This is a genomic window from Streptomyces flavotricini (genome assembly GCF_020639365.1).
Lineage (GTDB): Bacteria > Actinomycetota > Actinomycetes > Streptomycetales > Streptomycetaceae > Streptomyces > Streptomyces flavotricini.
Genome location: NZ_JAINUL010000001.1, coordinates 6,003,041 through 6,057,923 on the forward strand (window position 1 = coordinate 6,003,041; position 54,883 = coordinate 6,057,923).

Consider the following 54,883-nt stretch of genomic DNA (forward strand, 5'->3'; position numbering starts at 1 on the left):
CCGCCGAGATCGGCGCGCGCGTCGACCTGATCGCGCTCGCCTCCGGGACGGTGCACCTCCCCGAAGGGGTCCTGGCCAAGGGCCAGGCACTGGTCGAGGAGTACGAGGACCGTGGCGCGGGCGGTCCCGCCCCGGCTCCGGCCGCCGCGGCCGCCCCCGCCCGGCGGATCGTGCTGGACTGGCCCGCCGGGGTCCCCGACGGCGGCCGGCACGGGTTCACCCCCGAGCACCGCGCCCGGCTCGAAGCGGCCCTGCCCGCGCTGGCCCGCCAGCTCGCCGACGCGCTCGGAGCCGGACCCGGGCGGGTCCTCGTACTCGGCAACGAGGAGCTGATGTACGCGCCGCTGCGCCTCGCGCGGGCCCTGGAGGAGTCCGGGGCGGCGGCCGAGGTCCGGTTCTCGACCACCACCCGCTCGCCCGTGCTCGCCGTCGACGACCCCGGGTACGCCATCCGCTCCCGGCTCGTCTTCCCCGCCCACGACGCCCCCGCCGACGGGCCCGGCGACCGGTACGCCTACAACGTCGCGGGCGCCGGCTTCGACACCGTCGTCGCCGTCGTCGACAGCCACGGGGACACCGCCGCGCTGCACGGCCCCGACGGGCTCCTCGCGCGCCTGGCCCCGCACACCGGCCGGGTCCTGCTCGCGCTGGTCCCCGCGTACGTCCCCTCGTACGCCCCCGAGCCTTCCCGTGACGATCACTGCGACCGGCGGGAGCCGATCATGACCGAGCCCATCATGACCGAGCCGATCCTGCCCGAGCCGCTGCGCGGACCCGCCTTCTCCTCGTACGCCCCGCAGGACTGCGGCTGGCTGCTCCAGGACCTCTCCGACGTGGCGCTGGAGGCCCCCACCGAGGAGCGCGAGGAGGCCATCCAGGCCGGCGGCGCGCACTACGCCGAGTCGCTGCCCGTCGAGTACCAGCCCTCCCCCCGGTACCAGGAGCTCTACCGCAGCGCGCTGACCGCCTCCGCCGCCCGCATGGCCCGGGCCGTCGGCACGGTCACCGAGACCGTGCTCGCCGAGAGGTCCCCCTCCCCGGTGCTCGTCTCGCTGGCCCGCGCCGGCACCCCCGTCGGCGTCCTCATGCGCCGCTGGGCCCAGTACCGGCACGGCCTGGACCTGCCGCACTACGCCGTCTCCATCGTGCGCGGCCGCGGCATCGACCCCAACGCCCTGCGCTGGCTGGCCGCCCACCACGACCCCTCCGACGTCGTCTTCGTCGACGGCTGGACCGGCAAGGGGGCCATCACGCGGGAGCTCGCGCAGGCCCTCCGAGAGTTCCCGGGCTTCGACCCGGAGATCGTGGTCCTCGCCGACCCCGGATCCTGCGTGTCCACGTACGGCACCCGCGAGGACTTCCTGATCCCCTCCGCCTGCCTCAATTCCACCGTTTCCGGACTGATCTCGCGTACGGTCCTCAGGTCCGACCTGGTCGGACCCGCCGACTTCCACGGCGCGAAGTTCTACCGCGAGCTCGCCGGAGCCGACGTCTCCACCGGCTTCATCGACACCGTCGCCGCCCGCTTCGACGAGGTGGCCGAGGCCGTCGACGCCGAGGTCAAGGAGCTCCTCGCCACCGACCGCACACCCACCTGGGAGGGCTGGGCGGCCGTCGAGCGGATCAGCGAGGAGTACGGCATCCACGACGTGAACCTGGTCAAGCCCGGCGTCGGCGAGACGACGCGGGTGCTGCTGCGCCGCGTGCCGTGGAAGATCCTGGCGCAGCGCGGCGCCGGGGCCGACCTGGACCACGTACGGCTGCTCGCCGAGCAGCGGGGCGTGCCGGTCGAAGAGGTCGACGGGCTGCCCTACACCTGCGTAGGACTCATCCACCCCCGCTTCACGCGTGGCGCGACCGGCGCCGACGGAAAGGCCGTGACATCCAAGTGACTGTCCTGGTAGCCAGTGATCTCGACCGCACGCTCATCTACTCGACGGCCGCGCTCGGCCTGACCATGCCCGACCCGGTGGCCCCGCGGCTGCTGTGCGTCGAGGTGCACGAGAGCAAGCCGCTGTCGTACATGACGGAGACCGCGGCGGCGCTGCTGACCGAGCTGGCGGCCGATCCCGCGGTGGTCTTCGTCCCGACGACGACCCGTACGCGCAAGCAGTACCAGCGCATCCGCTTCCCCGGGCGGCCGGCGCCGTACGCGATCTGCGCCAACGGCGGGCAGCTGCTGGTCGACGGCCTCCCGGACCGGGACTGGCGGCGCCAGGTGGCGGCGCGGCTGGCCCAGGAATGCGCCCCGCTGGAGGAAGTGCACGCGCACCTCCTGGCGACGGCGGACCCGGCGTGGCTGCGCAAGGCCCGGATCGCGGAGGACCTGTTCACGTACCTGGTCGTCGAGCGGGCCCTGGTGCCGGACGAGTGGGTCAAGGCGCTGACGCAGTGGGCCGACGCGCGCGGCTGGACGGTCTCCCTCCAGGGCCGCAAGATCTACGCCGTGCCGCGGCCGCTGACGAAGAGCGCGGCGATGTACGAGGTGGCCCGCCGCACCGGTGCGACCACGACCCTCGCCGCCGGCGACTCGCTGCTCGACGCGGACCTGCTGCTGGCCGCGGACGCGGCCTGGCGGCCGGGGCACGGGGAGCTGGCCGACACGGGCTGGACGGCGCCCACGGTCACGGCCCTGGCCGCGGCGGGCGTGCTGGCGGGCGAGGAGATCGTACGGGCGTTCGCGGCGGCGGTGGCCCGGGACGCCGGGCGCTGAGGCCGCTCCGGCCGAACGGGCGGGCCGGCCGGTAGGTCGACCGGCGGGCCGGCCGGTAGGTCAACCGGTGGGCGGACTCGGCACACTGGGTACATGACCAAGGGCAACAGCACGAAGATCACTGACGAGTTGTACCGCTACATGCTCGACCACAACCCCCCGCTGGACCCGGTCCAGCGGGGGCTGGTGGCCACGACGTACGAGAAGTTCCCCGACGTCGCCGGCATGCAGTCGGCGGAGGAGCAGGGGCCGCTGCTGGCCTTCCTGGTCCGGCTGACCGGCGCCCGCCACATCGTCGAGGTCGGCACCTTCACCGGCTTCTCCACGCTGTCCATGGCACAGGCCCTGCCGCCGGACGGCGTGATCATCGCGTGCGACGTCTCGGAGGAGTGGACGGCGTACGGGCGCGAGGCCTGGAAGGCGGCGGGCGTCGCCGACCGGATCGACCTGCGCATCGCCCCGGCGCTGGACACGCTGCGCGCCATGCCGCAGGAGCCGCACATCGACATGGCCTACGTGGACGCGGACAAGGAAAGCCAGATCGCCTACTGGGAGGAGCTCGTTCCGCGGCTGCGCCCGGGCGGCCTGATCGTCACGGACAACACCCTGTTCCACGGCAGCGTCCTGGACGAGTCCGCGACGGGCTCGGCGGCGGGAGTGCGCGCCTACAACGAGCACGTCGCGGCGGACACCCGCATGGAGTCGGTCCTGCTCGCGATCTCGGACGGCCTCACCCTGTCGCGCAAGCGCTAGGGGTGTCCCGCCGATCATGCCGGGCTGAGCGGCAAGACACGCCCCGCTAGGCCGACACGGCCTAGCAGCAGCCGCCACCACCGCAGCAGCCCCCGCCGGACGGGGCGGGGGCGCTGCTCGTGCCGCCCACGGCGACGGCGGAGAGCAGCTTCACGGTGTCGGCGTGCCCGGCCGGGCAGTCGGCGGGAGCGGAGGACTCGGCCATGGGCCGGCTGACCTCGAAGGTGTCTTCGCAGGTCCGGCAGCGGAATTCGTAACGAGGCATGGCCACAGGCTACAGAGCCGGGCCCTGCCGGCGGCCCCAGCCCGTGTCTTTCGGATCGGGCTGGATCAGCCGTGACCCAGCCCGGCGGCGCGGTCCTCGCGTGCCGCCTGCTCGGGGTTGCGGGCCCGCCAGTACGGATTGTCGTGCGGCAGGGCGCTGCCCACCCGCCCGTACATCCCGAACCACATCAGCATCACGCCGACGATGAAGCTGAACAGCACGTTCTGGATCTTGAAGGCCAGGAAGTTCATCCCGGTGTCGAGCAGGGCCAGATTCACGAACCCGCTGACGATGAAGGCGATCCCCAGCACGATGTTGAGGGTGGAGGCGAAGTTCCCGCCGATCACCATCCCCACCAGCAGCAGCAGCCCGATGCAGATCGACAGGACGCTCAGCGCGCCGTTGGTGTTCAGGGCGAGCACCGTGGCGCCGCCGGTGTCGAAGAACCCGATCCGGTCGATCAGCCCCAGGATCCCGAAGACGATGAGCAGCGCACCCATCAGGCCCGCGCCCACCCGGTACACCTGGCTGAGCTTGTGGTCGGTGGGCAGGTGCTCGTCGAGCCGGGTGTTGACGGGGCGCGCGATGCGCCGCACCAGGTAGGGGACGTGCGGGGCGGGCAGCTCGATCGGGCCGTGGGACACGTACGGCGCGTAGTGCTCGTGGGGCTCGTGGCATCCGTAGGCCGCGTGCGGCGCGTTAGCGGGGGATGCGGTCGTGCGCGGTGCGCCGGAGGCACCAGAGGTGTACGAAACGTGGGCAGCCATCACGCCCTCCTATTCCAACCACCTTCCAGCATCCGCCCGCGCCCCCGCCACGACAAGCGCGGACGGGGCGGGCCGGTGCCGGCGGCGGGGCCAGGGCCGGGCCGAGGACCGGGGGAGGGCCGGGCCGAGCCGGGTGGGGGCCTCAGCCGCTCGCGCGCCCGCCGCGGATGTCGGAGACGACCCGCCCCACGTCCGCCCGCACCTGCTCCATCTCCTGAAGGAAGTGCCAGTAGTCCGGGTGCCGCTCCTCCAGCGCGGCGAGTGCCCGCTCCATCCGCGCCACCGACCCGTCCAGCGGCCGCGCGTGCCGCGGATCGGGCACACTGCGGCCCTCCATCGCCAGCCGCTGCGCATCCCGGATCGCGAACCGGGTCCGCTGCACCTCCGCCTGCGGGTCCCGCGCCACCGCCTCCAGCCGCGACAGCCGGTCCTGCGCTGCCGACACCGCCTCGTCGGTGGCGTCCAGCGCACCCCGGACCGACTCGATCAGCGCCGCCACGTCCGCCCAGCGCTGCTCCTCGCGCGCCCGCGCAGCCTCCCGCAGCTGCTCCTCGGCCCGCGCCACGTCGCGTACGGCCTGCTCCGGTACCTGCTGCAGGTCCTGCCAGCACGCGGCACTGAACCGCCGGCGCAGCTCACTGAGGACCGGATCCACCCGGTCCGCCCGATTGCGCAGCGCCTGCGCCCGGGTCCGCAGGCTCACCAGCCGCCGGTCGATCTCCGCGGCCCGCTCCGGGAGCCGCGCCACCTCGGCCCGTATGGCCTCCGCGTCCCGCAGGATCCGGTCCGCGCGCTGGATGGTCTCCTGCACCCCGTGCTGCGCGGCGCCCTGGTTCAGCAGCGTCAGCTCGGGCCCGAGCGCGGCCAGCCGCGCCGCGAACTCGTCGGCCCGCACCCCTTTGCCCCGTACGTCGTCCAGGGCGGTGCTCGCCGCGAGCAGCGCGGCCCGGGCCCGCTCCCGCGCGGGCGCCACCCGGGCCAGCTGCGTCTCGGCCTTGTCCAGCAGCGGCTGCAGCCCCTGCGCGAACCGGTCCAGCTCGCCCTTGACCCGTACGAGCTCGTCGCGGGCCCGGGTCAGCTGCTCCCGCGCCCGCGCGGCGACGGACCCCTCAAGGTCGACGCGATCCAGGTCGTGCGCGTCCACGGCCTCGATGTACACGTGACTGACCTGGTCGATCCGCTGCCCGAGCGCGGCGAACCCCTCCCCGGCCTGCCGGGCCGCGGGCGACCCGTCGGCGGCCGCGATGGTCTCCATGGAGATCCGCAGATCCCGCTGCGCGGTGTCCAGCTCGTAGAACGCGGCCGCGGCGGCGTCCTTCGCCGCCTGCGCATCCGCCCGCCGACTCTCGTCCCGCCCGCCGAACCACCTGCGGGATGCCGTCGTCACAATCCCTCTCCCGTACCGCCTCCGCCATGCCCCGGTCCATTCTCCCCCACGGATACGGGTTTGCGTGGGGGGTGCGCCTGGCATGTAGGCTGTCCACTCATCCACGGGTGTGTAGCTCAGGGGTAGAGCGCTGCTCTTACAAAGCAGATGTCGGCGGTTCGAAACCGTCCACGCCCACCAGCACGAAGGCCCCCAACCGATCTTGGTTGGGGGCCTTTGACGGTTTCAAGTGACGGCAGTTGCCTACTCGGTCGGCCGCCGACGGCGCAGCAGCCGGTCCATGTGCCCCATCGCCTCCCGCCTGCTGCCGTCGGTCACGTGGGTGTAGATGTTCATCGTGACGGCGATCTGTGAGTGCCCCAGGATTTCCATCACCACCCGCGGCGGAACCCCGGCCGCGAAGAGCAGCGTGGCGCACCCGTGCCGCGCGTCGTGCAGCCGGATCCGCGGCAGGCCTGCGTCCAGCCCGATCCGCTCGAAGGACCGGCTGAGGTTGCGCGGCTCAACCGGCCTGCCCGTGCGTGTCGTGAAGACGTAGTCGCTCTCCTCCCATTCCTTGGCGGCAGCCCGCAGCGCGGCCTGCCGCATCCGCTGCCAGCGCAGCGGCGCCACGCACATCTGCGGAATCGGGATGGCTCGAGTCCGCCGGTTCTTGGTCGAGTCCGCGTACAGCTCCTTCTGCACGCGCTGGATCTGATTCCGCACGGTGAGCGTCCGGCGCTCCAGATCGATGTCCGACCAGCGCAGCCCGAGGATCTCGCCGCGGCGGAGCCCCAGGGCCACCGCCAGCACGAACGCCGCGTAGAGCGGGTCGCGCCGGGCCACTTCCAGGAACGTCAGCGTCTCGTCGAGGTCCCACGGCTTCAGCTCCCGCTGGACCACGCGAGGCGCGGGCACGAGCTGGGCCACGTTGCGGCTGATCAGCTCCTCCCGGTTCGCGGCGGTGAGTGCACTGCGCAGCACGCGGTGCGACTCCTTGGCCGTGGCGGCGGATGCCTGCTTGGTCACGGCGGTGAGCATCCGCCGTACGTCGGGCACACCCAGGGTCTCCAGACGCTTGGAGCCCAGATTCGGGACGAGGTAAAGGCGGATGTGCGTCTCGTACTTCGCGTACGTGGTCTTCTTGCGGTCGTCCTTGACGAACGTCTCCAACCAGAACGGCAGCCACTCGGAGAGCTTCGCCGAGCGGGTCGGCGTCGGGATGCCCTGGCGATCACGCAGCACCAGCTCCTGACGCTTGGTGTCGCACTCTTCCCAGGTCTTGCCGTAGACGGTCTTCCGGCGGCGGGTGCCGTCGGGTTGGGGGACGTAGACGCGCGCCTCGTACCGACCGTCGCTTCGCTGCCAGATACTGCCGGCGCCGTTCGGGTTCCTCTTACGTGCCATCAGGCTGCTTCCTCCAACTTGGCTTCCAGATAGGCGCGAACGCTGTCTGCAGGGATCCGGCGTGAGCGGCCCTCGGTGAAGCTCGGGAGGGCACGGGAGCGGATCAGGTTGTAGACGGTGAAGCGGCTGAGCCGCAGGGCGGCCATGACCTCGGGAACGGTCAAGGCCTGGTGCGTGGTGGGCAGGGCAGAACTCACTGCGGCCTCCATGGGCGTGGTAAGTGCGCGTGCTTGTCCGAGGCTGGGATTTCTGCGTCATCGCGTCACTTGTGTCATCCGTGCGCCTGACCTGCGGTTTTGGGTGACGCAAGGGGTAGGCGTGCGTCATCGGTCTGCGTCACCTGTGTCATCGGGTGACGCAGGCCGGTGACGCAGGTGACGTGAGGTGACGCAGCCGCGGGCCGTCTGCGTCACCCCTATACCGGCAGGTCAGCGGTGGTTTTCAGGGCGTCAGTGACGCGGGTGACGCAACATCTCCTCTCTTAGGAAAAGAGAGGGGTTTCTGTTGTGGTGCGGTGCGTCTTCAAGCGCGAAGTGAGGGGCCGCTGCGCGGCACGTCCTTTGCAGCGGCGGCAAGCCGCCGGACAAGCAAGAGGAGCACGCCCCACCCAGGGCCGGGGTGCTCTTCTTGCTTGTGCAGGGGTTGGGTGTTCGCGCGGGTTAGAACGCTGCTTGCTGCTCGTGGGGCGCCGGGGCGGTGGGCCGGGTCAAATCGATGTAGCGGGCGGCTTTGGTGCGGCCCCAGTCGACGAGAACGCCGCGGGCGGCGAGGGTGGGCTGTAGGCGCTTGAGGCGGTCGGAGAGGACTTTCCCGGTGGTGGGCCACCCCTTGGGCAGGGGCCGGAAGTCCTCGCCGGCGTAGAGCTGGGTGAGGGCGTGGAGCCACTCCGCCGAGGTCATCCGCGCTTCCTCGCCCGGGTCGAGGGTGGCGGCGTGCTTGAGGACGGTCTGGGCGAGGAGGTCGCCTTCGATGACGTCGTCGTTGAGGTCGTCGAGGCTGGCCCGGTAGGCGGTCAGCGCGCTGAGGCCGGTGGCGGTGTCGAGTTGGGCGCAGAGGTGGGCGAAGTCGGCCATGCGCAAGTCGGTGGGGGTGTCGGCTTCGGTGGCTCGGACCTTGACGGTGAGGTCGAGTAGGGAGCCGAGGATGACGGGCAGGGCCGGCTTGTACTCCGCCCACAGCTCAGCCTCGGTCCGGCGTACCTGGGGTCGCACGAGCCGTAGGGGTAGGAGTCGTTCGGCGAGGTCGGGGCGGATGACTCCCACGTCGATGCCGGTCAGCAGGAGGGGGCGGCGGTAGCGGGAGCGGACGACATCGCCGTCGGTGAACAGGGCGCGTTTGATGCTTTCGGCGCCGGTGACGATGCAGCACATCAGGTCGGACAGGTCCGGCGGCAGGTGGGAGAGGTTGTCGAGGGCGGTGACCCATCCGGCGGCCACTGCGGTGATCAGGTTTTCCTCGTCTTTCGGTGCGCGGCGCAGGTCGCCGGTCATGCCCTCGATGATCCGTACCAGCATGCGCCCGGCGGTCGACTTGCCGGCGCCTTGGGGGCCGGTGAGGAACGGTGCGGGGACGGGCACGGACGGCTCCAGGCAGCCGATCAGCCAGGCGATGGCGAGGCACTCGCTTTCGGCGTTGGCGAAGTTGCACAGCCTCAGCAGAGCGTCGATGCCTTTGCCGTTGGTGTCCTTGTCGGGGAGGGGGAGCTCGCCGGTGAGCTGGGTGCGCCGCCAGCACACCTCTTGCGGGTCGGGGACGCGGATGTCCCAGCCGGTGGGGTGGATGCGGACGGACTGGCCGTCGTCGCGGCCGAGGTCCAGCCAGGTCGCGCCGTCGAATCCCGGGGCTACGCGGATGTGGGTGGGCTGTACGTCCTGGCTGAGGGCGAGTGCTTCGATCAAGTCGAGTGCCTCCTTGAGTGCGCTGCCGTTGAATGAGCCGCGGCCGTCGTTGTAGAGGCCGACCATGAGTTCCTGGCGGTGGCTGCCGGTCGTGCCCTGGGAGCGGATGGGCCGGGCGACGGGGTGGCCGTTCTTCTGCGCGTAGACGGTGCCTTCGGTGGTGCGGAAGTACCGGAAGTGGTCCTGCGCGTAGTCGGTGATGATCTGCCGCGCCGGGTTCTTCTCCTCATCGGACACGGTCACATCCCCAACTGAGTGCGGGCGTTGGTCCAGGCGTCCTCGCAGTGCCGCAACGACTCGCCCTTCTCCTGCGCGGCCTTGAACAGGCGGCCGATGTGGCCGTCGGTGAGGCAGCCGCACTGGCCGTGGGCGGACAGCACGGCGAGGAACATCCGGTACACGGCGTTGTGGATGGCCTCGGGCGCCTCCTTGATGCGCTGCTCCGCCATGGCGATGCCGCGTTCCAGGTAGGCGGGTGATCGGTGGGGGCACTCCCCGCCGCCGACCGGTACCGACGCAGTCACGGGGCGAGACGCCGGCCGGACCGCCGCGGGCTCCTTCACGGCGAGCGCGCGCACGACGTCCGGGAGCGGCGCCATGGCGCCGGTGCCGGTGCCGAGCCACCGGGCGTAGGACATCAGGGACTTGATGTCCACGCCAGGGCGTACGGCGTTGGGGGAGGTCATAGTGCCGCGGTAGATCCAGTGCTCCCCGCGCGTGGTCGCCACGGTGCTGGTCACGGGAAGGGTCCGGCGGGCCCAGGCGATCGCGTCGGCGTTGTCGAGGTCGACGACGGTGACCTCGGCGCCGCCGGGGTGGTAGGCCACGGCTGCGGCCTCCTGCCAGGCCGGGGCCCATGCGGGTGAGGTGAGGATGTCCGGGTCGGTGGTGGCGGCGGCCCAGGCATGGCACGGCGCCGGGCACGCGCAGGGGCCGGGGGTCTTCATGTTCGCCCGGCCGCCGCAGGCGTTCTTGCGGCAGGCGCGGCAGTTGCTCATGGGGCCCTTGCCCTCCCGCAGCGGCAGGACGGGGATGCCCCACTCGGCCAGCCGGAGAGCGATGGTCAGGTGCTTGGGCAGCGTGGTCATGCGGCCACCGCCACAGCGTTGAGGTGGGTGAGGGCCTGGCGGCCGATCCAGTGGGTGTAGGCCGGGGGGATGCACTCGCGGATGCCGTCGCGGTTCATCCACGGGACGCCCATGTCGGCGCGGACGTAGGGGACGTTGGAGAAGTTGCCCACGGCGTGGTACCAGTCGCCGTCGCGGAGGGGGCGGCCCATCTTCCTGAGGGGGGCGGTGTGGGGCTGGTGGGCGGGCGGGGTGAGGGTGAAGCCCCCGCCGGTCTCGAACAGTCGGTGTCGGTAAGTCCGCATCCCGAATACGGCCGCGCACATCAAGACCGGGTCCCGCAGTTCCGGGGCGGCTTCGGTGACGTTCTCGATGACCCACGGCCTGCCGGTCGCCTCCAGCGCCTCGCGGACGGGTGCGATGAGGTCGGGGTGATCGCGCCCCTGGATCTTCTGCGTACGGGAGTAGCGCTGGCAGGGCGGCGAGGCGTGGATGAAGTCGAATCCCGCGCCGAAGGCGCGGATGAAGGCGACGGCGTCGCCCTGGTGGAAGCCGAGCGGGTAGCGGGTCTGCGCGGTCAGGTCGACGCCGGTCACCTCGAATCCGGCCCGGTGGTAGCCCATGCCGGCGCCGCCCTGGCAGCAGAACGCGTCCAGGAGTAACGGCTGGCGGCTGGTGTGGTCTCGCCTGATGTAGGCGGTGTGGGTCATGCTGGATTCCTCCACAGGTCTCTTGATGGGTTGTGGATGAGGGCGGCCCGGCTTTGGCGAGACGGGGCCGCCCTCGTTGTTGTGCTCAGTGGCGGGTGTGATCGGTGGCCAGGTCGGTCAGCCTCTTGGCCTCGTCGGGGGCGACGTGGCGGTAGCGGACCGAGACCCGGCAGTCGGGGTGCGGGCAGCGGACAGTGCGCGTGCCGGTGAGGAGTGCGAGCGCGTCGGCGATGCGCTCGGGCAGAGGCTGGTTCACGCGGGCCTTTCAGCGGTTGTTGAGGGTGTCGGTGGCGCGTCCGGACATGGATGAGGGCGGCCCGGACTCTGGTGAGACGGGGCCGCCCTCGTTGTGTCTGCTGGGCGGGCGTTCAGTCGTTGATCTGCCTGCGGACCTCGGCGACGAGGCGGAGGATTTCGTGTGCCATGTCGGCGATCGCCTGCAGCTGCTCCTCCACGTCCGCCGTGTTCGGTCCGGTGAAGGAGAAGGACGGTTCCTTGTTCGGCTTGGGGTCGGCGAACGAGAACGACACGGGAAGCTCCAGCCGGGTCAGATGTTCTGATGGTGTGCGCGCCGGATGGCGGCCTCCCACACGCCGCGCACCTGCGGTCCGGTGTGGGAGTCGTTCCAGGCAGGGATCGCTGCCCACTGGTTGCCGTGCTGGCGGCGGGCCTCGTCCAGGAGGAGCTTCCCGGCGTCCCGGTAGGCGGCGTTGCGGGCGCCGGCCGCTGCGCGCAGTGCGCCGATGGAGCAGCGGGCGCCCTCGGGGTGGATCAGGCGGTGCTTGGCCCAGCCGTGGGTGTTGAGGAAGGCGAGGGCGTCGGTGAGGGTCTTCTCGACCGGGCCGGGCCGGTGCGCTGGCGGGGCGGCGGCGAGGATGACGGACACGGCCGGGGCCGCGGGGGCGGCGGGTTCCGGGGTGGGGTCGAGGAGCTGGAACGCCTTCGCGTACAGGTCCTCGTCGACGGGGGCGAAGTGGGTGTCGGTGCGGGTGGTCATGCTGCCCTCCATAGGCCGTTCTCGTTGGTGATCTCGTCTCGCTTCTTCAGTTCGGAGAGGCGGGGCTTGATGTTCTTGGCGGAGGTGCCGAGCTTGCGGGCGATGGTCTCGGCGGTCATGGGGATGGATTCCTGTCGCAGGAGTTCGAGGATTCGCGGCTTGATCAGCTCCTGTCCGTCCGAAGGGGCCGCGGGGCCGGCGGGGTCGGTCTGGGGCCGCCGGTGCGGTACAGGCGGGCCTTGCTGGGCCTTGGTGAGGAGGTCGGTGAGGCTGCCGATCAGGTTCTTGCCGCGCTGGTCGACCATCGGGGTGTGCGTGACGGCCTCCCGGTGGCGCCAGGCCTGGCAGTCCTCGATGACGACGGGGGTCGTGTCTGCGGCGAGGGAGATGGGCGGGACGTCCAGGTGCAGGGAGCGGAACTGGACGGCCTGGGAGCCGGGGGTGAGTAGGTAGCCGAGGCCGAAGGTGCCGTCCTCGGGATTGGCGGCGGCTTCGGTGTCCAGGCCGCTCATGTCCCGGTCGGCGACCTTGGCGTACTGGCCCGGCCACTGCGGCGGGATCCTCGACAGGTCGATGCCCTCCGCGCCCTCGACCGCGTTCGCCCCGACCAGGGAGCCCTGTCCCTTGGCGCAGCGCAGGAACACCGCGCCGCCCCCGATCAGGAGCTGGGAGCGGATGATCGAGGAGTTGCCGAGGTCTTCAGCCAGCGGGGTCTGGGTGGCCAGTACGACGCCGATCCCCCGCTTGAGGGCCCGGCGGGTGAGCTGCTCGACGATCGCCTTGGCCTCTGCGTGGTACTGGGAGGAGACCGACAGCAGCATGTGTGCTTCGTCGATGACGATCAGGATCAGCGGGTCGGTGAAGGGGAAGGCGGGGGAGCGGTAGCGGGCTTCGCGGTCGAGCATCAGCGCGTAGGCCAGCCGCAGGGCGCCCATCGCTTCGTCCAGGCCGTCGCCGCAGTAGGCGGCCAGGCCTGCTCCGGCGATGGTGCCGGCCTGCGGGGAGGAGAGGATCACCGCGATCCGCGACTTGTGCGCGGACAGAAGAACCTGCTCCAGCACCCCGGACTTCCCGGAGCGGGAGCCGCCCACGAGGTACAGGTGGCGAGCGCCAGAACCCGGCTGGGCCAGGGGAACCAGAGCGGCGCGGGCGTCGATGTAGGTGCCCAGGCGGACGTATCCGCGCGAGTCCATGGACAGTTCGTCGACGACCGAGGAGAGCATCGTGCCGTGCATCAGCGCGTGCTCCTTCATCACGCGCACCCCCATCTGCGAGGGCATATCGGTGGGACTCAGAGCGATCTGGATCGTCGATAGGTGGAGGTTGCCTGCCAGGTCCTGGATGTTGACGGTCCCGATCGCCTTCCGGTCGCGGGTAGCGATCCCCTCCCAGTCCAGGGGCCCGTCGTAGCGGGTCAGGGCCAGGGTCGTGCCGGGCATCGCACCCTCGGGTACGCCCACGTAGGCGGCCCAGAGCTGCTCGGGAGTCGTGGGGACGCCGCCGGCCGCGATCTGCGGCTGCTGTGGCGCCTTTTTGAGGTGGACGGTGACGGGGAGCGCGTTCGGCGCGTAGTGCTTCGGGTCGCCCATCTCGACCTGGGAGACGGGGATCTGGTAGACGGAGGCGATATCGGCGGCCTTCACCCGGACCTGCTGGCCCTGAGGCAGCGTGATGATCCCGGTGAACGACACGCGGTCGTCCCCGGCCTCGATGGCGAGGTGCGCGAGCTGGGCCCCGGGCTGGATCAGCTTGCGGCCCTCGGTCTGGGTGGGGCCGGAGATGAACTCCGTCCACCACGCGGTGATGAGCTGCGCCTGAGAACTCTGGCCCCCCGCCGCCGCCGTCGTGGCAGGCAGGGCGGGGAGGTCGCCGGCGGTGTTGCGGTGATGGGCGAGAACGGCCGCCCCGGTCGGCACCGCCAGCCCGAGAGCGAACAGCGGACTCATCCCGCTCGCCAGGACTTCGTGGGCGGCGATACCGCAGCCGGTGGCCGTGATCCCGCAGGCGATCAGGGAGCGCAGGACGGCGGCGGAGGCGCTGACAGCCCACGCCCCCGCCCCCGCCGCTCCTGCAGCGAGGGCGGACCAGGGGCCGACGGTCGTGGATGCCACTGCGAGAGCCGCGGGCGCGTACTGGATGAACTGTGCTCGGGTCGGCCCCATGGCCCGCTCCTTACGGCTGGGTGTAGAAGGCGGCTTCGGCCATCTCGACCGGCGACGTGTCCACGGCATCGGCGATGCCGCCGTGTTCGCTCTCGACGGTCGTCTTCGCCTCGTCGGCGGCTGCGGCCGCGCTGTCGGCGGCGGCGGTGTAGGCGCTGGCCGCGTCCTTGGCGCCGGTCATGGTCAGGGCCGCGTCCGCGAACTCCGCGGTGGTGGCGTCGTCCACGGCCAGCGCCTTCATGGTCTCGGCGGCGTCCTGCATCTGCTCGGCGATCTCGTTGACGTCGGAGGCGAGCGTGGTGACTGCGTCGGCGTGCTCGTGGACCTGGTGGGTGAGCCAGGCGAGCTTGGTGCGCAGGGCCGCGTAGGTCGCGGCGTCCTTGAGGGATTCGGTGACAGACATGCTGGCCTCTCCTCGGCTATCGGGCGTTGTAGAAGTCGCGTTCGGCGGGCTTGGTCAGCGGGGAGTCCGCGACGGCCCGGAAGATGCCGCCGTGTCGGACCTCGGCGTTCGCGGACGCGGTGCGGCACGCTTCCTCGCCGCCCTGGATCTGGTCGTGGAGCTTCTTAGCCGCGGCGGCCTGGAGCTCGAGCTGCTCCTTGAGGTGCTCGCACTTGCCGATCAAGTTGTCGCCGACGCCCTTCTCCGTGATCTCGGCGATCAGCACGTCGCAGTCCGCGGCGACCTGCTCGGACTCGTCGACGAGTGCCAAACAGGCCTCGGAAGTGGTCTGGCACAGGGTGGCGGCGCCTTCGGCGAGGTCGATGACCTGGGTGAGGGTGATGACCTCACCACCGCTGTAGGTGCGGCTCTTCCCGCTCGCGGTGGTGACGTGGATGCCCTTGTCGTCCACGGTTGCGGTGTGCGGGACGGGCGGGTTGGGCTGCATCGCGGGGTCCTTCCTGATGCGGTCGGGGAGGGTGACGGTGCGGGGCGGCGGGATCGTGCCGGGCGGCGGGATCGTCGGGTCCGGCGCAGGCGCGGCGGTGGGCGGCGTGGTCGGCTTCGGCGGCGGGACCGTCGGGGGTGTGGTCGGCTTGGGCGGCACCGTGGGCTTCGGCGGCACGGTGGTCCCCGCGGTGGGTGCGGAGGGCCCCGGCGGAGGCTGGGCGGAAGGCGAACCGGAAGGCTTGGTGCCCGGCTTCTTCAGGTAGGCGGAACGCCACCCATCCCGGAGGCCCCCGGCCCAATGCGCACCCGCCAGGAGTCCGTAATGCGTTTTCGCTGCGGCGTTGTAGGCGGCGTTTCGGAATGTATCCGGCGCCCTGGTCGGCGACCATTTGTCCTTCGGTTTCGGCGGGGGCTTCTTGATTCCCGCCTGCTCGTACTTGCCGTGCGTGTTGTCGACGCCGACGAGGTAGGCGATGGCGAGGAGAACGAGGAGTTCCACGACCCTCCTTCAGTGACACTGTGTAGTTGGAAGCGGTTACCGGTTACCGGTTACAGGCCCTGCGGACGGCGGTTCGGGCCCCCAGGGCGGTCAGAACCGGGCGTCTGAGGCCTGTAACCGGTAACCGGTAACCAGCGGGTGATCGCCTAGCGTGACGTTCCGATGTTGCTGACCGTGGTGTTCGCCGTGTTGAAGACCGATTCGAGGGTGCTGCGGATCTCGTCACTGAACGGCGTGTACGGCAGGAAGATCCCGGAGACGATCAGCATCAGGCAGATCGCCATCTGCTTTCCCTTGGTCTTCTTGAAGGTGAAGAACAGTGCCCAGCAGAACAGGGCCAGGGCGAAGAACTGGAGCGTCATTTCATGCACCCTTCTCGAAGGTGAATCCCTTGTTGTTCGCGGGGGTGACCGCACCGGAACCGGAGGGCGCGGAGAGCTTCTTGTAGGCGATGAGGCCACCGCCGCCGACAACAGCCACCCACAGCCAGGGGCTGGACGTAATTCCGCCGTCGGCACCGCCGGAGGGCTCCTGCTTCCCGGGGGCCACACCGCCGAGGGTCGGTGCGGCGCAGGAGGGGATCTTCGAGACCTCGTAGGAGGCGGCCTTGGCCACCGCCGCCGCGCGGATCTTCATGCACTCCTGGTAGACGGTCATCTCCCGCTCATAGAGGGTTTTGGCCGCGGCTTCCTCGGTCTGTGCCCGCTGCTTGTCGGCCTCTGCCTCGACCAGGGCGTTCGCGGCTTTCTCCTTGGCGCGCGCACGGTCCTGGGCGGCCTGTTCGCCCTGCATGCTGGTGACGGCCACGACCGTTCCGCACACCGCGAGGACGGCGATCGTGCCGCACACGGCGAGGGCGGCGGTGTTGCGGCGGACCCCGCCGAGCTTGCCGATCGTGGCGGAGAACTTGGATGACGTGCTGGGCTTCTCGGGGGCTTCGGTGTTCATGCGGGTGAACTCCTCGTCCCAGTCGATTCCGGACATGGCGGCTCCCTCCTTCCAGGGCTTGGGCGGTGCAGGTCAGACGTGTTGATCGGATGCGGGGTAGGCGCATGGGGTGCACATGCCGAGCGAGGACGGGATCACGTACCCGGCGTCACGGCGGCAGGTAGGGCACCAGCGGCGGGCCGTGTTGGCCTTGGCCAGGGCAGCGGCCCGTCGGGCGGTCATCGGCCGCACCGGCCGGGCCAGGTCGATCCGGTACAGGTAGGCCACCAGCGGCTCACGCCGGCGGCGGGGTCGCTCGACCTGGGCGGCGATGTCTTGTCCGCCGGGCCGCAGGCCGAGGGCTCGGAGCTGTCGGCGGGTGGCGAGCCCGTCGGGGGCGAGCCTCCACCGGTAGACGGTGGTCACCGGGGGCTCTCTTCCTGGGCCATGAGGGTGGCCCAGGCGCCGCGGATCCGGGCTTCGCCTCCGGTGAATCCGGACTCGCGGAACCCGGCGGCGGTCTGCCGGTAGGACAGCGGGGGATCGGCGGAGTAGCGCAGAAACCTGAGGACGACCACGATCTGTTCGTCGGTCAGCGGCTCCCCGATCAGCGGCGTGGAGACCCCGGCGATGGCGGCAACCTGGTCGAGCGTCACGGGTGTGACGGCAGGCGTGACGCCCTCCCCGTTCAGGCCGGTCAGCGGATCGTTGACCTGCGTGTCTTCCCCGTCACGCCCACCCGTGACGGCCCCCTCCCCGGCACCCGGTTCGGGCACTGGCGGGAGGGCGGGAGTCACAGCCGCCGTGACGGCGTCACGGCCACCCGTGACGGGGACGGTGGGGGGTGTGACGGTGATCGCGAACATGTCGCCGAGGGCGACGTCCGCGCCGGTGGTGATTCGCTCTCGCTGGACGTCCAGCAGCCTGGCCCCGAGCGTGGTGTCGGCGGTGCCGACCTTGCGGGCCAGGCGCCACGACGCCCGGTCCGACCGGTTCCGGATCTTCTTGTCGGGGTGGTTGGCGGCGCGGGCGCGGTGGTAGGCGAGGGCCTGGACCACGGCCGCCGCCCGTGCTTCGGCCTCGGCGTCCCGGCCGTCGACATGCACCACGATCCGGCGGGCCAGGAACGCCATGCCCTCGGCGGACACCGACATGCCCAGTGGGGTGATCGCGTAGATGACCATGCGCGGGCCGTCCGGGGCGGCGACGGCGGACATGGCCGATGCGGCGGCCGGCAGGGCCCATAGTCCGGCGCGGACCACGGCCGGGGAGGACTGCCCCAGCATCGTCAGCCCCAGCAACACCAGAGCCAGGACCGCGGTCGCGCCCTCACCGGCCGCGACCGCGCCGAGCGCGGTACCGGAGTTGTAGGCGCCCTTGATGTTGGAGTAGGTGCCGTAGCCGCCGGCCGCGCCGGTGGCGAGCATGGGGGCGAACGCGAGGCCGAGGACAGCCTTCTGGGCTCCTGTCAGCGGGCGGCCGGTCACCAGTCGCCCCCGTCCTTCTCGACCTCGTACAGGGCGTAAGTGACGGGCTCCTCAGCGGTCAGGGTACGCATCGCGTCCGCGGCCAGCCGGGGGTCCCGGCTGACGGCGCGGTTCGATTCGATGACGACCCGCACGGCGAGTGCCCGGCGCTCCAGCAGCCGGTAGTAGAGCCGCTCGTCCGCCTCCGCGATAGACGGCAGCGGCAGGTGCAGTGCCCCCACGATCGCGTCCAGCAGGTCGACGTGAGCCGCTACGGTGCGCTCGTTCATGCCGCGTCCCCCGAGGCCTGCGTACCGGCGCCGCGGTTGGCCGCGTCCCGGCGGGCGGTCAGCACCCGGTGGTGGGCCCGGCGGATCCGGCGCGCGTCGAACTCCGACGCCGGCCGGTCCAGCAGCACGATCAGCGCGTCCCACAGCTCGACTTCAGCGGAGATGACCGGCATCTCCGTCTCGATCGCATCCAGCTCCGCATCCGTCGGCTCCAGGTCGGCCGGAAGCTGGGTAACACCCGTGTGACGTGCAACGATGGACTTCATTGGGTCTTGCTCCTCTCAGACAGGAACGGGCCCGAACAGCAGCCCCGGTGCTCGAACACCGGGGCTGCACTTCGTTGTGAAGCAGGAAGAACTCCAGCTCCCCCACCCCGCCCGTACGCCGCCGAAGACGGCGGACGGGCGGAGGAGGCAACCAGCCGCACCCGTGTGACTGCGGAAGTTGGCGATTCACGTGTCTCGCCTTCGGGAGCGCGCTCCCGTGGCAGGCGTGCGAGACGGTGACCTTTCGGTCTTGCCCTCCGGTTGACCAGGGATCCGGGACCCTCGGCCCGCTCTGTCCCGGGCCCCTTGACCTCGATTAGCCCTGAAGCAAGGCACGGCGAGGTCCTGCACTCCCCGGCCGGTGTGACCGTCCGGCGAGCACGTCCCTAAGGTTCCCTAGGGTTCCCTGTGGTGTCAAGCGGTAAGCTAGGGAACCTCAGGGATGTCACGACGAGGAGCGAACGACATGGCAGGCCAGGCCGACAATCGGGCGCCTTACGCGAGGATTGCTGCCCACTACGCCGAGCTGATCGCGTCCGGTGAGCTGCAGCCGGGGACCCTCATGCCGAGCATCAAGAACCTCTCGGAAGAGTGGCGGGTCAGCACGGCCACAGTCGAGAAGGCGCTGCGCAAGCTCCGCAACGACGGACTCATTCGGGGTATCCACGGCATCGGCACCGAGGTTTTGGACCCGCCCTCCCCCATGTCCTCCGGTTCTCAGCGACAGGATCGCGGACGCCGCACAGGCTCCAGCTGGGGAGACGGAGAGCGCTCCGACTCGCACCAGGCCTCCGTGGTGCCGGCGCCCGCGGATGTGGCGCAGGCTCTGGATGTTCAGCCCGGCTCTGAGGTGGTTCGCCGTAGCCGCGTCTACCGGGACCGGCACGGCATCGTCGCGCACAGCACGTCGTGGATTCCCGCTCGCTACGCCCAGCTGATCCCGCAGCTGGCGATGAGCGAGCGGCTGACCGGGGGGACCTCGCTGCAGCTCATCTCGGAGGCGACCGGACATCCGATCAGCCACCGCATCGACACGGCCTCCGCTTCCCGCCTGACCCCTGAGTACGTGGAACTCCTAGAGCTGGATCCCGACGACACACCTGCAGACCCGGTAGTCGTCATGACCGCGAAGTTCGTCGACAGCGAGGGCAACGTTGTGGAGTACGGCGTAGACCTCGGTGGCCCCGGCCGGACATGGCGGACGGAATCCGAGGTCGTTGCATGAGCGGCGCGGACGAAACACGGGCGAACCTCACCCTGCCCTCTCCGCCGATCTGCGTCCTCATGGTGGGGCTTCCCGGCTCCGGCAAGACCACCCTGTCCCGCGCCCTCACCGACCGCGGCTTTGTGCGCCTGTGCCCGGACGAGGAAATGTTCCGCCGGCACGGCGTCTACGGGGTGGACTTTCCGCGAGGCGTCTTTCCGACTCTTGAGCGCCCCGTCCTCGAAGATGTGGCCGTCGAGCTGAGGGAGCACCTGAAAGCCGGTCACGACGTGGTGGTCGATCACGGCTTCTGGACGCCGGAGGAGCGAGCGAAGTGGCGCTCGATCGCCACCGACGCGGGGGCAGTTCCGCTCCTCGTCTATCTCGCGGTGAGCCATGACGAGTTGTGGGGCCGAATCAGTAGGCGCAACGAGTTCCACGCGAACGACCCGAACGCTATCTACTTCTCGGAGAGCGACCTCCAGCGCTATCGCGCCCGGTTCTTCCCCCCCGAGGCCAACGAGCCGCACGTGCGATACGACGGCGATCCCACAACCGTGATCGGTGCTCTAAAGAGTGTCCGCTGAGGTTGCCAGACAATCGTCAGGCTTGACCTGATTGCGCAGAATCTCAAGTGCGATCAGACCAAGCCCCTTCGCCATCCGAACGGGCACAGCATTGCCGATTTGCCGCTCGATCGATCCGTAATGCCCCTGGAAAACATACCCGACAGGAAACGTTTGAAGAGTGGCCGCTTCCCGTAGCGTGAGACCCCGATGCTCCGTTGGATGAATAAATGAACCGCAAGCAGGGGTTGTGCAACGCGTAGTCATCGTGGGAGCTGGCTCATCCAACTTTACGCGCCCGTAAGAGCTACTGGCGGAGCGTGTTGTTAGTTTACGATGACATTCGAGCTGATGCTCATCAGGAAGATCGAACCTGTTGCCGCCCACAGGAATGGCCTCGATGCGACGCTGCACCGCGGGGCTACTGGAACGGTGCACGTCAAGCGGGTCGTTGTCGCGAGCGTATCGCTCCAAATGGCCAAGGGCATGCCGCACCGTCCTGGGTCGCCCGAACGAAGCTGGCAGGAATTCGAGAATTTCACGCTTTTCGCTGAACCGCAGATCCCCCCGGATGCCAAAAAGAATAAACCGCTTCCTCCGCTGAGGGACGCCGAAGGAGGTGGCGTCTAGGGAATCTCCTTTAAAAAGATAACCCTCGGAGCCCAGTACTTCCAACAGTTTAGGAAGTCGCGCATCGCGGCGAAGTCCCGGAACGTTTTCGAGAAGAAGAACCTTGGGCCGCATCGCCTTGACAAATCGAGCAACATCAAGGACTAGGTCGTTCCGTTCCTCATCTACCTCTCCCTTGGCCAGAGTTGAAAAGCCTTGACAGGGAGGGCACGCCTTCAAGACGTCCAACTGTCCAGGCAGCAGTCCCACTTCAGCAAGGACCGCCACCGGCTCGGTGGTCCGAATGTCCGCCTCGAACAGCCGGACCTTCGGGTGGTTCGTGCGGTAGGTCCGTGCTGCCTCGGGGTCGTTCTCGATAGCCGCTAGAACGCCGAGGCCGGCATCGCGCAACCCTCTCGTCGCGCCGCCGGCCCCAGCGAAGAGGTCGATGGCGCTGGGTCTGAGCATGGGGTGATCTTAGCCCTGAAGGGTCATCAATGCACCAGTATCCATGGCACGTTGACGACTCGTGGATCACACTGAGTGCACCAACAGTGACCAGGCATCAGATCCGGCGCCGGTCCTTGACGGGAGGGGTGGACGTGGCGGGACAGCGCAGCACTCAGGGAGAAGGTTCGACGCACGATGAAGGGATGCTCTTTTCGGTCCCGAGTCAACCTGATGGCAGTCACGACACAGCCGAGCCCGCCGCAACCGCAACAGCCGACAATCCGTACACGATGCGGATCAGTCGCCTCACAGTGGACAAGCTGGGCATCAAGATGTACGACCGGGTGTCGGCCGTCTTGGCCGAGGTGATCGCTAACGCCTACGACGCCGACGCCGAGAACGTCAAGGTCAATCTCCCGTGGGGAGTATTCCTGGCAGAAAAGCCAGGAAGTCCGCCTGTAGGGCCGTACGAGATCTCCATCGTGGACGATGGGCACGGCATGACCGCTGAAGAGGTGAACGCCAATTACCTCACCGTAGGTTCTGACCGCCGAAAGCGATTTGGAAAGGATTCCTCTCGCGACAAAAACAGGCCTGTTATGGGGAGGAAGGGAATCGGGAAGCTCGCGCCCTTCGGCATCTGCGAGACCGTCGAGGTAATCACCGCCGGCGGCGAGGAAACGGAGGACGGCTACGAGGTCGCTCACCTGATCCTCTCGCTGAACGACATCCTCGATGACACGGACACCGTATACCACCCCAAGCCTGGCAATCTGAACGGAACATGGTCCGCCCACCACGGCACAACCATCAAGCTGCGAGACTTCCGCCGCAAGAAAGTTCCCACAGGGAACGAGCTGCATCGCCAGCTTTCAGCCCGATTCGGAATTCAGCGCATCGACTGGGATGTCGAGCTGCACAACACCGAACAAACACTCCTCCAGGAAACCCTCCACCTTGGGGAACTCGCCATCGATATTCTCGATGACACCAAAATGGTACTGGATGACCGCTGCGTCGAAACGGAGTCTGGCGAGAAGCTTCCGATCTCGGGCTGGCTCGCCTACACCCGCAAGCCGTACAAGGATGAGGCCATGGCGGGAATTAGGATTTTCTCGCGAGGGAAGATCGTGGCCCAGACGCGGGATTTCCAAATCGGGTCCGGGTTCACGGGTGAGTACAGCATTCGGTCCTATCTGGTGGGAGAGATCCACGCAGAATGGTTGGACCAGAACGAGGACCTTATTCGCTCGGACCGCCAGGACATCATCTGGAGTTCCGAGGTAGGGGACGCACTCAAGCGGTGGGGTCAAGCCGTAATCAAGGAGTTGGCGAAGCGCGGGAAGAACGCCCTCGCCAAGCAAGTCTGGACAGATTTCGAGCAAACCACGAACCTTGAAGAGCGCCTAAAGCAGGAAGCCCCAGGAGACAAGGCGTACCAGGAGTCGGTCAAGCAGGCTGCGAAACTTCTCGTTTCGGATCGGGACCGCGAGGCTGCATCGGACCCGAAACAGGCCGAGAAGATCGTTGATCTCGCAAAGACGATTGGACCCCACAAAACGCTTCTCGAAGCTCTGCATGAGGTCTCTGAAGTATCCGATAGCCCTCTGGATATCATCCTGGGCCTGTTCCAGAAGGCTCGCATTGCAGAGATGTACTCGCTGGGGCAAGTCGCATCTGAGCGCATCGAGGTAGTGAATAAGCTCTCGTCGATGATCAACGATGGGACCACGCTAGAGCAGCCGCTGCAGGAATTGCTCGAACAGGCCCCTTGGCTACTCGCCCCCGAGTGGACTCCCCTTGGAATGAATGAGTCCCTAGAGCGTGTCAGGAAGTCGTTCGAGGCCTGGTACTTCAAGAAGGAGGGGGTTGCCCTCGTAACATCGGCGATCAATCGTCATCGCAGGGAGCCTGATTTCGTTCTCCTGCATGACTCCGGGACTCTCTGGATCGTCGAAATCAAGCGAATGGATTACCACCTTACGAACGATGAGTATCTGCGGGCTGTAAATTACTTGTCCGATTTGGATGACTTCCTGAACGAGAATCCCACGCTTGGTCGACAATTCCCAATTCGGAAGCTCACATTTATCGCCGACCACACCGACAAGCTGAGCAGCGTCTCCCTTTCCTCGATGAAGAACGACGAGAGGATTGCGATTCGCGGTTGGCATGAACTGCTTGACGACACGCTACGGGCTCACCGGGATTTCCTGGCGCGCGTGGAAAATCTTCGGCATGACTCTGTTCCGGGACAGCGGATCGACGCAGACGGGTCCTAGCCGTTCTGGACGGTAACCCGCCAGGGCCTTGAAGGGTTGAAGCAGGCCGGATCTCACACGCGCCTCTGACCTGCTTGCACGCATGAGCAATGCACAGCCTCCGGAGCCGTGTGCCAGCAGTTGTGTTCTGACGGCAACCGCTGACGGCAACGGCTGCGCACACCCATGGGTCGCGGCTGATCTTGACGCGATGCTTCGAAAGCAGGCAGGCAGGCTATCCGATGTGGCGTTCCTAGCTTGGCGAGCTTACAAAGCAGATGTCGGCGGTTCGAAACCGTCCACGCCCACCAGCACGAAGGCCCCCGACCGTTTGCGGTCGGGGGCCTTCGTCATGTCCGCCGGGCGCGAAGACCTCGTGGTGCGGGGCGGGGGAGTGGCCGGAGAGCGGGCAACCGGGGGGCCCGGGTGCGTGGTTCGTGTCGCCGGAGGCTTGACCGCGCGTCGAGGGGGCGTGGGATGGTCGGGGGATGGGTGAGTGGGTGGTGGCGGGTGTCGGGCTGCTGGCCTTCCTCGGGGCCGGTGTGGCGTACGTCCGGCTGGACCGGGTGGCCAGGGAGGGGTTCGAGCGGCGCCGCGATGCCGAGCGGGCGCGGCTGTTGGCGCAGGTGGCGCAGCCCGCGGCAGGTGCGGGGGATCCGAAGTACGCCGATGTCGGTGGGCCGGCGGTGGGCCGGCGGGACGGGCGCGGGGACGCCGAGTTCACGTCCGTGCTGGTCGAGTACTACGCGTACGGGCTGACGCAGGCACGCAGCAGCTTCGTCACCAGCCAGCGGTTCGCCGGGGCGGGGGCAGCCGTCCTGCTGCTCGGGGTGGCGCTCGCGGTGTGGAAGGCCGAGACCAGCGGGGAGCTGTACCTCGGGGTGGTCACCAGCTCGGTCGGCCTCGTCATCACGCTCGTCGGGCAGCTCTTCCACCGGCGGGCCGACATCGCGCTTCGGCACATGGCCGACCAGACCGCGTCCCTGCGCGAGGACCGGCGGGCCGCCGCCGCCCTCCAGCGGGCCGCCGAGCTGTTGGACGAGGTCGCGGACCCGGTGCTGCGGGCGCGGCTGCAGGCGGGTCTGATCATGAAACTGTCCGGCGCCGAGCTGCCCCAGTAGCGGGATAGTGGGTGTATGTGCCGTTCCATTAAGACCCTGCGCCCGCCCGCCATCCCCGAGAAGGCCACGGAGGAGGAAGTCCGCGCCGCCGCGCTGCAGTACGTACGGAAGGTGTCCGGGTTCCGGGCGCCCGCCGCGCACAACCAGGAGGTCTTCGAGGCCGCCGTGGAGGCGGTCGCCGAGGCGACGCGGGACCTGCTGGACGGTCTGCAGGTCAGAGGCGCTACCGCTTCCGCTTCCGCCAGCGCCTAGACGTCCTGGTCCGGCAGGACGCCCCACCCGCCCGGTCCCGCGTGCCGCGGTGGGGTCAGGTCAGGCGGGAGCGGCGGCGGAGGATCCAGATGCCGGTGCCCAGTGCGCCCGCGGCCAGTGTGCCGCCCAGGGCGATCTGGCCGGGGCTCATCGCGCCGACGCTGCCGCCCAGGCCGCCGCGGGCCGCGCCGGAGGAGACCTGGAGGGCTGCGGTGACGCGCTGACCGCCCGAGCCGCCGCACTCGAAGGTGACGGTGTACGCCCCGGAGTTGGCGTTGCTGAAGACGGTGGCGCTGCCGAAGAGATTGGTCGCCTCGAGGTTGCCGGGGGTCAGGCGTACGTCGCCGAAGGCGCTGGACGAGGCCGTGCCGGTCTTGGTCCCGCAGCCGGTGACGTTCAGGCTGACCCGGCCGCCGGGCGCGACCGCGGTGGGGGAGACGCCGGCGGACGGGGAGGCCGCGTGGGCGACGGTGACGGGAGTGGCCGCGGCGAGGACGAGGGTCGCGGCGGCGACCCTTGCCAGGAGGCGGCGGTTCGGCGGCTGGGCGAGCGGCGTGGCGGGCATGGAGAGAACTCCTCGGGCTCCTCGAAACGGCGCGGCCAGGGCACGGGTGTGACGCGGATTCGGTTGCGCGCCGTGCTGTGGACGCTAGGAGCCCGGGCCCGGGGCGGCGATCGGGGCCGGGTGAACGGGTGAGCCGCTGCTCCACCCGGGGGATCCGGGCGGACTGTGAAGAGCCGGCCAGGGGCGGCCGCTATGCCGCCGGGGCCGCCGTCGGGAGGGGGCGGCGGATGACGAAGGCCGCGAGGGCGCCCGCGGCGAAGAGGGCGATCACGGAGACCGCCGTGCCGAGCCAGGTGGCGCCGAGCCACTGGGTGCCGAAGTACCCCAGGGCCACGCTGTACCCGGCCCAGGCCATGCCCGCCAGCACCGACCAGGGCAGGAACTCCATGACCTTGCGGTGCGTCTTGCCCGCGCCGAGGGACACCACCGAGCGCCCGGCCGGGGCGAAGCGGGCGATCACCACCAGGGCGCCACCGCCGCGGGCCAGGGCCGTACCCAGGCGCTCCTGGGCGCGCGTCAGCCGACGGGACCGGGCGATCGCGCGGTCCAGCCGGGCCCCGCCGCGCCGGGCCAGCCGGAACGCGGCCATGTCACCGAGCACCGACGAGGTCGTGGCGATCACCAGCAGCGCGAGGATGTCCGGCACCTGGGCCGGAACCGCCACCGGCACCGGACCGGCCGCACCGGCGGCCGCCGCGGCCGCCGCAGCCGTGATCACCAGAACCCCGCTCGGCAGCACCGGCAGGAAGACGTCGAGCACGACGGACACCGCCACCACGGCGTAGATCCATGGACTCGCTGTCAGCGACCCCAGAGTCTCAAACAAGGCGGGACTCCCCAGTCCGGTTGACGTGCTTCGGCGTGAAGCGCCGCGACGTCGCGGGGGAGCGGCAGGGGCGGCTTGACAGCCATACAGCGTACGCCTGGAGTTGGCGCGCCGTATGTCCGGGGGCTGCCCGGGCGCACAGTCTGTCAGCTCGGCCCGTCGGCCCCACCCTTCGTCCCCTCCGTGCCGTTCTGCCCCGCCGTGCGCGGACCTGTCCCCTTCAGCCGGCCGACGTCAGGTCCCGGTCCAGCACCGTCACCAGCCGGGCGGCCTTCCGCCCCTTCCGGCCCTTGTGCGCCTGGTCCAGTCGGAGCCTGGCCGAACGGCCCACCAGCGCCAGCGTCATCAGCTGGTTCCCGAACCACGGCCCACCCGTACGCCGCCAGCTCAGCGGCGGCCGCCCCGTCCGCCCGTGCCGCGAGAACCCGCGCCCCAGCCACCGCCCCGTCCGCGACCAGCCCAGCCGGAAACCCCACTTCACCGCCGCGTGGATCGAGTTGTGCACCGGCGAGCACGTCAACTGGAACACCCGCGCCGTGCTGGGTATTCGTGGCTCGGCCACATACGCGTGATGGACGTCCCCGGACAACACGCACACCGTCGCGGGCGCCCGCGGCCCCGTCCCCACCTCCTCGATCAGATCGCTCAACGCCGCGAACGAAGCGGGAAACGCCGCCCAGTGCTCCAGATCGCTGCGCCGCCGCAGATCTTCCCCGATCCGCGCCCACCGAGCCCCCCGCTCCCCGCGGCACAGCGCGGCATTCCACACCTCCGCGTCATGGATCAGCGGCGGCATCAGCCACGGCAGCGAGGACCCGATGAGGAGATGGTCGTAACCGCCGTGCCCGGCCAGGGCGTTGTCCCGCAACCACTGCTGCTCCGCGGGGTCGAGCATCGCCCGCCCGTCCTCGGCCAGCACCCGCGCCGCCCGCGTGTCCACCATGAGCAGACGCGACCGGCCGAAGTCGCGCCGGTAGCTCCAGCGCACCGAACCCGGATCGGCGTCGGCCGCGGAGGCGAAGGCGCGCAGCGCCTCCGTACCGTCAGGGGTCTCGCGCACGGCCTCGTACAGCGGGTCGGCCGCGAGCTCGGCCGGCGAGAGATTACCCAGGTGCTGATGGACCCAGTACGACATCAGACCACTGAGCACGCGCTCCCGCCACCACGGCGTCGCCCGCATCTCCGCGAGCCACGCCGCGCTCGTGTTCCAGTCGTCGATGACGTCATGGTCGTCGAATATATGCAGGCTGGGGACCGTGGACAGCAGCCAGCGGATCTCCGGGTCGAGCCAGGACTCGTAGTACAGCCGCGTGTACTCCTCGTAGTCCGCGACCTGGGCGCCGGGGGCCTCCCGCAGATCCCGCCGGCCCGCGATCCACCGTCTCGTCTCCTGCGACAGCTGGTCCGCGTACACCTGGTCGCCCAGCAGCAGGAGCACATCCGGCCGCGCCTCGTCCGGATCGGCGGCCAGCCGCGCCGCGAGCGTGTCGAGCGCGTCCGGACCGTGCGGCCCGTGGCGGCCGGCCGGCGGCGCGGACTGCCGGCACGACCCGAACGTCAGCCGCAGCCCCGGGGCCGGCCGCCCGCCCACGGCGACGGCGGGGGTGGTGATCGTGCTCGGCGGGAAGGCCGAGCCCGGCAGGGGCCAGACGCGCACGCCGTCGAGCAGCACCTCGTACGCCGTGGTGCTCCCCGGGGCCAGGCCGGTCACCGGCACCAGCGCGTAGTGGTGCCCGGCGATCTGGAAGGTGCGCACGCTGCCGCCGGCCCCGTCGGCGCACCGCACTTCGGCCGTACACGGGCGGTCGGCCTCGACCCATATCGTGGCCGAACCGCCCGTGTCCCAGTCGACGTAGCGAAGCAGTGGCCCCAGACGCAATCCGGCCATGCAACTCCCCCTCCTCCGTAGCCCCTTCGATCACGGTACGACGGGGAAGGGGGACGTGGCTTCCCCCTGGCGGGGGAGATGCCGGGTGAATGGCCGGGTGGGGGAAGCGGGTGGCGTCAGCAGCCGTTGAGGATGCCCACCAGGGCCGACTTCTCGCCGGAGTCCATGCTCAGACCCCAGTACTGCTTCACTTCGACCCACATCCGCGCGTACGTGCAGCGGTAGGCCGTCCGCGAGGGCAGCCACTTGCCCGGGTCGAGGTCGCCCTTGGCCTGGTTGACGTTGTCCGTGACCGCGATGAGCTGCGGGCGAGTGAGGTCGTTGGCGAACTGCTGGCGCTTGGCCGTGGTCCACGCGCTCGCCCCGGAGCGCCAGGCCTCGGCGAGCGGGACGACGTGGTCGATGTCGAGGTCGGCGGCGTTCGTCCAGGTGGCGCCGTCGTACTCGGAATACCAGCTGCCGCTCACGGCGGCGCAGGCGGAGTCGGTGACGACGCCGACCCCGTCGCGCTTCAGGACGGTCTCGCGGGTGTTGCAGCTGCCGGAGACGGTGCTCCAGTGCGGGAAGAGGCTGCGGCTGTACCCGCTGAGGGATCCCTCCGTCTTCGGGGTGACGGTGGCGAGGTACGAGCGGGCGGCCGCGGCGCTGATGGGGGCGGGCGGGGAGGCCTGGGCGACGGGCGCGTTCGCGAGGGAGGTGAGGGCGGCGAGCGTGGCTGCTGACGCGAGCACGCCAATTCGACGCGCGTAGACGCCGGATATGAGGGTCTTGAGGGCCATGAGGGGCTCCCTGGATGCGGGGGGTTTGTGGCCGGTCGGCCCCGGAGGGGCGCGGCCATGGTGGCGGCGCCAGATTGCGTGGCGGCGGGCGCAAGGTTACAGGTTTGCGACATGAGCACGTCACATGTGGGACGGGCAATTTCCCCCGATCAAACGGAAGTTGCGACTCCGGGCGGGGGTTTGTTCACGCGCGGGCCGGGTGGGTGCGCCCTGCCGGGCGGGTCCGGGTGGGCGCGCCCTGCCGGGCGGGTCCGGTCTGCGGGGCGGTCCGGCCTGCCCGGTGTTCCGGCCGCCGCGGGACCAACGGCCTATTTCGGACCGTCGCGGCCGTCGCGTATTCTGTGGAGTGCAGAAGGGGAGTAGCTCTTCGCCGGACCGTCGACATACTGCTGGGTCACCCCAGCCGGCGCCCGGAGGCAGGCCGCACGCAGCGGCCGGCCAGCGAGACCTTCGGCCGCAGTGTCCTGTTCTTGTTCATCTGCACCCGTTCACGGCGGGTGCGTGGACGCAGTCAGGGCGCCGCCGAGCCGAAGCGACTCCTGAAACACCCCAGGTCTCTCGGTATCGATGGCGTCCTGCCCGACCGATTGAGGTTCCGCCCCGTGTTCAGCAGTACTTTCAGCGTCGCCGTCACGGCGATCGCCTTCGGAGTCGTCTTCCTCGCGGAACTCCCCGACAAGACGGCCCTCGCCGGACTGATGCTCGGCACGCGCTACCGCGCCTCGTACGTCTTCGCCGGCGTCGCCGCCGCGTTCGCCGTACACGTCACCCTCGCCATCGCTGCGGGCAGCGTCCTCACCCTGCTCCCGCACCGCCTCGTCCAGGCCGTCGTCGGCGTCCTCTTCCTCGCGGGCGCGGCCATGCTGCTCCTGAAGAAGAGCGACGGGGACGAGGAGGTCAAGGCGCCCGCCGACCAGTCCTTCTGGAAGGTCTCCGGCGCCGGATTCATGCTGATCCTGGTGGCCGAGTTCGGTGACCTGACCCAGATCATGACCGCGAACCTCGCCGCGCGGTACGACAACCCCGTCTCGGTCGGCCTCGGCGCCGTCCTGGCCCTGTGGGCGGTCGCGGGCATCGGCATTCTGGGCGGGAAGACGCTGATGAAGTACGTGCCGCTGCGCCTGATCACGAAGGTCGCGGCGGGCGTGATGGCGGCTCTGGCCGCGTTCTCGCTGTACGAGGCGATCGCGGGCTGAGGGATGGCGGGCTGAGGGATGGCGGGGGCGGGGCCGAGCGGCGCTGCGGCTGGTCCGGCTTGTTCGCCCGCGTGGCGAGGGTGGACGTACCGACGGCGGGGCGGCGGAGGCTTCGGGGGCGGGGTTCCGGTCGGGCGGGGTCGGGATGGTGTTCGGGGGCGTCCCGTCAGTCCACTGTCCTTCCGTGTCGGGTCGGTCCGTCAAGGGCGCTCCCTTCGGTCGCGTCGCTCCGCGATGGCCTTCGGCCCCCCTTGACCGACCGCCCCGCCCCGGAATGCCATAAGACTGCCGGGAAGCCCCCGAAGGAATGGCCGGGAGGTTACCGGGCAGGGACGGGCCCTCAGCGATGCCGACCGGCGGTCTCGGCCGGCCCTGTTCCCGTCCCCGACTCGCCGAGCCCGGCCGGGACGGGCGCGCGGGCAAACCAGGCCTCCAGGAGGGCCTCACAGGCTGCCTTTCCGGACCGCGGCAGGCCAACCCGCACCAGACAGCGATGAGATGCCCATCCCGTCCCGGTCGGGCGGGATGCGCCCCGGATCGCTACGCGCTTCTCACGGCATGGCGTCCGGCGACCGTCTGGGGCTGGACATAGGCCGCCCACACGCCAGGTGTGAAAGGTCTTTCGGCGGCTGCACGCCGCCGGAGGACGCAAGAGGGCGTTCACGGGCGGCTTTTCCGGGCGCCTGCAGACCGTCTGACGACGAAAAAGGGGCGAGATGAGGGCGAGAGGGAGTCTGATGCCGGATTTCTCAACCTCCCACTCCGACAAGGAGGGTTGCGGCCCCTCACTGGTCACCAAAAGGGACAAGCGGGCCGCGGGCGCCCCATCGGAGGGGTTGGTGCCGGTCATGGGCGGCTTATGTCCAGCCACAGACGGCCGCCGGACGCTGAGGTGTGAGGAGCGCGTAGCGATCTGGGGCGCCCCCCGGTCCCTGCCGGGGCCGGTGGTCCTGGTGAGGCGGGATGTGGCTGAACCGGGTGGCAGGATCCGCATCCCTGACGCACCCCTGGGCCTGACTGTCCCCCTGACCGTTCCTTCGGGGGCTTCCCGGCAGTCTTGTGGCATTCCGGGGCGGGCCGGGCAGTCAAGGGTGGCCGAAGGCCATCGCGGAGCGACGCGACCGAAGGGAGTGCCCTTGACGGCCCGGACCGACACGGAAGGACAGTGGACTGCCGGGAAACCCCCGCACTCCCTCCGACCCCGGTCACCAGGACCCCGCCGGCCGTACCCCCCAGCCGTGGAGGATCCCCGCCCCTGCGCTCAGGCAGCCGGCGTCAGCGTCAGGCGGATCGCGCCGTCCGCGGTCGTTGTCACGTGGATCGACGTCAGGTCGGCGACGTGGGCCGTCGGGGCGTGGGCCGCGGCTCGCGGGCCTATGCCGATCACGCGCATGCCCGCGGCCAGGCCCGCGGTGATGCCCGCCGCCGAGTCCTCGAAGACGATGCAATCGGCCGGGTCCACGCCCAGTTCGGCGGCTCCCATGAGGAAGCCCTCGGGGTCCGGCTTGCTGGCCTTGACGGCCTCGGCCGTGACCCGCACCTCGGGCATGCGCAGGTCGGCGGCCGTCATCCGGGCCGTGGCCAGGGCCGCGTCGGCCGAGGTGACCAGGGCGTGCGGCAGGCCGTCGATCGCCGCCATGAATTCCGCGGCTCCGCCCACCGGGACCACACCGTCGGTGTCGGCGGTCTCGCGGGCGAGCATCACGCTGTTCTCGGCGTAATTGAGCTCCATCGGGCGCTCCGGCAGGAGGATGGCCATCGTGGCGTAGCCCTGTCGGCCGTGGACGACCTTGAGGGCTTCCTCCGGATCCAGCCCGTGGGACACGGCCCACTCCCGCCAGCAGCGCTCGACCACCGCGTCCGAGTTGACGAGGGTGCCGTCCATGTCCAGGAGCAGGGCCTTGGCGGTGAGGACGACGGGTGCGGTGGTCGTGGTGGTGCTGGCCGACATCGGCGGTGCTCCAGACGGGGCGGGAAAGAGAACAAGCGGTTCCGCCCACCGGTCAGGGGTTGCGGGCGGAACCACTTTGTTCCTACACGATACAAAACCCGGGGCGGTCTGCGCCACTCCGCGTCGCGGGGGCCGCCGCGCGAGCGATCATCCGGTGCCCTCCAGGGCCTGCCGGGTCTGCGGGCCGTAGACGCCCCAGTCGTCGTCGATGCCGTTCTGCCACTGGAAATCCGAGACGGCGTTCTCCGTGCGGCTGTCGAACTTGCCGTTGATCCTGCCCCGGTAGTAGCCCCGCCCGGTCAGCAGCCGCTGCATCTTCTCCACCTCCGGGCCCGAATCCCCGTACCTCAGCGTCGGCGCCTTCGGCGGAGCCGAGCTCGGCGCGCGGCTCGGTGTCGTCGACGGGGTCGGGGACGGGGCTGCCGAGCTACGGGACGGAGTGGGGGAGGCGGAGGGGGACGCCGACTTGGAGGCGCTCGGTGAAGCAGATGCCGAGGCCGAGGCGGAGCGGGAGGGGCTGCGCGTGGCCACCGGCTGCGAGGGGCCGGCCGGAGCCACGCTCGCGGCGGGCGCCGACGGTTTGGCGTCCAGCAGGACGGTGTCGCTGTTGTCGCCGGAGCGCGGGAGCATCCCCAGCGCCAGGGCCGCGGTGCCGACGGCGACCACCGTGCCGGCGCCGGCCAGGATCGTCGGGAGGCGTCGGCGACGGGTGGCGCCGGACCGCCTTTCGGGGCCCCCACCCCCACCCCTCCCCCCGCCCCCGATTTCGATGGCGGGGCCCGCCGCCGGGGCCGCCGCCCGGAGCCGGGCCGTCTCGGCCGGCCAGCTCGCCTGCGGCGGGGAGTCCGGCCAGGCCACGGGTATCCCGTACGCCGGAGTGTCGTCACCCGGCGGCGCCTCACCGGGGTGGACGTACCCGCCCGCGGGGCCGGCGACCACGCCCCGTACCGGCTGCGGGGGCGGCGAGCCGTCGAACTGGCGCGGCTCGGGGAGCGTCACGTACGGACGGACGCGCAGTGGCTCGAAACCGCCCCCCGGCGCGCACCCGCAGTCGGCCCCCACGGCGTCGCATTCTGGACAGCGCTCAGCGCTCACTGGAATCCCTCCCTGGGCATTGCCTGCGATTATGCAGACCCTCCGGGGCCCGCCCAACCTGCCCGAGAGGCCATATCCGGCCACACCGCTCAGGATGGACATGTTGATCCGGCCCGAGGAGGAGCGGATGGCTCAGGATGCGACCACGGACGCCGCGGAACCCGTTCCCGACCCGCACCCGTCCGGCCCCACCGCCGAACACGCCTCCCGCGAGGTCCTCGTCTCGATCGGCGCCCTGCTGCTCGGCCTGCTGATCGCCGCGCTCGACCAGACCATCGTCTCCACGGCATTGCCGACGATCGTCAGCGAGCTGGGCGGCATGGCGCACCTGTCCTGGGTCGTCACCGCTTACATGCTGGCCGCCACCGCCGCCACGCCGCTGTGGGGCAAACTCGGCGACCAGTACGGGCGCAAGAAGCTGTTCCAGGGCGCCATCGTGCTCTTCCTCATCGGGTCGGCGCTGTGCGGGCTCGCCCAGGACATGCCGCAGCTCATCGGGTTCCGCGCCCTGCAGGGCCTGGGCGGCGGCGGGCTGATCGTGCTGTCGATGGCGATCGTCGGCGACATCGTCCCGCCGCGTGAGCGCGGCAAGTACCAAGGCCTCTTCGGCGCCGTCTTCGGCGCGACCAGCGTCCTCGGACCGCTGCTGGGCGGTCTGTTCGTCGACAACCTGTCCTGGCGCTGGGTCTTCTACATCAACCTCCCCATCGGTCTCGTCGCGCTCGTCGTCATCGCCGCGGTCCTGCACATCCCCGTGCGCCGGCAGAAGCACACCATCGACTACCTCGGCACGTTCCTCATCGCCTGCGTCGCCACCTGCCTCGTGCTCGTCGCCTCCCTCGGCGGCACCTGGGGCTGGGGCTCGGACCGGATCATCGGCCTGGCCGTGCTCGGCGCCGTACTGCTCGCCGTCTTCCTGTTCGTCGAGCGGCGCGCCGTCGAACCGGTCCTGCCGCTGGGTCTGTTCAGGATCCGCACCTTCACCCTCTGCTCGGTGATCAGCTTCGTCGTCGGGTTCGCGATGTTCGGCGCGATGGTCTACCTGCCGACCTTCCTCCAAGTCGTCCAGGGCGTCTCGCCCACCATGTCCGGTGTCCACATGCTGCCGATGGTGCTCGGCATGCTGATCTCCTCCACCGCCTCCGGCCAGATCGTCAGCCGCACGGGACGGTGGAAGGTCTTCCCGATCGCGGGCACGGCCGTGACCGCGATCGGGCTGCTCCTGCTGCACCAGCTGACGCGCACCAGCGGCACCTGGGAGATGAGCGTCTACTTCTTCGTCTTCGGCACCGGGCTCGGTCTGGTCATGCAGGTGCTGGTGCTGGTCGTGCAGAACTCCGTCAGTTATGCCGACCTCGGCGTGGCCACCTCCGGCGCCACGTTCTTCCGCTCCATCGGCGCCTCCTTCGGCGTCGCGATCTTCGGAACGGTCTTCACCAACCGGCTCGACGGCAAGCTCGCCACCGCCTTCGCCGGGCTTCCGGTGCCGCCCGGTACGGCCGCGCTCGTCGAGGCCGATCCGCGGGCCATCCAACGGCTGCCCGTCGAGCTGCGGCCACGCGTGCTCGACGCCTACGCCTCCTCGATCACCGACGTCTTCCTCTACGCCGTGCCCGTCGTCCTCGTCGCCTTCGTCATCGCCTGGTTCCTGAAGGAGGACGTGCTCCGCGGCTCGGTCACCGCGCCCGACGTCACCGAGACCCTCGCCTCCAACCCCGTCCACCGCTCCTCCCACGAAGAGGTCGCCCGCGCGCTGACCGTCCTCGGCACCCGCGAGGGCCGCCGCCACGTCTACGAGAAGATCACCGAGAAGGCCGGCTTCGACCTGCTGCCCGCGGCGAGCTGGCTGCTGCTGCGGATCAAGAAGTACGGGTCCGCCGAGCCCGCGATGCTCGCGGAACGGACCACCGTGCCCCTGAAGGTGATCACGGACGCCGCCCGCCAGCTGGAGGAGCACGGACTGGCCGTACGGGACGGACTGCCGCTGGTCATGACCGAGCGCGGCCGGGAGACCGCCGGGAAACTCGCCGAGGCCCGTGAGGAGTCGCTCGCCGAACTGCTCGGCGACTGGTGGGGCCCGGACCGGCCGACCGACCTGGTCAAGCTGGTCAAGGAGATCAACGCGGAGCTGTGCGGATCCGATGCGGAGGAACCCTACGACGCCGAGGCCCGCCGCGACCACGCCGCCCACTGACCCCGGCCCGGCCCGGCCCGGCCCGGCCCGGTCCAGGCCGTCAGGCCAGGGTCTTCTCGAACCAGTGCTCCGCGTACGGGCCCGCGTTGTACGCCGGTATCTCCCGGTAGCCCTGCCGCGCATACAGTGCCCGGGCCTCCACCAGGTCCGAGCGGGTGTCGAGGCGGACCCGCTCGGCGCCGAGCGCGCGGGCAGCCGCCTCCAGGGCCGTGAGCAGCGCCGCCCCGCCGCCGGTGCCGCGGGCGCGCGGGTCCACGTACACCCTCGTGAGTTCGGCGGTGACGGGGTCGAGCAGTCGTATGCCGCCGCAGGCCCGGGGCGCCGCGTCCAGCCGGCCGACCACGAACCGGCCCGTCGGCGGCGCGAGGCCGTCGGCCGGGTCGTCGCGCAGGCCCTCGTCGATCTCGGCCTCCGTGGCGGGCCGCTTCCAGTACCGGCCGGCGACCTCCGCGTAGTACGCGCGGCGCAGCGCGGTGGCGTCCGGTGTGCCGAAGTGCTCGGCGGTGACGGTCCAGTTGGCGGCCGCGGGGAGGGTGGATCGGGTGCTCGTGCTGTTGATGTCCATGGCGTCATTGTGGGGTCCGGACGCCGTCCGCCGCGTGGAATATCCACAGGTACGGGCTGATGATAGGAAAAGACGCATTTCACCCAGTTGGAGGGCGTGAGACGCCATGTCCGAGCACCCTGACGCCGCCCTGATCCGCCGCGCCTACGAGGCCTTCGGCAAGGGCGACATGGAGACGATGGGCACGCTGATGACGGCCGACGTCATCCACCACGTGCCCGGCAGCAACCCGCTCTCGGGTCACCACAAGGGCCGTGAGGCCGTCCTCGACCTGTACCGCCGCTTCGGTTCGGAGACGAAGGGCACCCTCCGGGTCGAGCTGCACGCGGTGCTGGTCGACGGGCGCGGCCACGCCATGTCCTTCCACACGGCGCGCGCGGACCGCGGCGACCGTGGGATCGAGATCCAGGAAGGCCTGTTCTTCACGATCGTCGGAGGGAAGGTCAGCGACATCGACGAGTGCACGCAGGACATCGACGAGGAGGACCGTTTCTGGAGCTGAGCGGCGGCCGCCGCCTCGCCCGCCATCGCCCCGCGGCCCCCTCGTCCCGCCAGCCCGCCAGCCCGCCAGCCCGCCAGCCCGCCAGCCCGCCGGCCCGGCCTCAGCCCTGAGGCTTCGGCGCCGCCTGCTGCACGACCTCGAACGACCACACCGTCGACCCCGAGGCCGCCGGCTTCGGCCGCTCGCCCCCGCCCGCGCCGCCACCCTGGTGCGCCGCCTTCATGGGCCCCTCCATCCACGCCTGGAAGTCCTCCTCCGACCGCCACCGCGTGTACACCAGGTACTGGTCCGTGCCCTCGATGGGGCGAAGCAGTTCAAACCACTCGAATCCGTCCGAACCCTCCACGGCGCCCGCCCGCGAGGCGAACCTCTGCTCCAGGACTTCCCGCTGCTCAGCGGGGACGGTCAGTGCGTTGATCTTCACGATGCTCATGCTCGCCATCCTAGGGATCCCGCGCGGGATATCGTCGTCCCCAGGTAATGAAGCGGTGCACGAAACGCGGCAGCCAGGCGAAGTCAAGGTTGCGGTCAACAGGGCGGGAGGCCGGCGAGGCGTGGCTAACGCGGCAGAGCACGGTGGTGCGAACGGACATGCCGGGGTCATAGGCGGTAGCGGCAGGCTGGGGGCGGCACGGCTCCTCCTGTGGGCACTGGCCGGTGTCCTCGCCATCAGACAGGCCGCCGCCGTGCTGCGGGTGCCACCGGGCGAGTGGCTCGGCGAGTTCCGGCTCCCCAGCGGTTTTCCCGGCTCGCTGTACGACGGCGGCCAGTTCACCGGGACCCCCTTCGCGGGGCTGGTCCTGAAGCCGTTCCTCGGTCTCGCGGCGCCCTCCCTGGAGGTGGCCTGGACCTGCGTGACGCTGCTGTTCGTCGCCGCCGTCGGACTGGTCGCCGCGCGCGGCCTGCCCGACCCCGTGCCGCGGCGCACCGCGCTGCTCGCGGCGCCCGTGCTGGTCGCCCTGATGATGGTGTCGCTGCCGGTCCGCGAGGCCGCCTCGCCGGGCCAGACCGCCGTCCTGCCCGTGCTGCTGGTGCTCCTGGCGATGTTCCGGGTGCCCGGCGAACGCCCGGCCGGGTTCCTCGTGGGCCTCGCCGCCGCCCTCCAGCCGGCCCTGCTGCTCTTCGCGCCGCTGCTGTGGTTCACCGGCCGCCGCCCCACCGCCAGGGCCGCCGCCGTGACCTTCGCCGCGGCCACCGCCCTGTCCTGGGCGGCCCTGCCGCGCGACTCCTGGACGTACTGGGTCCACCACCTGGCCGGCACCGGCCTCGGCGGCGCCCCCGACGGCCTCGCCAACCAGTCCGTGCACGGCGCGCTGCTGCGGCTCGGCCTGAGCGGTCCCGCCGAGATCCTGCTGTACGTGGCCCTCGCGGCCGGGATCGGCTGGGTCGGCCTGCGCCGCGCCGCCCGCTACGCCCGCGACGGCCAGCTGCTGCTCGCCGTCGCCGTCACCGGCTGCGTGGCCGTCGCCGTGGCGCCGACCGGCTGGCGCCACCAGCTGCTGTGGGTGCTGCTCGCGGTGGCCGGCAAGGTCGGCACGCGCGCGGCGGACCGGCCCGTGTGGCCGGTGGCCGTGGTGCTCGCCATGACCCTGCCCGCCGACGTGCTGCTGCCCAACCTGGCCGTGCTGGCCCCCGTACGGGACAACGTGCTGCTGCTCGCCGCGCTGGCGGCGGCCTGCGCGGTGCCGTTCCTGCCGCGGTCCTCGCCGTACTGGCGCGAGCCCGTCCCGACGGCGTACGGCCGGCCGGCGGCCGCCCGGTGGTCGCGGGTGCCGCTGATGCCGTTCTGGCGGCGTGTGCTGTCGCGCCCCAACCTGTTGCTGGAGCTTCTGCTGATACGGGTGGGGTACTCCCTCTACTCGCACATCCGGGCCGCCGCGCCCACCAGCCGCAGCCTCGCCGAGGGGCACGGGAGCCAGATCCACTCCGTCGAGCGGGCGCTGGGCATCGACATCGAGCGCGCAGTCAACCACGCCGTGGTGAACACGCCCTGGCTGGAGAAGTTCTTCAACTTCTACTACACGTCGTTCCACTTCGTGGTGCCGCTGACGATCCTGGCGGTCCTGTACTGGCGCAGGCCGGGCGACTACCGCTGGGCCCGCGCCTCCCTGGGCCTGGCCACCGTCCTCGCGCTCGTCGGCTTCTGGCTGTACCCGCTGGCGCCGCCGCGGCTGATGCCCGGCCTCGGCTTCATCGACACCGTGCACGGCCCGCAGGACCTCGCGCATCCGCAGTACGGGGCGATGACCGCGATCTCGAACCAGTACGCGGCGATGCCCTCACTGCACTTCGGCTGGTCGCTGTGGTGCGGGATCGTGATCATCACGCTCGCGCCGAAGGGCTGGCAGAAGCTCCTGGGGGCGCTGCACCCGCTGACAACGGTGTGCGCGATCGTCGCCACCGCCAACCACTGGGTGCTCGACGCGGTCGGCGGCGCGGCCGTCGTGACCGCCGGGTTCGGGCTGGTCTACGTACTGTCGGGGCCGCGCGGGGCCGCCCTGCCGACCGGACTGAGCGTCCCGCGGCCGCGGGAGCCGGAGCGGATGGCCGCCACCTCGCGTACGCGGGCGTAGGGGAGGCCGGGGCCGTAGGGGGACGCGGGGAGCGGGCGCGACGAAGGGGTGCCGGGAGGGTCTCGTACCCGTCCCGGCACCCCTTCGCCGGATCGCCGCGTCCTGTCAGGATCCGCCGGGTGCGGCCGGCGCGCCACTCGGGCCCGATCAGGGCCCGGCGTTCGTACGGATCGGGGGCCGCCGGTCGTACGGATCTCGCGGCGCCCTCGTACGGATCAGGCGGCCGGGCCCGGGGCCTCGGCCAGCCCCGCCACGACGAGGGCGACCGCCGCCCGCGCCGTGTCGGCCTCGCCGATCACGCGCTTGTGGGTCGGGCTCAGGACGCGGAACCGGCCGTCGCGCAGCGGCTCGACCGCCGGCGCCGCCACCTCGAAGGGGTGGCTGGTGCGGGCGCTGAACCACAGGGTGAAGTGGCTGGTGAACGGGTAGAGCCGGCGCAGTGACGGTTCTGCGGCGGCGGCGTCGATGAGCGCGAGCACGCCCCGGCTCAGGACCGGGGAACCGCCCCGTTCGTGCATCAGCCGCCATGTCGTCGGCAGGCGCTGCCAGCGCGCTTCCACGCAGTCGGCAGGCCCGCTTGCCTGAAGGTTCATCCGCGCAGTCTGACGGCAGGCCGCCCCCGGGACAATGCCCCGGACGTGAAGGAAACCGAGGGAATCCGAGGGAAGACGAGAGGCGCGGCGGGACTCGGCGGGACGCGGCGCGAGCCGACGAGCCGCGGACGGCAGGGGCCGGGGCGTGGGAGGAGCGGCCCCTGCCGTCGTGGACCACGGGCCGGCCGTCAACCGCGGCTGACCCGGAGCTCCTTGATGCCGTTCAGCCAGGCGGCCCGCAGTCGTCGGGGCTGCGGCCCGGCGAGCCGCAGGTCGGGCAGCGAGTCGGCCAGCGCGTTGAAGATCAGGTCGATCTCCATGATGGCCAGGGACTTGCCGAGGCAGAAGTGCGGTCCGCCGCCGCCGAAGCCCAGGTGCGGGTTCGGGTCGCGGGTGATGTCGAAGCGGTCGGGGTCGGTGAACACCTCGGGGTCGTGGTTGGCGGAGGAGTAGAACAGCCCCACCCGGTCGCCCGCCTTGATCTTCTGCCCGCCCAGCTCGGTGTCCTTGGTGGCGGTGCGCTGGAAGGACACCACCGGGGTCGCCCAGCGCACGATCTCCTCGGCGGCCGTGGCCGGCCGGGTCGCCTTGTACAGCTCCCACTGCTCGGGGTGGGTCAGGAAGGCGTGCATGCCGTGGCTGATGGCGTTGCGCGTGGTCTCGTTGCCCGCGACCGCGAGCAGCAGCACGAAGAAGCCGAACTCGTCGGAGCCCAGGTTGCCCTGGCCCTCGGCCGCCACGAGCTGCGTGACGATGTCCTTGGCCGGGCACTCCTTGCGGGCGGCGGACAGGTTCATGGCGTAGCCGATGAGCTCGACCGCCGCGTTCGAGCCGACTTCCTCGGTGATCGCGTACTCGGGGTCGTCGTACGCGATCATCTTGTTCGACCAGTCGAAGATGCGCAGCCGGTCCTCCTGCGGTACGCCGATCAGTTCGGCGATGGCCTGGAGCGGGAGCTCGCACGCGACCTGGGTGACGAAGTCGAAGCTGCCGTCGGCCGATGCGGCCAGCGCCTCCGCGACGATCTTCCGGGCCCGGTCGCGCAGGGCGTCCTCCAGTCCGCGGATGGCCCGCGGGGTGAAGCCGCGCTGCACGATCTGCCGTACGCGGGTGTGTTCCGGCGGGTCCATGTTCAGCATGATCAGGCGCTGGGCATCTATCTGCTCGCGCTGGATGTGCTCGTTGAAGCGGATGATCGCCGTGTTGGTGGTCGAGGAGAACAACTCGGGGTGCGTGGAGACGTACTTGACGTCCGCGTGCCGCGTCACGACCCAGTAGCCGTCGTCGTCGAATCCGGTGACGCCGCGCCGCTGGGGGCACCACCAGACGGGCGCCGTCTGCCTCAGCTGGGCGAACTCGGGGAAGGGGACGCGGTCCTGGAGCAGGTCGGGATCGGTGGCGTCGAAGCCTTCGGGCAGCGCGGGACACGACATCGGGCGACTCCAAGGTCTGACGGCCCATCAGAAGTTGGCTTGAAGGTAGTAACGAGTTCTAGAAGTGACAAGGGTCCTCGCGTCAACTGTTGCGTGTGGAATCCGTGTAAGGCGCGTGCAAGACCCTTGCGTGCCGGGGTTACAGGTCATAAGACTGCGGGGAGAACTAGAACGCGTACTAGTTCGGGCGGGGCGCCGGGACGGCCCGCCGCGCCGGCACAGTGCAGGAGAGGACGAGCTCATGGCCGCGGAACCCGTCATCGTCGAAGCCGTACGCACCCCCATCGGCAAGCGCGGGGGAGCGCTCGCCAACCTCCATCCCGCCTACCTGCTCGGCGAGACGTACCGCGAACTCCTCGCCCGGACCGGAATCCAGCCCGACTGCGTCGAGCAGATCGTCGGCGGCACCGTCACCCACGCCGGCGAGCAGTCCATGAACCCGGCGCGCAACGCCTGGCTCGCCATGGGCCTGCCGTACGAGACCGCCGCGACGACCGTGGACTGCCAGTGCGGCAGCTCCCAGCAGGCCAACCACATGGTCGCCAACATGATCTCCGGCGGGGTCATGGACATCGGCATCGCCTGCGGCGTCGAGGCGATGAGCCGGGTGCCCCTCGGCTCCGGCTCCAAGCACGGCCCGGGCAAGCCCTTCCCGGACGAGTGGAACGTCGACCTCCCCAACCAGTTCGAGGCCGCCGAGCGGATCGCCCGCCACCGGGGCCTGACCCGCGAGGACGTCGACCGGCTCGGACTGCTCTCCCAGGAGCGGGCCGCCGCAGCGTGGGCGGAGGAGCGGTTCAAGCGCGAGACCTTCGCCGTCCAGGTCCCGACGACCGAGGAGGAGCAGGGCGCCGGGCAGGGCATGTGGCGCCTGGTCGACCGTGACGAGGGCCTGCGGGACACGAGCATGGAGGCACTGGCCCGGCTCAAGCCGGTCATGCCGACCGCCGTCCACACCGCGGGGAACTCCTCGCAGATATCGGACGGGGCCGCCGCCGTGATGTGGGCCTCGCGCAAGATGGCCCGCGCGCTCAAGCTCAGGCCGCGCGCCCGGATCGTCGCCCAGACCCTGGTCGGCGCCGACCCCCACTACCACCTGGACGGGCCGATCGACGCGACGCGGGCCGTCCTCGGCAAGGCCGGGATGTCCCTCAAGGACATCGACCTCGTCGAGATCAACGAGGCCTTCGCCTCGGTCGTGCTGAGCTGGGCCCAGGTCTTCGACCAGGACCTGGAGAAGGTCAACGTCAACGGCGGCGGCATCGCGCTCGGCCACCCCGTCGGCGCGACCGGCGCCCGGCTGATCACCACCGCGCTGCACGAGCTGGAGCGCCGCGACAAGGAATTCGCGCTGATCACCATGTGCGCGGGCGGCGCGCTGGCGACCGGGACGATCATCCAGCGGCTGTAGGCGGCCGCGCGGCGGCCGCGGGCGCCTTCGCCGGCGCCGGCCGCACACGAACCCTGTGGGATGGGAAACAGAAGGCCCCGGTGGCCGGACCTGGGGAGGTCCGGCCACCGGGGCCTTCGCACTGCTCGCGCCGTCAGGCGGTCACCGGTGGCTTAGTACCAGTGGTGGGTCTGCCAGAAGTTCCAGGCGCCGACGGGGCTGCCGTAGCGGGAGTTCATGTAGTCCAGGCCCCACTTGATCTGGTGGCTTAGTACCAGTGGTGGGTCTGCCAGAAGTTCCAGGCGCCGACGGGGCTGCCGTAGCGGGAGTTCATGTAGTCCAGGCCCCACTTGATCTGGGTGGCGGGGTTGGTCTTCCAGTCGGAGCCGGCGGAGGCCATCTTCGAGGCCGGGAGGGCCTGGACCAGGCCGTAGGCGCCGGAGGAGGCGTTCGTGGCGGTGTGGTTCCAGCCGCTCTCGCGGGAAACGATGTTGTTGAAGGCCGCGAACTGCGCCGGGTCCTTGATCATCTGCTGGGCGATCGCCTTGGCGCTCGTCGGGGCCGCCTGGGCGGGGACCGTGGCGAGCATGGGGGATGGTGTTCGGGGGCGTCCCGTCAGTCCACTGTCCTTCCGTGTCGGGTCGGTCCGTCAAGGGCGCTCCCTTCGGTCGCGTCGCTCCGCGATGTCGCTGCGCTCCACCCTTGACTGACCGCCCCGCCCCGGAATGCCATAAGACTGCCGGGAAGCCCCCGAAGGAATGGCCGGGAGGTTCATGTCCAGGGACGGGCCCTCAGCGATGCCGGAAGGCCGCGAACTGCGCCGGGTCCTTGATCATCTGCTGGGCGATCGCCTTGGCGCTCGTCGGGGCCGCCTGGGCGGGGACCGTGGCGAGCATGGTGCCGGCGACGCCCAGGGCGACGATGGAGCCGGCGAGGGTCTTCTTGGAGGCGGCGATGCGGCGGATGACGTGGGACACGGAGGGAACCTTCCGACGGGGACATGGACGGTCGCGGCATGCCCGGGGGCATGCGTGAGCCCTTCACGCGGTGGAGAGGGGTTCGTCGGGCGGGGGGCGTGGAGGCCCGCCGCCGTGGCGACATCACCAGTTAGCCAGGCCGGCGGGGCGCTGGCAACGAGCCCTGTTACTAGCCGTCCTCGGAGGGCGGGGCCCTCGACCCGCGGGTGGTGCGGTGGGTGTTGGTGCAGGTGGGGGTGGGGTTCACGGGGTGCGTACGGGGGTGCTGGGGGCTACTAGGGGCTGTCGTATGTGACGTGGGTCCTGTGGGGCGGGTCACCGGGAACCACCCCGAATGTGACGCTCCGTGCCGGTCCGCTACGCGGATCGGTGTGTGGGCGGGGCCACATTCAACGCGAACCGAAGGAAACCGGCACCTCGAACGCCGCTTTCCGCACCGCCCGCCGCAGTGCCTTCAGCAGCGTGCCGCCGATCGTGAGGGTCAGTACGACGGTCAGCACGGCCCGGCCCAGGTCCCAGCCCAGTGACGTCGCCACGCAGTACGCGGCGAAACGCGCCAGATTCGCGGGGACCGGATCCCCCGGGTGGAACGAGATGCCCTGGCCCATGCCCTGCAGGAGCACCCAGCCCTGCAGGTTCATGATCGTGCCGTACGCGAACGAGCCGGCGAACCCGTACGCCGCCAGCATCAGCAGCTCCGCCCGGCCCCGGAGCTTCTCCGCACCGGGCAGCAGCCCGGCGCCCAGCGAGAACCAGCCCATGGCCAGCATCTGGAACGGCATCCACGGCCCGACCCCGCCCGTGAGCAGGGCGGAGGCGAACATCGTGACCGAACCGAGGACGAAGCCGAAGCCGGGGCCGAGGACGCGGCCGCTGAGCACCATCAGGAAGAACATCGGCTCCAGGCCGGCCGTGCCGGCGCCCAGCGGCCGCAGGGCCGCCCCGACCGCGGCGAGCACGCCGAGCATCGCCACCGCCTTCGCGTCCATGCCCTGGTCCGCGATGGTCGCGACGACCACGGCGACGAGGAGGGGGAGCAGCCCGGCGAAGAGCCAGGGGGCGTCCTGGGAGTGGGCGAGGCCGGACTGGCGGTCGGCGAGGAGGGGCCAGCCGAAGGCGGCGATGCCGATGAGGGTGACGAGGAGCAGCGCGGCGGCGGCGCGGGGGCCGATGCGCAGGGGGCGGGCGCTCACGGCGTGTCCTCGGCTCGGGGCGTGTCCTCGGCTTGCGGGGCGGCCCCGGCCCGGGCCCGGGGTTCGGCTTGGGCCCGGGGTGCTGCCCCGGTCAGGGCCTTCGCGACCTGGGTCACCGTGAGCCAGTGGGCCGGGGCCAGGACCTTGGCCACCTGCGGTGCGAAGGCCGGGGACGATACGACGACCTCGGCGGTAGGGCCGTCCGCGACGATCTCGCCGCCGGCCAGGATCACGACCCGGTGGGCCAGCTCGGCGGCGAGCTCCACGTCGTGGGTGGCGAGGACGATCGCGTGCCCGTCGGCGGCCAGCGCCCGCAGGATCTCGATCAGACGTGCCTTGGCCGCGTAGTCCAGACCGCGGGTCGGCTCGTCGAGCAGGAGCAGGGCGGGCCGGCCGGCGAGTACGAGGGCCAGGGCCAGGGCCAGGCGCTGCCCCTCGGAGAGGTCCCGGGGATGGGTGTCGTCGGGGACGTCGGGGAGCAGGGAGGAGACGAGCTCCCGGCAGGTGCCGGGGGCCGCGCCGGCGTCGGAGTCGGCGGCGGAGCACTCGGCGGCCACGGTGTCGGCGTAGAGGAGGTCGCGGGGCTCCTGGGGGACGAGGCCGACGCGGCGGACCATCTCCTGCGGGGCGGTGCGGTGGGGGGTGCGACCGCGGACGGTCACGGTGCCGGTGGTGGGGGCGAGCGTGCCGACGAGGGTGGCGAGGAGGGTGGACTTGCCGGCGCCGTTGCGGCCCATGAGGGCGATGGTCTCGCCGGCCGCGACGCAGAGGTCGATGCCGTGGAGGACTTCGGCGCGGCCGCGGCGGAGGGAGACGGAGGAGAGCCGGGCCACCGGCTCCGCCGGGGTGGCGGTGGCGGCGCCGGGGCCCGTTTCGGGGCCGGGGGTGGGCTTGCCCCGGCGGAGCAGGCGGGCCAGGAGGCCGGCGCCGGGTACGGGGCCGCTGCGCGGGGCCTCCTCCCCACCCCGCCCCTTCCCGGAACCGGAGGCTCCGCTCCCGGATCCCGACTCCCCGGATCCCGACTCCCCGGACCCCGACTCCCCGGATCCCGACTCCCCGGAGCCCGCCGGGGACCCGGCGGGCGGGGACGTCGGGTGGGCCGGGCGGTCCGGCTCCGCCGGTGCGGCGGGCGCGGGCACCGGTCGGGCGGTGGGGGCTACGGACGCCGGGTGGGCCGGGGTGGCGGCGGGGGCCGGGGGCGGGGCCATGGGAAGGCGGGTCAGGAGCGTGGCGGCGTGGCGGCGGGCGTCGCGGACCGAGAGGGGCGGGGGGAACCAGCCCGCCAGGCGGCCCAGGGCCACCACCGGGGGGTGGACGGGGGAGACGGCCATGATCTCGGACGGGCTGCCGAGGACCGGGGCCGCGCCCGGGGACGGGACGAGGAGGACCTGGTCCGCGTACTGGACCACCCGCTCCAGGCGGTGTTCCGCCAGCAGGACCGTCGTGCCCAGGTCGTGCACCAGCCGCTGCAGGACCGCGAGCACCTCCTCGGCGGCGGCCGGGTCCAGGGCCGAGGTGGGCTCGTCCAGGACCAGGACCTTCGGGTGCGGGGTCAGGACCGAGCCGATCGCGACCCGCTGCCGCTGGCCCCCGGACAGGGTGGCGATGGGGCGGTCGCGCAGTTCGTTGAGGCCGAGCAGGTCCAGGGTCTCCTCGACGCGGCGGCGCATGACGGCCGGGGCCAGGCCGAGCGATTCCATGCCGTACGCCAGCTCGTCCTCCACCACGTCCGTCACGAAATGGGCGAGCGGGTCCTGGCCGACCGTGCCCACCACATCGGCGAGCTCGCGCGGCTTGTGCGTACGGGTGTCGCGGCCGTCGACCGTGACGCGGCCCCGCAGCGTGCCCCCGGTGAAGTGCGGGACCAGGCCGCAGACGGCGCCGAGGAGGGTGGACTTGCCGACGCCCGACGGGCCGACCAGGAGCGTGAGCTCGCCCTCAGGGATCACCAGGTCCACATCGCGGAGGGTGGGCTGCGCCGCGCCGTCGTACGTGACCGACACCTGCTCGAAGCGGATCACTGCGCTGACTCCTTCGGAGGTACGGGGGCGACGAACGCCGGCAGCAGCCCGATCAGGATCGCCGCCGCCGGCCACAGGGGGAGGGACGGGGCGACCAGCGGGACGACGCCCGGCTGGAGGGCGGCCGGGTCGAGCGACCCGGCGCGGATCAAGGCGGCGGCGACCGCCGCACCCGACCCGGCGACCACCCACGCGCGCCACCCCCACCGGTCGGGCCGGTAGCGGGTCCGGATGCTGCGCCGCCCGCCGAGGCGCAGGCCGGCGAGTGCCAGGCCGAGCCCGATCGCGAGGACCGGCAGACCGTACGCGGCGCCCTCGGCGGCGAGCAGCCCGTACGTGCCGGCGCACATGCCGAGCAGCCCGCCCAGGGTCAGGACGTTGGTGGTGTGCCGGACGGCGGGCGGGACCTGCGCGGTACGGCCGTAGCCGCGCGCGTCCATCGAGGCGGCGACGGCGACGGAGCGCTCCAGCGCGCCCTCCAGGACGGGCAGGCCGATCTGGAGGATCGCCTTGACGCCGCCGGTGGGGCGCCCGCGCAGGCGGCGGGCGGTGCGCAGTCGGGCGACGTCGGCGACCATGTTCGGCGCGAAGGTCATGGCGACGACGACGGCGACCCCGGCCTCGTAGAGGGCGGCCGGGAGGGACTTCAGCAGCCGCGCCGGGTTGGCGAGGGCGTTGGCCGCGCCGACGCAGACGAGCAGGGCGGCCAGCTTGGCGCCGTCGTAGAAGGCGAAGACGAGCTGCTCGGCACTGACGCGCCCGCCGAGGCGGATCCCCTGGGCCGCCCAGGCGGGCAGCGGTACCTCGGGGAGGGTGAACAGGACGTGCGCGCCGGGGATCGGGGAGCCGAGCAGCACGGAGAAGAGGAGCCGGAGCCCGATGACGAAGAGGCCGAGCTTGAGGAACGCGCCGTAGGAACGGGCCCAGGGGGCGGCCGTCCGGCGGGCGGCCACGACGTAGCCGGCCACGCCGATGATCAGGCCGAGGAGCAGCGGATTGGTGGTGCGCGAGGCGGCGGTGGCGAGCCCGAGCGCCCAGAGCCACCACGCGCCCGCGTGCAGGGCGTTGCCCCGACGGGCCCGCGGAGCCGCCAGCCGGTGCACCCGGCCCGTCTTGTACGTCGGCCCCGACTCGGGACCACCCGCCCCGGCCGGCCCGGGCCCGGGCCGTGTCGGGCCTTCGTCCGCGGGCCGGCGGGGGCGGACCGTACCCGCGCGGCCCGCCGTGGCCCGCCGGAGGCCGCCGTATCCGCCGTACCCGCCGGCCCGGTTGGTCCTTCCGGCCCCGCGCGCACCGGCCACCGCCGCGTCCGTCGGCTCCGCCGGGCGGGGGGACTCGGGTGGGCCGGAGGTGGTGGGGGGTGTCATCGGCGGCGGCGGGACTGCCAGACCGCGGCCGCGGCCAGGGCGGCCACCGCCGCCAGGCCGACCAGCAGGGAGGTCGACGGGCCGCCGTCCGAAGGCTCGGCCTGCGCCGACGGCTCCGGCGTCGCGCTGGCGCGCGGCTGTTCTTCCGCCCGCGGCTTTTCCTCCGCGTCGGCGATCGGTTCGCCGCAGCCCTGCTTCGGGTAGCCCGAGACCGCGCACAGCAGCGCGGCGCTGTTGTAGCGGAGCGGCTTGGCGGCCTGCGCCAGGGCCTCGGCCGCCGTGGCGTCCGGGGCGACCTGGGCGCAGGCCGTGCGCGGGGCGTCCTGCGGCGGGGCGTCACCCGCCGGGGCGTCCGCCGGGACGCCGAAGTCCACGATCACCGCGATCCGCTTGCGGCCCTCCACGGCCGCGGTGGCCCCGCAGACCGCCGCGAAATCGGCCGCGGCGCGCGGCTTCGCCGCCTCGGCCGCCGCGTCCCGGCTCACCGAGAAGCGGAAGCCCAGGGCCGAGCCGTCCGCCGGGCGGGCCGTCGAGGGGCCCTGCGTGGCGTACTGCCACTGGCCTCCCGGGCCCTCCCAGAACGACCAGTAGCGGTAGCCCGCCGCCAGGGCCGGGGAGGACGCCAGGAGGGTGAGGAGGATGCCGAACGCGAGGACCAGCGGAGTCGGGCTGCGGCGCATCAGAGCTGGTTCTTCTTCCGGCGGCCGCTCAGCAGGACGCCGATGCCCATGCCGGCCGCCAGGCCCGCGCCCACGATCCACCAGACGTTCGAGTCGTCGCCCCCGTCCTTCGCGTCCGACGCGTTCGGCTTGGGCTCCGCCGTCGCGGAGGTCTGCGGGGCCGGGCCCGTCGCGTTCAGGGCCGTCACCAGGTCGGTGCCGCCGAACGACTTCGGGTCCGTGCCCGTCGCGTGCGCGGCCAGGACCAGGGTGGCGAGGGCCGCCGGGCTGTCCTTGGCCCACTCCGCCGAATTCGTCTTCAGCCACTCCAGCGCGCCCGCCGCCGACTGCTTGTGCCCGGCCGCGGCCAGGGCGATCACCGCGTCGGCGGTGTTGCCGGTGTCCGCGGTCGGCTGGTCCGCGCCCGGGGTGACGGCCGTGAGGTGGCCGTCCTTCTTCAGCGTCTCGGCCAGGTAGCCGGCCGCGCCCTGCGCCGCGCCCGCCGGGTCGGCCGCGCCCGCCGGGTCGGCGGCGCCCGCCGGGCAGGCCGGCGCGGCCGCGGGGGTGTCCGTGGACGAGGGGGAGACGACAGAGCCCTGGCCCAGGCCGGCCAGGACGGCGGCGGCCGTGGCGTCGGCGTCGGCCGGGAGCTTGCCGTCCGGCGCCGGCTGGTACCCGAAGGCACCCCGGCCGGCGGCCGGCTCGGCGGCGCAGCCCAGCCGGAAGGCGAGCAGGCCCTCGTACGCGGACTTGCCGGCCTTCGACTTCACCTCGGCCGGCTTCTCGCCCGCCACCGCCAGCGCGCTGATGACGATGGACGTGGAGTTGCCCTCGCTCGGAGTGCCGGGGACGAAGGCCCAGCCGCCGTCCTCGTTCTGGACGGACTTCAGCCAGTCCACGGCCTTCTTCACGACAGCGTCCCGGCCGCCCGTGGCCTTCAGCGCCTGCACCGCCATCGCGGTGGCGTTCGTGTCGAACATCGTCTTGTCGTCGCAGGCCGTGGCCGCGTCCGCGCGGAAGGAGGCGAAGCCGCCGTTCGCGCACTGCTGCCCGGCGAGCCAGTCGACGGCCTCCTTGGCCGGCTTCACGCCGACCGTGTTCTGCGCCAGCAGCGCGAAGGACTGCCGCCACACGCCGTCGTACGTCGGGTCCTTCTTGCCGTAGAGGCCGGAGGGGATCACCGGGGCCGGCGGCGTGGAGGGGGAGGGCGCGGCGAGGGCTGCGGGGGCGGCGCCCGCGCAGAGCACGGCGGAGGCGGCGAGCGCGGCGGCGCTGCGGCGGACGTTCATGGGGGCGGATGCCTCTCGTGCTGGGGAGCAGGAGAGCAGGCCCGCACAGGGCACCGGGCTCCGGCTCCGTTTACCTCGACGGTGCCGGCCGCCGGGGACTCCGGCGGCGCGAGCCGCGCACCTCGCGTACGGGGCATTCCGACTCCCCGCCCGGCAGGGGCCTGGGCGGGTCACGGTTGCGGGTCAGCGCCGGAATCGCACCGGCTTCCCCCCGTACGGAAGGGTGGACGACGGGTTCACTGTACCGGCCCGTAGCAGTCCGGAAGGGTGGCGTCCGGCCGTAGCGCCCCTTACCGCGGGCCCGTCGCCGTCACAGTGCGCGGTACGTGACCGGGTCGCTGCCCGGGACCGCCTCCGCCCGGCCCTGCTTCACCAGCCGCCGCAGGTGGGCTTCCGCCTCCGAGACGGCGATGTTGCGGGAGCCGTACGGGATCTGCTCCCAGGGCCGGTTCCACTCCATGCGCTCCGCCAGCTCCCACGGGGTCAGCGGCTCGGCCAGCAGTTCCCGGAGGCCGGTCAGCCGCTCCTCGTGGTGGCGCAGCAGCTCGCGCACCCGGGCCGGGGCGTCGGTGAAGGCGTGCTGGTGGGCCGGGAGGACCTCGGCCGGGTCGAGGCGGCCGATGCGTTCGAGGGAGTCGAGGTAGTCGCCGAGGGGGTCGGTGACCAGCTCGGACGACGGGTCCTCGTAGAGGCCGATGTGCGGGGAGATACCGGGCAGCAGGTGGTCCCCGGAGAAGAGGCGGCCGTGGCCGGGGAGGTCCGCCGGATGCCGCTCCTCCAGGTGGAGGCAGACGTGGCCGGGGGTGTGCCCCGGGGTCCAGATGGCGCGCAGGCGGCGTCCGGCGAGGGGGAGCAGCTCGCCGGGGACGATCTCCCGGTCGGGGACCGCGGCCCGCAGGCCGGGCAGGCGCGGGCCCCTCCCGTGCCGAACGCCACGGGGGAGCGTGCCGGCGGCCCGCAGGGGGGCGATGTGCTCCGCGGGGGCTCCGGCGGCGGCCAGCTTCTCGCTCATGTAGTCCAACCAGGTGCCGGGCTCGGCGGAGCGGGTCCGTACGACGACCTCGGTGTCGGCGGCGTGCATGGCGATCCAGGCCCCGGACGCCTCGCGGACCCGGCCGGACAGGCCGTGGTGGTCGGGGTGGTGGTGGGTGATGACCACGCCGTGGACGTCGGCGATCGCGGTGCCGAGCGCGTCCAGGCCGGCCACGAGGGTGTCCCAGGACTCCGGGTCGTCCCAGCCGGTGTCGATGAGGACCGGGCCGCGGTCGGTGTCGAGGACGTGGACGAGGGTGTGGCCCAGCGGGTTGTCGGGGATCGGGACCTTGATGCCGCGGACGCCGCCGCCGTGGTCGGTGACGTGGGGGGTGATCGGGGGCGCGGCGGGGGCGGCGGGGGGCGTGGCCCCGGGGCCGACGGGCGGTGCGGCCTGCGGAGTCGTGTCCTGGGCCGTGTCCTGAGGCGTGTCCTGAGACATGAGGGCTCCCTGTCTGCGCCCGGCCGCGTCTGTGCCGCCGGGCCCACTCTCACGAGAACGTGTTCCAGTAGTCGCCCAAGTCGACCATCTGTGGGCGGTTCTGACTAGTCGCAACCCACTGTTGGATCTTCCGGGCCGTTCCGTCCTGGCCGTGGACTCCTCTAACTAGAACTGGTATCAGTTCGGGAACGCCAAGCCGCAGGAGGCAGCAGCCATGACCGAGCTCGTGGAACACGGACACCTGTTCATCGGCGGGGAGTGGACGGATCCGCTGGGCACCGACACGATCGAGATCGTCTCCCCCCACACCGAGCAGGTCATCGGCAGCGTCCCGCACGCCTCCCGCGCGGACGTGGACCGCGCCGTCGCGGTCGCGCGCAAGGCCTTCGACGAGGGGCCCTGGCCCCGGATGTCCCTGGAAGAGCGGATCGCCGTCGTCACCCGGATCAAGGACGCGATCGCCGTCCGGCACGAGGAGATCGCCCGGTCGATCAGCTCGCAGAACGGGTCCCCGTACTCCTGGAGCGTCCTCGCGCAGGCGCTCGGCCCGATGATGGTCTACGACGCCGCGATCCAGGTCGCGCGCGCCTACCCGTACGAGGAGCACCGCCAGGGGGCGCTCGGGCCGATCCTGGTGCGCCGGGAGCCGGTGGGCGTGGTGGCGGCCGTCATCCCGTGGAACGTGCCGCAGTTCGTGGCCGCCGCGAAGCTGGCGCCCGCGCTGCTGACGGGGTCGACGGTGATCCTGAAGCCGTCCCCCGAGTCGCCGCTGGACTCCTACATCCTCGCCGACATCGCCCGCGAGGCCGGGCTGCCGGAGGGGGTGCTGTCGATCCTGCCCGCCGACCGGGAGGTCAGCGAGTACCTGGTCGGCCACCCCGGTGTCGACAAGGTGGCCTTCACCGGCTCGGTCGCGGCCGGCCGGCGCGTGATGGAGGTCGCCGCCCGCAACCTGACGCGGGTCACGCTCGAACTCGGCGGCAAGTCCGCCGCCGTGATCCTGCCGGACGCCGACCTGGAGCCGGCCATCGCCGGCATCGTCCCGGCGGCCTGGATGAACAACGGGCAGGCCTGCGTGGCCCAGACCCGGGTGCTCGCGCCGCGCAGCCGGTACGAGGAGGTCGCGGAGGCGCTCGCGGCCGCGGCCGGGGCGCTGGTGGTCGGCGACCCGCTGGACCCGGCGACGCAGCTCGGGCCGCTGGTGGCCAGGCGCCAGCAGCAGCGGTCGCTGGACTACATCCGGATCGGGCAGGAGGAGGGCGCGAAGGTCCTGGCGGGCGGCGGCCGCCCGGCGGGGCTGGAGCGGGGCTGGTACGTGGAACCGACGCTCTTCGGGGACGTGGACAACTCGATGCGGATCGCCCGCGAGGAGATCTTCGGGCCGGTCGTCTGTCTGATCCCGTACGCGGACGAGGCGGAGGCGGTACGGGTCGCCAACGACTCGGAGTTCGGTCTGAGCGGCAGCGTCTGGACGGGGGACGTCGAGCACGGCATCGACTTCGCCCGGCAGGTGCGGACGGGCACCTTCAACGTGAACACCTTCAGCCTGGACATGCTGGGGCCGTTCGGCGGCTACAAGAACAGCGGTGTGGGGCGGGAGTTCGGGCCCGAGGGGCTGAGCGAGTACCTGGAGCACAAGATGATCCACCTGCCGGCGGGCTACGCGGCGGGTGCCTGATGGGCGACCGCTGGGTGGTGGAGGTCGACCGGGGGGTCTGCATCGGCTCGGGCATGTGCGTGAACCACGCGCCGGAGGGCTTCGCGCTGGACTCGGCGCGCCAGTCGCATCCGCGGGATCCGGAGACGGACGCGAACGAACCGGTCCTGACGGCGGCGGAGGGCTGCCCGGTGGAGGCCATCCTGATCACGCTGGCCGGGAGCGGGGAGGCGGTGTTCCCGCCGGAGGAGTAGGGGGGAGGAGGGATGGGGCGGTTCGCGACGGATCGCCGCGCGCTCCTCCCGGAACGGCGTCCGGCGGCCGTCCGGGGCTGCTCGCACACCGTGTGGCGTCCGGTCGACCGGGGTGGGGCGGGGAGCAGCATGGAGAGGGGAGGTGTGAAGGGGGAGGCGTCACCATGAACGGACCCGGCCGGCCGGCTCTCGCCGGAGTCCTCATCGTCTCCTCGGCCGGACTCTTCCCGGCGGCCCATGCCATGGCGGCCTCGCCCACCCTGGTCACCGCCACCTGCACGGCCAGGGCCGGCCCGTGAACACCGTGACGCTCACGGTCTCCGGGTTCCGTGGTGACATGCGGGTGACGGAGACGGGCAGCAACGCCTCGAAGATCATCCACAAGGGCACTCCGACGATCTCGATGCCGGCGCCGGGCAGCTACGTCGTCGAGTGGTCCAACGCACCGACCCCCGCGGAGAGCCGGCGCACCACGTGCGCCGGCGACAGCACGACGACGAACCAGGGGGAGGACCAATACGGCACGGGCTTCCAGCAAGGACTCAAGGAAACCCTCGCGACCTGCCAGAAGAACGCGCCGAAGCAGCTCGCACCGGACCCGAACTGGCGGGCCGGCTACGACAAGGGCGCCGAGACCGCGCTCAACAGCAAGCGCTGCGCCGACTGACGAACCCCGCCGCCTCCGGAGCCCGGCCCGGCCCGGCCCGCCGTCCCCGCCGACCCCCGTTTCAGGCCGAATCCGGGGACCCCGGCCCCGCCCCAGGCGCCGTCAGGGTGATCAGGCGGCACACCGTTTCGATGTCGATCTTGACCTGGGCGATCGAGGCGCGGCCCGAGAGCCAGGTGATCAGCGCCGAGTGCCAGGTGTGCTCGATCACCCGGACCGCCGAGAGCTGTTCCGCCGTCGGCGGGGCCTCCAGGCCCATCGCGTCCAGGATGATCGCCGTGGTCAGCCGGGACACCGTGTCCACCTCGGGGCTCACGCTGCGGTCCGCGAACGTCAGCGCGCGGACCATCGCGTCGGCGAGGTGCGGTTCCCGCTGCAGCGCCCGGAAGGCGCGCATCAGGGTCTCCGCGACCCGGGCGGCCGGGTCCTCGCCCGCCGGGGGGCGTTTGCGCAGTGTCGTGTGCATGTGCTGCAGCTGGTCCTGCATGGTGGCGACGAGCAGGTGCACCTTCGAAGGGAAGTACCGGTACAGGGTGCCCAGCGCGACCCCGGCCGCCTCGGCGACCTCCCGCATCTGGACGGCGTCGAAGCCGCCCCGGCTGGCCAGCTGCGCGCTGGCGTGCAGGATCCGGCGGCGGCGCGCCTCCTGGCGCTCCGTCAAGGGAGGGGACGCCGTCATCGCGACGGCTTTCGCATCCGCTGTCATCTGTCCCGTTCCATGGCGTTCCGTGTCGTTGCGGTGCTGACTTCCTGGCTGTTCGCGTCGTGTGCCGACAGGTGATCGGCAGTCAGCATGTCAGGCGTCGAAGCCGTGGCGCGAATCACCTGCTCCGCCTCTTACGGTGTGGTTTCCGGCCGGTAGATTCA

General features: G+C 71.4%; 58 protein-coding genes, 1 tRNA gene and 1 riboswitch (1 of these 60 only partly in view). Of the genes, 18 read left to right on the forward strand and 41 right to left on the reverse strand.

What is annotated here, in order from left to right:
• The 3 genes from K7B10_RS27320 to K7B10_RS27330 all read left to right on the forward strand — a co-directional run.
• Positions 1–1,892, forward strand: partial view of a phosphoribosyltransferase gene (locus tag K7B10_RS27320; RefSeq protein WP_229340000.1) — the 3' portion only. 640 nt of this gene lie to the left of the window's left edge; the window shows 1,892 of its 2,532 coding nt (coding positions 641–2,532); its start codon lies off the left edge, out of view; the stop codon is at positions 1,890–1,892.
• Positions 1,889–2,713 (forward strand): HAD family hydrolase, encoded by an 825-nt coding sequence (locus K7B10_RS27325; protein ID WP_229340002.1) that lies wholly within the window; start codon positions 1,889–1,891, stop codon positions 2,711–2,713. Before K7B10_RS27320 ends, K7B10_RS27325 begins: the two co-directional genes overlap by 4 nt.
• Before the next feature lie 93 nt (positions 2,714–2,806).
• Positions 2,807–3,466 carry an O-methyltransferase gene (locus K7B10_RS27330; RefSeq protein ID WP_229340003.1) on the forward strand — a complete coding sequence of 220 codons (660 nt, stop codon included), beginning with the start codon at positions 2,807–2,809 and terminating at the stop codon, positions 3,464–3,466.
• Between the two features lie 61 nt (positions 3,467–3,527).
• Here K7B10_RS27330 and K7B10_RS27335 read toward each other — a convergent pair whose 3' ends face one another.
• From K7B10_RS27335 to K7B10_RS27345, 3 genes are all read right to left on the reverse strand, one after another.
• Positions 3,528–3,731 carry an FmdB family zinc ribbon protein gene (locus tag K7B10_RS27335; RefSeq protein ID WP_030160452.1) on the reverse strand — a complete coding sequence of 68 codons (204 nt, stop codon included), beginning with the start codon at positions 3,729–3,731 and terminating at the stop codon, positions 3,528–3,530.
• 65 nt (positions 3,732–3,796) lie between these two features.
• Positions 3,797–4,498: a DUF4383 domain-containing protein gene (locus K7B10_RS27340; protein WP_229340005.1), complete on the reverse strand. Its 702-nt coding sequence runs from the start codon at positions 4,496–4,498 to the stop codon at positions 3,797–3,799.
• A gap of 142 nt (positions 4,499–4,640) precedes the next feature.
• Positions 4,641–5,885, reverse strand: a complete 1,245-nt coding sequence (locus K7B10_RS27345) for a hypothetical protein (RefSeq protein WP_229340007.1) — start codon at positions 5,883–5,885, stop codon at positions 4,641–4,643.
• Between the two features lie 105 nt (positions 5,886–5,990).
• Between K7B10_RS27345 and K7B10_RS27350 the strand changes: the two genes are divergently transcribed.
• Positions 5,991–6,065: transfer RNA gene (locus K7B10_RS27350), tRNA-Val, on the forward strand.
• Positions 6,066–6,128: 63 nt separating this feature from the next.
• Here K7B10_RS27350 and K7B10_RS27355 read toward each other — a convergent pair.
• The 17 genes from K7B10_RS27355 to K7B10_RS27435 form a co-directional block, all read right to left on the reverse strand.
• Complete coding sequence (locus tag K7B10_RS27355; protein ID WP_229340009.1) at positions 6,129–7,271, reverse strand: site-specific integrase; 1,143 nt, start codon at positions 7,269–7,271, stop codon at positions 6,129–6,131.
• Complete coding sequence (locus K7B10_RS27360) at positions 7,271–7,468, reverse strand: helix-turn-helix domain-containing protein (RefSeq protein ID WP_033225951.1); 198 nt, start codon at positions 7,466–7,468, stop codon at positions 7,271–7,273. Before K7B10_RS27360 ends, K7B10_RS27355 begins: the two co-directional genes overlap by 1 nt.
• Before the next feature lie 462 nt (positions 7,469–7,930).
• Positions 7,931–9,406 (reverse strand): AICE element replication initiation protein, encoded by a 1,476-nt coding sequence (locus K7B10_RS27365; protein WP_229340011.1) that lies wholly within the window; start codon positions 9,404–9,406, stop codon positions 7,931–7,933.
• A gap of 2 nt (positions 9,407–9,408) precedes the next feature.
• Positions 9,409–10,257, reverse strand: a complete 849-nt coding sequence (locus K7B10_RS27370; protein WP_229340013.1) for a bifunctional DNA primase/polymerase — start codon at positions 10,255–10,257, stop codon at positions 9,409–9,411.
• On the reverse strand, positions 10,254–10,946 hold the full coding sequence (locus K7B10_RS27375) for a class I SAM-dependent methyltransferase (protein ID WP_229340015.1): 693 nt from the start codon (positions 10,944–10,946) through the stop codon (positions 10,254–10,256). The genes K7B10_RS27370 and K7B10_RS27375 overlap by 4 nt, the downstream gene beginning before the upstream one ends.
• 85 nt (positions 10,947–11,031) lie before the next feature.
• The gene (locus tag K7B10_RS27380) at positions 11,032–11,202 is read right to left on the reverse strand and encodes a hypothetical protein (protein WP_229340017.1); all 171 of its coding nucleotides are present in this window, start codon (positions 11,200–11,202) and stop codon (positions 11,032–11,034) included.
• A 112-nt stretch (positions 11,203–11,314) separates the two neighbouring features.
• Entirely contained in the window at positions 11,315–11,476 is a 162-nt protein-coding gene (locus K7B10_RS27385) for a hypothetical protein (RefSeq protein WP_229340019.1), read from the reverse strand.
• 17 nt (positions 11,477–11,493) lie between these two features.
• The gene (locus tag K7B10_RS27390; RefSeq protein ID WP_229340020.1) at positions 11,494–11,943 is read right to left on the reverse strand and encodes a DUF6197 family protein; all 450 of its coding nucleotides are present in this window, start codon (positions 11,941–11,943) and stop codon (positions 11,494–11,496) included.
• Positions 11,940–14,105 carry an ATP-binding protein gene (locus K7B10_RS27395; RefSeq protein WP_229340022.1) on the reverse strand — a complete coding sequence of 722 codons (2,166 nt, stop codon included), beginning with the start codon at positions 14,103–14,105 and terminating at the stop codon, positions 11,940–11,942. Before K7B10_RS27395 ends, K7B10_RS27390 begins: the two co-directional genes overlap by 4 nt.
• 10 nt (positions 14,106–14,115) lie before the next feature.
• The gene (locus K7B10_RS27400; RefSeq protein ID WP_229340024.1) at positions 14,116–14,508 is read right to left on the reverse strand and encodes a hypothetical protein; all 393 of its coding nucleotides are present in this window, start codon (positions 14,506–14,508) and stop codon (positions 14,116–14,118) included.
• A 16-nt stretch (positions 14,509–14,524) separates the two neighbouring features.
• Positions 14,525–15,496: a hypothetical protein gene (locus K7B10_RS27405; protein ID WP_229340026.1), complete on the reverse strand. Its 972-nt coding sequence runs from the start codon at positions 15,494–15,496 to the stop codon at positions 14,525–14,527.
• Between the two features lie 146 nt (positions 15,497–15,642).
• On the reverse strand, positions 15,643–15,858 hold the full coding sequence (locus tag K7B10_RS27410) for a hypothetical protein (RefSeq protein WP_229340028.1): 216 nt from the start codon (positions 15,856–15,858) through the stop codon (positions 15,643–15,645).
• 1 nt (position 15,859) lies between these two features.
• Complete coding sequence (locus K7B10_RS27415) at positions 15,860–16,480, reverse strand: hypothetical protein (RefSeq protein WP_229340030.1); 621 nt, start codon at positions 16,478–16,480, stop codon at positions 15,860–15,862.
• A 36-nt stretch (positions 16,481–16,516) separates the two neighbouring features.
• The gene (locus K7B10_RS27420; RefSeq protein WP_229340032.1) at positions 16,517–16,849 is read right to left on the reverse strand and encodes an RRQRL motif-containing zinc-binding protein; all 333 of its coding nucleotides are present in this window, start codon (positions 16,847–16,849) and stop codon (positions 16,517–16,519) included.
• Positions 16,846–17,850 carry a hypothetical protein gene (locus tag K7B10_RS27425; protein WP_229345444.1) on the reverse strand — a complete coding sequence of 335 codons (1,005 nt, stop codon included), beginning with the start codon at positions 17,848–17,850 and terminating at the stop codon, positions 16,846–16,848. The genes K7B10_RS27420 and K7B10_RS27425 overlap by 4 nt, the downstream gene beginning before the upstream one ends.
• Positions 17,851–17,906: 56 nt before the next feature.
• A complete protein-coding gene (locus K7B10_RS27430) occupies positions 17,907–18,179 on the reverse strand; it encodes a hypothetical protein (RefSeq protein ID WP_229340034.1) in 273 nt (90 codons plus the stop codon).
• Positions 18,176–18,445: a DUF6284 family protein gene (locus K7B10_RS27435; protein WP_229340036.1), complete on the reverse strand. Its 270-nt coding sequence runs from the start codon at positions 18,443–18,445 to the stop codon at positions 18,176–18,178. Before K7B10_RS27435 ends, K7B10_RS27430 begins: the two co-directional genes overlap by 4 nt.
• Positions 18,446–18,911: 466 nt before the next feature.
• On the opposite strand from K7B10_RS27435, the gene K7B10_RS27440 reads away from it, so the two are divergent.
• Together K7B10_RS27440 and K7B10_RS27445 are read left to right on the forward strand one after the other, a co-directional pair.
• Positions 18,912–19,670, forward strand: coding sequence for a GntR family transcriptional regulator (locus K7B10_RS27440; protein ID WP_229340038.1), 759 nt, complete (start codon positions 18,912–18,914; stop codon positions 19,668–19,670).
• A complete protein-coding gene (locus K7B10_RS27445; RefSeq protein ID WP_229340040.1) occupies positions 19,667–20,236 on the forward strand; it encodes a P-loop nucleotide/nucleoside kinase family protein in 570 nt (189 codons plus the stop codon). Before K7B10_RS27440 ends, K7B10_RS27445 begins: the two co-directional genes overlap by 4 nt.
• On the opposite strand, the gene K7B10_RS27450 is transcribed toward K7B10_RS27445, so the two are convergent.
• Complete coding sequence (locus K7B10_RS27450; RefSeq protein ID WP_229340042.1) at positions 20,219–21,292, reverse strand: DNA cytosine methyltransferase; 1,074 nt, start codon at positions 21,290–21,292, stop codon at positions 20,219–20,221. The genes K7B10_RS27445 and K7B10_RS27450 overlap by 18 nt on opposite strands.
• A gap of 185 nt (positions 21,293–21,477) precedes the next feature.
• Here K7B10_RS27450 and K7B10_RS27455 point away from each other — a divergent pair, with 185 nt between their 5' ends.
• The 3 genes from K7B10_RS27455 (at position 21,478) to K7B10_RS27465 (ending at position 24,908) form a co-directional block, all read left to right on the forward strand.
• A complete protein-coding gene (locus K7B10_RS27455) occupies positions 21,478–23,556 on the forward strand; it encodes an ATP-binding protein (RefSeq protein WP_229340044.1) in 2,079 nt (692 codons plus the stop codon).
• A gap of 467 nt (positions 23,557–24,023) precedes the next feature.
• Complete coding sequence (locus K7B10_RS27460) at positions 24,024–24,656, forward strand: TRADD-N-associated membrane domain-containing protein (RefSeq protein WP_229340045.1); 633 nt, start codon at positions 24,024–24,026, stop codon at positions 24,654–24,656.
• Between the two features lie 15 nt (positions 24,657–24,671).
• Positions 24,672–24,908 carry a DUF2277 domain-containing protein gene (locus tag K7B10_RS27465; RefSeq protein WP_229340047.1) on the forward strand — a complete coding sequence of 79 codons (237 nt, stop codon included), beginning with the start codon at positions 24,672–24,674 and terminating at the stop codon, positions 24,906–24,908.
• A gap of 55 nt (positions 24,909–24,963) precedes the next feature.
• Here K7B10_RS27465 and K7B10_RS27470 read toward each other — a convergent pair whose 3' ends face one another.
• The 4 genes from K7B10_RS27470 to K7B10_RS27485 form a co-directional block, all read right to left on the reverse strand.
• Positions 24,964–25,473 carry a hypothetical protein gene (locus K7B10_RS27470; protein WP_229340050.1) on the reverse strand — a complete coding sequence of 170 codons (510 nt, stop codon included), beginning with the start codon at positions 25,471–25,473 and terminating at the stop codon, positions 24,964–24,966.
• Between the two features lie 190 nt (positions 25,474–25,663).
• On the reverse strand, positions 25,664–26,299 hold the full coding sequence (locus K7B10_RS27475) for a DedA family protein (protein ID WP_229340052.1): 636 nt from the start codon (positions 26,297–26,299) through the stop codon (positions 25,664–25,666).
• Between the two features lie 220 nt (positions 26,300–26,519).
• Positions 26,520–28,187: an alkaline phosphatase D family protein gene (locus tag K7B10_RS27480; protein ID WP_229340054.1), complete on the reverse strand. Its 1,668-nt coding sequence runs from the start codon at positions 28,185–28,187 to the stop codon at positions 26,520–26,522.
• A gap of 116 nt (positions 28,188–28,303) precedes the next feature.
• Positions 28,304–28,948: an HNH endonuclease family protein gene (locus tag K7B10_RS27485; protein WP_229345445.1), complete on the reverse strand. Its 645-nt coding sequence runs from the start codon at positions 28,946–28,948 to the stop codon at positions 28,304–28,306.
• Between the two features lie 620 nt (positions 28,949–29,568).
• Here K7B10_RS27485 and K7B10_RS27490 point away from each other — a divergent pair.
• Entirely contained in the window at positions 29,569–30,162 is a 594-nt protein-coding gene (locus tag K7B10_RS27490; RefSeq protein WP_229340056.1) for a TMEM165/GDT1 family protein, read from the forward strand.
• Between the two features lie 1,261 nt (positions 30,163–31,423).
• Here the strand turns inward: K7B10_RS27490 and K7B10_RS27495 are convergent.
• Complete coding sequence (locus K7B10_RS27495) at positions 31,424–32,113, reverse strand: HAD-IA family hydrolase (RefSeq protein WP_229340058.1); 690 nt, start codon at positions 32,111–32,113, stop codon at positions 31,424–31,426.
• Between the two features lie 147 nt (positions 32,114–32,260).
• Positions 32,261–33,112, reverse strand: a complete 852-nt coding sequence (locus tag K7B10_RS41340) for a peptidoglycan-binding domain-containing protein (protein WP_229340060.1) — start codon at positions 33,110–33,112, stop codon at positions 32,261–32,263.
• Positions 33,113–33,335: 223 nt separating this feature from the next.
• Here K7B10_RS41340 and K7B10_RS27505 point away from each other — a divergent pair, with 223 nt between their 5' ends.
• Positions 33,336–35,402: a DHA2 family efflux MFS transporter permease subunit gene (locus K7B10_RS27505; protein WP_372481567.1), complete on the forward strand. Its 2,067-nt coding sequence runs from the start codon at positions 33,336–33,338 to the stop codon at positions 35,400–35,402.
• Between the two features lie 40 nt (positions 35,403–35,442).
• Here the strand turns inward: K7B10_RS27505 and K7B10_RS27510 are convergent, their stop codons facing one another.
• Positions 35,443–35,967 (reverse strand): GNAT family N-acetyltransferase, encoded by a 525-nt coding sequence (locus tag K7B10_RS27510; RefSeq protein ID WP_229340062.1) that lies wholly within the window; start codon positions 35,965–35,967, stop codon positions 35,443–35,445.
• A 106-nt stretch (positions 35,968–36,073) separates the two neighbouring features.
• On the opposite strand from K7B10_RS27510, the gene K7B10_RS27515 reads away from it, so the two are divergent.
• Complete coding sequence (locus K7B10_RS27515) at positions 36,074–36,469, forward strand: nuclear transport factor 2 family protein (protein ID WP_229340064.1); 396 nt, start codon at positions 36,074–36,076, stop codon at positions 36,467–36,469.
• A 100-nt stretch (positions 36,470–36,569) separates the two neighbouring features.
• Here the strand turns inward: K7B10_RS27515 and K7B10_RS27520 are convergent, their stop codons facing one another.
• Positions 36,570–36,902, reverse strand: coding sequence for an antibiotic biosynthesis monooxygenase family protein (locus K7B10_RS27520; protein ID WP_229340066.1), 333 nt, complete (start codon positions 36,900–36,902; stop codon positions 36,570–36,572).
• A 121-nt stretch (positions 36,903–37,023) separates the two neighbouring features.
• Between K7B10_RS27520 and K7B10_RS27525 the strand changes: the two genes are divergently transcribed.
• The gene (locus tag K7B10_RS27525) at positions 37,024–39,042 is read left to right on the forward strand and encodes a bifunctional glycosyltransferase 87/phosphatase PAP2 family protein (RefSeq protein ID WP_229340068.1); all 2,019 of its coding nucleotides are present in this window, start codon (positions 37,024–37,026) and stop codon (positions 39,040–39,042) included.
• A 215-nt stretch (positions 39,043–39,257) separates the two neighbouring features.
• On the opposite strand, the gene K7B10_RS27530 is transcribed toward K7B10_RS27525, so the two are convergent.
• Positions 39,258–39,635: a DUF6193 family natural product biosynthesis protein gene (locus K7B10_RS27530; RefSeq protein ID WP_229340070.1), complete on the reverse strand. Its 378-nt coding sequence runs from the start codon at positions 39,633–39,635 to the stop codon at positions 39,258–39,260.
• A 188-nt stretch (positions 39,636–39,823) separates the two neighbouring features.
• Positions 39,824–41,068 (reverse strand): cytochrome P450, encoded by a 1,245-nt coding sequence (locus K7B10_RS27535; RefSeq protein ID WP_229340071.1) that lies wholly within the window; start codon positions 41,066–41,068, stop codon positions 39,824–39,826.
• 241 nt (positions 41,069–41,309) lie between these two features.
• Here K7B10_RS27535 and K7B10_RS27540 point away from each other — a divergent pair, with 241 nt between their 5' ends.
• Entirely contained in the window at positions 41,310–42,479 is a 1,170-nt protein-coding gene (locus K7B10_RS27540) for a steroid 3-ketoacyl-CoA thiolase (RefSeq protein WP_030873761.1), read from the forward strand.
• 152 nt (positions 42,480–42,631) lie between these two features.
• On the opposite strand, the gene K7B10_RS41860 is transcribed toward K7B10_RS27540, so the two are convergent.
• From K7B10_RS41860 to K7B10_RS27585, 9 genes are all read right to left on the reverse strand, one after another.
• On the reverse strand, positions 42,632–42,808 hold the full coding sequence (locus K7B10_RS41860) for an aggregation-promoting factor C-terminal-like domain-containing protein (protein WP_504967665.1): 177 nt from the start codon (positions 42,806–42,808) through the stop codon (positions 42,632–42,634).
• A complete protein-coding gene (locus K7B10_RS27550) occupies positions 42,727–43,077 on the reverse strand; it encodes an aggregation-promoting factor C-terminal-like domain-containing protein (RefSeq protein ID WP_372481568.1) in 351 nt (116 codons plus the stop codon). Before K7B10_RS27550 ends, K7B10_RS41860 begins: the two co-directional genes overlap by 82 nt.
• A 172-nt stretch (positions 43,078–43,249) precedes the next feature.
• Positions 43,250–43,435, reverse strand: coding sequence for a hypothetical protein (locus K7B10_RS27555; RefSeq protein ID WP_229340073.1), 186 nt, complete (start codon positions 43,433–43,435; stop codon positions 43,250–43,252).
• A gap of 389 nt (positions 43,436–43,824) precedes the next feature.
• Positions 43,825–44,628 carry an ECF transporter S component gene (locus K7B10_RS27560; protein ID WP_229340074.1) on the reverse strand — a complete coding sequence of 268 codons (804 nt, stop codon included), beginning with the start codon at positions 44,626–44,628 and terminating at the stop codon, positions 43,825–43,827.
• On the reverse strand, positions 44,625–46,649 hold the full coding sequence (locus K7B10_RS27565) for an ABC transporter ATP-binding protein (protein ID WP_229340075.1): 2,025 nt from the start codon (positions 46,647–46,649) through the stop codon (positions 44,625–44,627). Before K7B10_RS27565 ends, K7B10_RS27560 begins: the two co-directional genes overlap by 4 nt.
• Entirely contained in the window at positions 46,646–48,016 is a 1,371-nt protein-coding gene (locus tag K7B10_RS27570; protein ID WP_229340076.1) for an energy-coupling factor transporter transmembrane component T family protein, read from the reverse strand. The genes K7B10_RS27565 and K7B10_RS27570 overlap by 4 nt, the downstream gene beginning before the upstream one ends.
• Positions 48,013–48,696, reverse strand: coding sequence for an SCO2322 family protein (locus K7B10_RS27575; protein WP_229340077.1), 684 nt, complete (start codon positions 48,694–48,696; stop codon positions 48,013–48,015). Before K7B10_RS27575 ends, K7B10_RS27570 begins: the two co-directional genes overlap by 4 nt.
• Positions 48,696–49,964, reverse strand: coding sequence for an SCO2321 family membrane protein (locus K7B10_RS27580; protein ID WP_229340078.1), 1,269 nt, complete (start codon positions 49,962–49,964; stop codon positions 48,696–48,698). The genes K7B10_RS27575 and K7B10_RS27580 overlap by 1 nt, the downstream gene beginning before the upstream one ends.
• 140 nt (positions 49,965–50,104) lie before the next feature.
• Positions 50,105–50,173: riboswitch (cobalamin riboswitch) on the reverse strand.
• Between the two features lie 101 nt (positions 50,174–50,274).
• Positions 50,275–51,333, reverse strand: coding sequence for a Strvi_7410 family MBL fold metallo-hydrolase (locus K7B10_RS27585; protein WP_229345449.1), 1,059 nt, complete (start codon positions 51,331–51,333; stop codon positions 50,275–50,277).
• 319 nt (positions 51,334–51,652) lie between these two features.
• On the opposite strand from K7B10_RS27585, the gene K7B10_RS27590 reads away from it, so the two are divergent.
• The 4 genes from K7B10_RS27590 (at position 51,653) to K7B10_RS27600 (ending at position 54,016) form a co-directional block, all read left to right on the forward strand.
• Positions 51,653–53,116: an aldehyde dehydrogenase gene (locus K7B10_RS27590; RefSeq protein WP_229340079.1), complete on the forward strand. Its 1,464-nt coding sequence runs from the start codon at positions 51,653–51,655 to the stop codon at positions 53,114–53,116.
• Positions 53,116–53,349 (forward strand): ferredoxin, encoded by a 234-nt coding sequence (locus K7B10_RS27595; protein ID WP_030866738.1) that lies wholly within the window; start codon positions 53,116–53,118, stop codon positions 53,347–53,349. The genes K7B10_RS27590 and K7B10_RS27595 overlap by 1 nt, the downstream gene beginning before the upstream one ends.
• Before the next feature lie 164 nt (positions 53,350–53,513).
• Positions 53,514–53,648 (forward strand): hypothetical protein, encoded by a 135-nt coding sequence (locus K7B10_RS40960; protein ID WP_267501482.1) that lies wholly within the window; start codon positions 53,514–53,516, stop codon positions 53,646–53,648.
• Positions 53,645–54,016 carry a hypothetical protein gene (locus tag K7B10_RS27600; RefSeq protein ID WP_229340080.1) on the forward strand — a complete coding sequence of 124 codons (372 nt, stop codon included), beginning with the start codon at positions 53,645–53,647 and terminating at the stop codon, positions 54,014–54,016. Before K7B10_RS40960 ends, K7B10_RS27600 begins: the two co-directional genes overlap by 4 nt.
• Positions 54,017–54,077: 61 nt before the next feature.
• On the opposite strand, the gene K7B10_RS27605 is transcribed toward K7B10_RS27600, so the two are convergent.
• The gene (locus tag K7B10_RS27605; RefSeq protein WP_229340081.1) at positions 54,078–54,722 is read right to left on the reverse strand and encodes a TetR family transcriptional regulator; all 645 of its coding nucleotides are present in this window, start codon (positions 54,720–54,722) and stop codon (positions 54,078–54,080) included.
• Positions 54,723–54,883: the final 161 nt, after the last annotated feature.

What these genes read in the sequence shown, in the direction of transcription:
- K7B10_RS27595 (WP_030866738.1), top strand. Translation starts at nt 53,116, where the DNA reads ATGGGCGACCGCTGGGTGGTGGAGGTCGACCGGGGGGTCTGCATCGGC.
- K7B10_RS27540 (WP_030873761.1), top strand. Translation starts at nt 41,310, where the DNA reads ATGGCCGCGGAACCCGTCATCGTCGAAGCCGTACGCACCCCCATCGGC.
- K7B10_RS27580 (WP_229340078.1), bottom strand. Translation starts at nt 49,964, where the DNA reads ATGAACGTCCGCCGCAGCGCCGCCGCGCTCGCCGCCTCCGCCGTGCTC.
- K7B10_RS27340 (WP_229340005.1), bottom strand. Translation starts at nt 4,498, where the DNA reads ATGGCTGCCCACGTTTCGTACACCTCTGGTGCCTCCGGCGCACCGCGC.
- K7B10_RS27335 (WP_030160452.1), bottom strand. Translation starts at nt 3,731, where the DNA reads ATGCCTCGTTACGAATTCCGCTGCCGGACCTGCGAAGACACCTTCGAG.
- K7B10_RS27590 (WP_229340079.1), top strand. Translation starts at nt 51,653, where the DNA reads ATGACCGAGCTCGTGGAACACGGACACCTGTTCATCGGCGGGGAGTGG.
- K7B10_RS27480 (WP_229340054.1), bottom strand. Translation starts at nt 28,187, where the DNA reads ATGGCCGGATTGCGTCTGGGGCCACTGCTTCGCTACGTCGACTGGGAC.
- K7B10_RS27530 (WP_229340070.1), bottom strand. Translation starts at nt 39,635, where the DNA reads ATGAACCTTCAGGCAAGCGGGCCTGCCGACTGCGTGGAAGCGCGCTGG.
- K7B10_RS27395 (WP_229340022.1), bottom strand. Translation starts at nt 14,105, where the DNA reads ATGGGGCCGACCCGAGCACAGTTCATCCAGTACGCGCCCGCGGCTCTC.
- K7B10_RS27355 (WP_229340009.1), bottom strand. Translation starts at nt 7,271, where the DNA reads ATGGCACGTAAGAGGAACCCGAACGGCGCCGGCAGTATCTGGCAGCGA.
- K7B10_RS27330 (WP_229340003.1), top strand. Translation starts at nt 2,807, where the DNA reads ATGACCAAGGGCAACAGCACGAAGATCACTGACGAGTTGTACCGCTAC.
- K7B10_RS27535 (WP_229340071.1), bottom strand. Translation starts at nt 41,068, where the DNA reads ATGTCGTGTCCCGCGCTGCCCGAAGGCTTCGACGCCACCGATCCCGAC.
- K7B10_RS27440 (WP_229340038.1), top strand. Translation starts at nt 18,912, where the DNA reads ATGGCAGGCCAGGCCGACAATCGGGCGCCTTACGCGAGGATTGCTGCC.
- K7B10_RS27460 (WP_229340045.1), top strand. Translation starts at nt 24,024, where the DNA reads ATGGGTGAGTGGGTGGTGGCGGGTGTCGGGCTGCTGGCCTTCCTCGGG.
- K7B10_RS27425 (WP_229345444.1), bottom strand. Translation starts at nt 17,850, where the DNA reads ATGCTCGCCACCGGCGCGGCCGGCGGCTACGGCACCTACTCCAACATC.
- K7B10_RS27400 (WP_229340024.1), bottom strand. Translation starts at nt 14,508, where the DNA reads ATGTCTGTCACCGAATCCCTCAAGGACGCCGCGACCTACGCGGCCCTG.
- K7B10_RS27465 (WP_229340047.1), top strand. Translation starts at nt 24,672, where the DNA reads ATGTGCCGTTCCATTAAGACCCTGCGCCCGCCCGCCATCCCCGAGAAG.
- K7B10_RS27470 (WP_229340050.1), bottom strand. Translation starts at nt 25,473, where the DNA reads ATGCCCGCCACGCCGCTCGCCCAGCCGCCGAACCGCCGCCTCCTGGCA.
- K7B10_RS27435 (WP_229340036.1), bottom strand. Translation starts at nt 18,445, where the DNA reads ATGAAGTCCATCGTTGCACGTCACACGGGTGTTACCCAGCTTCCGGCC.
- K7B10_RS27520 (WP_229340066.1), bottom strand. Translation starts at nt 36,902, where the DNA reads ATGAGCATCGTGAAGATCAACGCACTGACCGTCCCCGCTGAGCAGCGG.
- K7B10_RS27430 (WP_229340034.1), bottom strand. Translation starts at nt 18,179, where the DNA reads ATGAACGAGCGCACCGTAGCGGCTCACGTCGACCTGCTGGACGCGATC.
- K7B10_RS27375 (WP_229340015.1), bottom strand. Translation starts at nt 10,946, where the DNA reads ATGACCCACACCGCCTACATCAGGCGAGACCACACCAGCCGCCAGCCG.
- K7B10_RS27515 (WP_229340064.1), top strand. Translation starts at nt 36,074, where the DNA reads ATGTCCGAGCACCCTGACGCCGCCCTGATCCGCCGCGCCTACGAGGCC.
- K7B10_RS27445 (WP_229340040.1), top strand. Translation starts at nt 19,667, where the DNA reads ATGAGCGGCGCGGACGAAACACGGGCGAACCTCACCCTGCCCTCTCCG.
- K7B10_RS27455 (WP_229340044.1), top strand. Translation starts at nt 21,478, where the DNA reads ATGCTCTTTTCGGTCCCGAGTCAACCTGATGGCAGTCACGACACAGCC.
- K7B10_RS27410 (WP_229340028.1), bottom strand. Translation starts at nt 15,858, where the DNA reads ATGACGCTCCAGTTCTTCGCCCTGGCCCTGTTCTGCTGGGCACTGTTC.
- K7B10_RS27605 (WP_229340081.1), bottom strand. Translation starts at nt 54,722, where the DNA reads ATGACAGCGGATGCGAAAGCCGTCGCGATGACGGCGTCCCCTCCCTTG.
- K7B10_RS27495 (WP_229340058.1), bottom strand. Translation starts at nt 32,113, where the DNA reads ATGTCGGCCAGCACCACCACGACCACCGCACCCGTCGTCCTCACCGCC.
- K7B10_RS27450 (WP_229340042.1), bottom strand. Translation starts at nt 21,292, where the DNA reads ATGCTCAGACCCAGCGCCATCGACCTCTTCGCTGGGGCCGGCGGCGCG.
- K7B10_RS27505 (WP_372481567.1), top strand. Translation starts at nt 33,336, where the DNA reads ATGGCTCAGGATGCGACCACGGACGCCGCGGAACCCGTTCCCGACCCG.
- K7B10_RS27415 (WP_229340030.1), bottom strand. Translation starts at nt 16,480, where the DNA reads ATGTCCGGAATCGACTGGGACGAGGAGTTCACCCGCATGAACACCGAA.
- K7B10_RS27570 (WP_229340076.1), bottom strand. Translation starts at nt 48,016, where the DNA reads ATGACACCCCCCACCACCTCCGGCCCACCCGAGTCCCCCCGCCCGGCG.
- K7B10_RS40960 (WP_267501482.1), top strand. Translation starts at nt 53,514, where the DNA reads ATGAACGGACCCGGCCGGCCGGCTCTCGCCGGAGTCCTCATCGTCTCC.
- K7B10_RS27510 (WP_229340062.1), bottom strand. Translation starts at nt 35,967, where the DNA reads ATGGACATCAACAGCACGAGCACCCGATCCACCCTCCCCGCGGCCGCC.
- K7B10_RS27575 (WP_229340077.1), bottom strand. Translation starts at nt 48,696, where the DNA reads ATGCGCCGCAGCCCGACTCCGCTGGTCCTCGCGTTCGGCATCCTCCTC.
- K7B10_RS27390 (WP_229340020.1), bottom strand. Translation starts at nt 11,943, where the DNA reads ATGACCACCCGCACCGACACCCACTTCGCCCCCGTCGACGAGGACCTG.
- K7B10_RS27370 (WP_229340013.1), bottom strand. Translation starts at nt 10,257, where the DNA reads ATGACCACGCTGCCCAAGCACCTGACCATCGCTCTCCGGCTGGCCGAG.